Source organism: Aliterella atlantica CENA595 (assembly GCF_000952155.1).
Taxonomy (GTDB): domain Bacteria; phylum Cyanobacteriota; class Cyanobacteriia; order Cyanobacteriales; family Chroococcidiopsidaceae; genus Aliterella; species Aliterella atlantica.
Genome location: NZ_JYON01000020.1, coordinates 1 through 57,671, shown reverse-complemented (window position 1 = coordinate 57,671; position 57,671 = coordinate 1). Strand labels below are relative to the sequence as shown.

Below are 57,671 nucleotides of genomic sequence, written 5' to 3'. Positions count from 1 at the left end.
CTGCTTGACCATCCACACTAGGAGCCGTAAAACCGACTTTGGCAGCACCATCATTATTGATGGCTGCACCTTTAATTACTGCATAAATGCGATCTTTGTCAGCTACAGCTTCACTCAACCGCTTGAGAACTACAACTCCTAAACCATTGCCAATAGTGATTCCCTGTGCTTTGGCATCAAAGGCATAGCAATGACCATCAGGAGATAAAGTTCCACCTGGTTCGTGTAAATAACCAGTTTTTTGGGGAACATGAATTGATACTCCTCCCGCCAAAGCCATATCGCATTGATAATTTAGCAAGCTTTGACAAGCTAGAGTAATACTAACTAATGAGGTCGAACAAGCAGTTTGAATAGTTAAACTCGGACCTGTAAGATTTAATTTGTAGGATACGCGAGTTGCTAGGTAGTCTTTGTCATTCCCAATCGAAGTTTGATAGCACGTTACCGAGCCAACACTGTCTTTATTTAGATCGAAGCTCAAATAGTTATTATCGCTAGCACCGACATAAACTCCAATGCGTTGTTTGCACCTAGTAGAGTCATAACCAGCATCCTCTAGGGCAGTATCAGCACATTCTAGTAATAAGCGATGTTGTGGATCTGTAGTTTCCGCTTCCTTGGGATTGATATCAAAAAATCCGGCATCAAATAGGGCAATATCCTCTAAAATAAACCCAGATTTGACATAGTTTTTATCGTTGAGGAAAGTTGAATTGATGCCTGCGGCTGTTAATTCTTCATCTGTAAAACAGGAAATAGATTCTACCCCAGAGCATAAATTTTGCCAAAACTCTTCAATGTTTTTCGCCCCAGGGAAACGCCCCGCCATGCCTATAACAGCTATCTCTTCTATAGATTTACTCATTTCTAGCCTACTTTTAAATCAATTAATATTGTCTCTTTTTCTCAGCAAATTCTTTTGTCGATTTAAAGCTTGCTTTTGTTTTTGCGCTCGATTATGGAGCGAATTAAAAGCAGACTCTCCGTTTGTTTGGCGATTAATCCGCTCTGATAATTTACTAATTGTTGGGTATTGAAATAGCTCTACAACTGACAAATCACGCCCAAAACTTTCTTGTAATTCGTTATGCAACTGCACAATAAGTAAGGAATTACCACCAAGGTCAAAGAAATTGTCATGGATGCCAATTTTATCTACCTGCAATATCTCTCGCCAAATTGCCACAATTTTTTGTTCGACTTGAGTTTGCGGAGGTACATAAGCAATTTCTACAAGACGCGAATTTTCTGGCTGTGGAAGCGATCGCTTATCGACTTTACCATTAGGTAGCAAAGGCAACGTATCTAATACCACGTAGCTGCTAGGCAACATATAAGCGGGTAGTTTTTCCTTCAGAAAACCGCGCAATTGAGGAACGAGTTTTTGAGGATCTGTATGTGGCGATCTTTGATTACTGTATTCTTGCCAAGGTCGGATATTTGCTTGCGGTTGTAATGCTGAAGCCGTTATGCGATCGCTAGTGCCGATCTGGTGCCGCCTAAATATCGCATCATAACAATCGTTTCTACCAGTAGACCAAATTATTTCCACACCATAAGGTAGTTCTTGACTTAGTTTCCACAGGTCTTCAGGCTCTAACCCTAGCGTGGGAGCATCTTGGATTTGCCGTAGATTTGCAATTGTTTGCGATGGTTCAGCTTCTACCATCCATTGCAAAATTTGGATTTCTTTTAGCAAACGAGGATTAGAAACTCTCTCTATTCGGAAACATTCTGGCTTTCGTTCTAAAAGCAACTGACGAATTGCAGCGACACTTAATTGCTCTTGCTGCCAATCTAAAGAAGGTATGTCTTGGATCGTCTTAACTGGAGTTTCTATATAGAGGATGACATCATATTTAAACTTAGTTAACTCGTTATCATAGCGACCACCCTTGAGTTGAATTTGTACGTGGCTAATTTGAGGTATATGTTGCTTAATAGCCGCAAACAAAGCTGGGTCAATAACTAATTCATTATCAGCATAGAGGTGTTCTTGGACTCGTTGCTTAAACTTGTCTGCGGTAAGAGAATCTAGTGCGCGATCTAGTTGGACAGAGGCATGAAAAGCTTCTAAAAGTGGTAAACTGCGAACGCCACCAATAAAAATTCGTCCCCCAGATTTGACGAGAGTAACTACTTTTGCCAAAACATTGACTAAGTAATCAATGCTAGGAAAATTTTGAATAATCTCATTGAGAATAACTGTGTCTATTTCTTGTGGTGCAATGGCTGTTAGGTTATGCGCCATCCCTTGAATAAGTTTGACCTTAGATACTAATTCTGTCTGGTTTTTGTCTAACTGCTGTTTTAGATATTGTAATGCTACCTCGGAGATATCCATCCCCCTGTAATGCTGGCAATGAGGCGCAACTCTCGACAAAATTAAACCTGTACCGCAGCCAATTTCTAACACCTGCTGAGGTTGTAAAGCAAGAATTCGCTGGACAGTGCAATCTACACTTTCGATAATTTCTGACTCTGGTAATGGCTGTTCGGTGTAGCTACTTTTCCAAACTCTTAAATTAATTGAAGGGTCAGACGAAGAAAATTCCCAACTGTAAAATTGATCGTAAACAGTTTGGATTTGAGACAAATACTCAACTTCTGCGGTTGTAGATATTTGTGCGTCAAGATGAGGATTATTTTGATTTGGGACTAAATAAGCTACTAATCGCCGATCTCCAGGAATATCTTCTCGCAGTAAAACAACAGCATCTTGCACAAGTGGATTTTGGCGTAAAACTGACTCAATTTCTCCTAATTCCACTCGGAAGCCACGAAACTTAATTTGACTATCCAATCGTCCCAAGATTTCTAGATTACCATCAGGGAGATATTTAGCGCGATCGCCTGTTTTGTATAAATACTCTCCCATCTGGTGGCTGAAGGGATTGGGTATAAATCTTTCGGCGGTTAACTCAGGACGATGTAAATATCCTCGCGCAAGTCCTACACCAGCAATGTATATTTCTCCAGGAACTCCCACAGGAACAGGTTGTAAGTTGCGATCTAGCAGATAAATTGCTGTATTTTGCACCGGACGACCAATTGGTGTTTTTGCATCGGTAGAATCTGGATGCACAGAATACAAGGTAGTGCAAATGGTGGCTTCTGTAGGTCCATAACCATTGATAATCTGCAATCTGGGAATTTGCTTTTGAATTGAAATTAGCAAACTTTGCAAAATGGGTTCTACACCTACAAGTAACCGCTGCAAAGTCAATTTTCCTGGCTTGTCTGCTAACCAATCAGCAAGTGCTTTGAGATGGAAAGGAGGCACATAAGCGCTCTCGATCTGATGGACATCTAACCATTCCCCAAACTTGCTAACATCGGCACGTATAACTTCTGGAACAATATGTAGTGTTCCTCCTGCTAAAAGAGCAGAAAAGATTTCATACACCGAAACATCAAAATTTAGGCTTGTCCACAAACTGCAAGCATCCCCAGCTTGAATTTGATGTCTGCCAGTAAAATCTGCTAATAAATTACCCACTCCCCAATGAGTGCAGCAAACACCTTTACTTTGACCTGTAGAACCAGAGGTATAAAGCACATAAGCAAGGTTAGTAGGTAAGGCTTGATTGACTGGATTTACTTGGTTTTCTGGAGTATCTACCTGCCAAGAATCGAGATAAACAACTGTAGCGTTACTGTGCAAACACAACTCTCGATCCAGTTGCTCTTGAGTTAGCAAAACTGCCACTTGAGTATCTTGGAGCATAAACTCCAGACGCTCTTGGGGATAGGTTGGATCTAGGGGTACGTAAGCACCACCAGCTTTGAGAATTGCCAAAATCCCCACCACCATTTCTACAGAGCGTTCTACACAAATTCCTACCAAAACTTCAGGTTTTACCCTTTGTCTGCGTAAGTGATGAGCAAGTTGGTTAGCTCTTTGATTCAGTTGATGATAGGTAATTTTTTCTCGTTCAAATACGACAGCAATAGTATCTGGTGTCTTGGCTGCTTGGGTTTCAAATAGCTCGTGCAAGCATTGATTTTGCCAATTATTACTACAAGTATTATTCCAATCAATCAGTAACTCCTGTTGTTCTGCTGGAGTTAACATCGGCAAGTCAACGAGACTTTGCTCTGGATTTTGGACAATGCTTGCTAACAAGGTTGTAAAATGCCCAATCATCCGATTGATAGTGTCAGCATTAAACAAGTCTGTACTGTATTCAACCCAACCAATCATCCCTTGGGAAGTTTCTTCCATATCAAAACTCAAGTCAAGCTGCACTGTTCCGACATCAACAGTTAACCGAGTTAAAGTTATATCTGCAACTTGCAACGCTGGTAGTGGGGTATTGTGCAGAGCAAACCATACTTGAAATAGTGGATGCCTACTCAAGTCCCGTTCTGGTTGCACTGTCTCTACTAATTGGTCAAAAGGTAAATCTTGATGAGCATAAGCTCCTAATGTGACTTCCCGAATTTGCTTGAGCAACTGTGTAAATGTCAAGTTCTCACTCAAATTTGTCCGCAACGCTAATGTATTGACAAAGCAGCCAATCAGTGGTTTCAATTCTTGATGGTTGCGGTTGGCAACAGGCGAACCAACTAAAATATCTGACTGACCACTATAACGATAAAGTAACACTTTAAACGCTGCTAACAGCGTCATAAACAGCGTTACTCCCTCTTGCCGCGAGACGGTTTTCAAGGCTGCGGTTAGAGACTTGGATAGGGCAAATTCTCGCTTGCTACCAACAAAACTTTGGACTGGTGGGCGTGGATAATCTGTAGGTAAATCTAATACTGGCAGAGGTTTACTTAATTGTTGCTGCCAATACCGTAGCTGTGAATCTAGTACATCTTTTTGCAGCCAATTGCGTTGCCAAACAGCAAAATCTGTATATTGGATAGGCAGTTCAGCTAGTGCTGGGGGTTTTCCTGTCAAAAAGGCTTGATAAAATGCTGCAAGTTCTTGGAGAAAAACTCCCATAGACCAACCATCAGCAGCAATGTGATGAATTGTCAGCAACATGATATGCTCTGTCGGCTGAAGTCTGACGAGGGTACAGCGTAACAAACACCCGCTTGTCAAATCAATCGGTTGACGTGCTTCTAAGCGCATCGATCGCTCTAAATCTGCTGTTTGCTCAGGTGCTTCTAACTTCTCTAAGTCAATTATCGGTATCTTGACAGTCAAACTAGGAGCAATAACTTGTAGCGCTTTGCCTTTTCTATTAGTAAAAGTAGTCCTTAGAACTGCGTGACGTTGGATAATCGCATTTAAACTTTCCTCTAAAACAGCAATGTTCGCAGATCCAGTTAAGCGTGCGGCGATCGCCATATTGTAAAATGGGTTGCCTGGTTCTAACTGATCAAAGAACCACAAACGTTGTTGAGCGAAGGAAAGAGGATATTCGTTAATACTTGTAGCAACTGGTGATATTGCCTGTGCGATCGCTTTTTTCTCTTTGATTTGTGCGATCGCCTGCGTCGCTAATTGAGCAATACTAATACCATCTAGAAAATTCACTGCGGGTATTTGTACCCCAAACTTATTTTCAATCCAGTTCTGCAAATCGATTGCCATAATCGAATCTAATCCCAGAGTATTCAAAGCTTGCTGGGAGTTGAACTGAGATGGAGCTACTTTCAAAATTTGAGCTACAACCCGATGCAGATAATCTTCTAAAAGTTGCTGACGATTTTCTGTTGCAGCTAAAAGAGTCTCGCGACACAAATTATCTAAATCAAAATCATTACTTACATCGTCGAAAATACTACTTGCAACTACAGCTAACTCACTGGCAAGAAACTGGGCGCGAGTTGCACGTCTTTGAATCTTACCACTGCTAGTTTTGGGGATACTACCTGGTTTAATTAAAACTACTGCATAAACTTGGACTTCATGCTCTTGTGTCACCGCTTGACGAATAGCACTTATTACTTCTTCTACATTAGGTTTGGCGCGAAACTCTAATTCTTGGACAATGACTAACTTCTCTTCATTGTCTACTTCAACTGTAAATGCGGCACTAGCACCAGCGCGTAAAGATTGATGGCTGCTTTCGCAGCTAAGTTCTATATCCTGTGGGTAAAGATTGCGACCGCGAATAATAATTAAATCTTTAGCTCTACCTGTAATAAATAGCTCTCCATCCTGCAAAAAGCCCAAATCTCCAGTTCGCAGGAAAGGTCCTGCGCCTGTATCTGATAAATAAGCGCCAAATGTCTCTTCTGTCTCTTGTTCTCGATGCCAATAGCCTTGACCAACGCTCAATCCTGATACCCAAATTTCCCCAATTTCGTCGGGTTGACAAGCCTTAAGTGTTTCAGGATTAGCAATAACTACTTGCTGTTGGGGGATGACTCGACCGCAACTAACAAAATGATATATATTCTCATCTGCAACTGCCAATTCAATAACTCGATTAGATGCTAATGCCGATTTGTCAATCGCTTTTACTAATGGTGAGGTAGCCTTATCTACACCTGAAACCATGAGAGTTGTTTCCGCCATGCCATAACATGGATAGAATGCCTCTTTGCGAAAGCCACATTCTGCAAATGCGGCTGCAAATCTCTCCAAGGTATCGTAACGAATCGGTTCAGCACCATTAAAAGCTACACTCCAGCTACTCAGGTCAAGAGTTGCTTTTTGTTCGGGAGTAATTTTCTGCACGCATAGATCGTAGGCAAAATTGGGACCGCCACTGGTCGTTCCTTGATATTGAGAAATTGTCTGCAACCAACGATATGGACGTTGGAGAAAGGCAGCAGGAGGCATAACAATACACGGAAAACCCCCATACAAAGGTTGTAATATGCCACCGATTAAACCCATATCGTGGTACATTGGCAACCATGTGACAAACTTACTGTCTGCGGAATGCTCCATAAATTGGCAAGTTGTCAGAGCATTGTGCAGGAGGTTGCCATGAGTAATCATCACACCTTTAGGCGTGCCTGTAGAACCAGATGTATATTGCAGAAAAGCCAGGCTATCTCTATCGATCTGGGGTGGTTGCCAATTATCTTCTATCCCCTGTGTCAGATTATCGGTAGTTAACCACTGCAATGATGTTGTGTCAGTCTTTTCTGTCATGAGAGACTGCACTGTTGAGAATATTTCCGTAGTTGTTAGAGCGATCGCAGCTTCGGCATCAGTAGCAATTGCTTTTATTCTTGGTGTATTGCGCTGATTTCTGGGAGGATATGCAGTCACCGCCACAACTTTTGCATATAAGCAACCAAAGAAGGCAATTAAAAAATCTAGTCCAGCAGGATAAAGCAGTAAAGCTCGTTCGCCTGTTAAGCCTAGTTCTTGCAACCGAGTAGCAACTCGACGTGCTAGCCGATCTAATTCTTGGTAAGTCAGGGTTGTTTGCTCTGTTTCCCCGTCTAACAAAAATGTGAAAGCATCTCGATTTGGCTGCGATGAACTTCTCAAACGTAACAGTTCTACAACAGTAGAACAGCTAGGTTGGCTTTTAACAGAGGAACAATTGGATTTAATCATGTTTATTTGCGAGAGCTAAATGCACCTAATAAACTGCTGGTTTTCTCAGGTTGCGATCGCCAGAGAAAATTGGCGGGATGTCGTTTCTACAGAGCTTTCGGCTGGTAATAAAAATATGCTCGCCAGCACTGAAACTGCATTTGATTTATGAAACTGGAGAGTATTTTCATCCTGTACCTTCTGTGACTACTGCTGATTATCGATCTCAATTCAAGCCTAGTAGTCAACCAAACCAAGGATTGTAAGTCGAGTTAGAATTTTGTGCTTACTTAACTCTAGTTCTCGACCATTGATAGTTTAGCCAACCACCGATGTGCTGAAATTAAAACATTCGTCTGTGCGAATCATTCTCAATATTATTGAGAGTTATTTTTATTTAGCTTGCCTTACTTTACCGATAAGTGACAGATTGAGGCAAGAGAATAGCAATGAGTAAAACTTATAGCTTTTAGCGCTAAGATAATCTAGGTATATAAATAAGGACAGTTCTAGGACTTATTTCCCCGATTCAACTCGTGCATATTCAGCATCATGGTCGGGTAAAATCTTCTCCACATCTCGCAGTTGGGGAATATAAAATCCAGCACACCCAACCAGCAACATACCCACAGCACAGATTACATACAGCAGTGCGATCCCCGCACCTGCATTAGTCCCAAATATTGTTGCCAAAATTCCCGCACGACCATTACCTGCGGCTAATGCAGGAGTAAATATTCTATCTGCTAGAGGACCTGCGATTAAATAAGCTACTGCTGACCCAAATTGTAAAACTAATGCATGGGCGGCAAATACCCTTCCTTGGACATGGGGAGCAACTTTAGCTAACCAAATGGCGTTATCAGAACTACCGTTGAAAGGGAAATTGAAAGAAGAACAAAACTGCATAGGTATCCAAATCCAAGGGGTTCGACCCCAACCAAAAACAATTTTACTTAGTCCTGCACCAATCATCCCCAACAAAACACCGTCGATCTTCTTGGTAAAACCACCCCAGGTACTCACAATGATGGCTCCAGTGACACCACCAAAACCAGCCGCAGCAGCTAAACTGCCCAAAACCACAGTATCATTGCCAGTTCGAGATAAAATCAATGGCGTATAGAGAGAATCCCCAACATCATGAGCAAACCAAAACAGGAATGCGACGATTAAAAGAGCGAGTAAGCTTTTGCGTTCGAGAATATAGCGAAAACCAAATCCTAAACCTTGCCAAATATGGGTATAAGTTTCCTGGGTATCGATTAGAGATGGGTTAGGTATGCGGGCAAATAATAAACTACTAATAGCGATCGCAAAGGTAGAAATATCAATCAGCCAAATTCCCAATAAACCAATTATTGGATAAAGATATCCTGCTAAAGCGGGAGCGACTATATTACTGCCATAAGTTGCAACAAATTCCAGGCTGCTAGCACGGGTGTAATGTTGTTTGGGAACTAATAAAGATACTGATGCGGAGTATGCTAAAGATTGAAATTGATTAAATGTCCCGACAATAGCGCTAGCTACATATAAATGCCAAATTTGCAAATGGTTGGTGAGATATAACAGCATCATGGCGATTGTCGTCAGCACTGCTACTGTGTCACCTATTATCAACAGTAATTTGCGATTAAAATGGTCAACAATTGCCCCTGAGATGGAAGCTACCGCTATACTAGGTAGCAAGCTAAAAAAGCCCACTAGAGTCAGAGTTGTTGCTTGACCTGTAATTTCCCATGCCCAAATGGCGATCGCAAAGCGACTCATACTACTACCAATAGTAGAAACCAATTGACCTACCCAGATCGCCAAAAAGTTACGCATACTGCTAGGATTTGGTGGTTGTGACATTCTCTAATAATTCGTAATTCGTAATTCGTAATTCGTAATTGAAGAGGTAATATGTGGATAGTGATACAAATAGCCAAACGCACATTTTATCAATAAAAAATAAACCAATATTCTGAAGCTTACTTACTATGAAGGCTCTGGAATTTCTCGATTAGCTACAGAAGGAACACAAGCAAAGAACTTAGATTCCAACTGCTTAGGCAGTTTGTCCCAATTAACTGCTCCCTTGCTATTACTGATATACATCTGGACAAATTCAAGTAATGCTGAGGCATTTTCTTCATCTGGAGGCAAATCGACCAGCAAATATGTTGGCTTATCGGAGGTAGAAACAGCAACAACACAACCACGACAATTCCACAAACAGCCGACAGAGCGAATTTCTAATTCTTCTGCTGTGAATTTTTCAACTGATAAAGTGGCAATATTGTCAAGGAGAATACTGCCATCGTAACGCTGATTTTCTGCTAGTTCTGCTGACGAACTGTGACAGGATTTGCAAACAAATAGGGTACATTTGGTCATGGGTTTGTGCGTGACATTAAAAGTGCGGGTAATTTTTCTAACATCAAAGAATTAGCAATAGGCGGACCAACTACACTGCCCCAGAGAGTATAGTCTACAAAGTAAACTCGTCCTTCTTTCCAGGCTCGTGAATTGTGCAATAGGCGAGTTGTCGCCCATTTCTGCTTGAGTTCTTGGAAAGGAACGGTATAAGTAGATTGACCATTCCAATGGTCTAGCCAGGTATTAACAATGACAATGTCCGCGTCTATTTGACTGAGGGTTTCCAGGTTAATTTTTGGACGCAACCCAAGTGTGCGCTCAACATCTGTCAGCAATACAGGTCGAAAGCCTATTTGTTGCAAAAGTTCAATTGTATCTCCTTGGGATATCACCTCTATATAGTTCATCGATAAACTGCAAGCAATATTTAGCACTCGTGGATGGGTGCTAGACAGTTGGGCTAATTGAGCGCGGGTTTGCGCTAGTTTTTGCTGTTGTGAGGAAACGAGCGATGTAATGTTTTTTTGACTATCCAGTGCGTTGGCGACAATTTTGATATTTTCTTGCCAATCTTGCTCGTTATCTATCAATACAGTGGGAGCGATCGCTGATAACAACTGATTTTCCTGATATTTTATGCCCAAAATCAAATCTGGTTGGAGGAGAGTTAAAGTTTCTAGAGAGGGACTGGAGCGATCGCCCAAATTAATCGGTTGATTGGTGACAAAATTACCCAAGTAGGGAATTTGTTGGCTAGGATTGTCAAATTGGCGCGATCGCACTAAGTAAGCATCGGCGTAGGCAGTAGGTTGAACATCCAGAGCTAACATCATACTGAGAATCTTAGGTTCAAGAGCCGCAACTATTGTAGGTTTACCACAAATTTTGGTTTTTCCTACTGCGTGGTTCACAACTCGACAATCCGCAGATGGCGATCGCCCAATTTCTCCACTGGGGGTTTGAGGACTACTACCATGACAAGCTGTAATTAAGATGGCGCTCAATAAAGCCCAGCCAATGTATTTATATAAAAAAGCGATCGCTTTGCAGCAAGTTTCCCAGAACATTGTAAACTCAAGAAAAATCAAGGTTAGAACTCAATTGCAAACGAACCAATGACAGTAAATGGTGCGCCAGGGTAGATGATATTTCTAGTTTGGGCTGTCTCATAATAAGTCTGATTGAAAAGATTGCGGAAATTCAGTGCTACCCTCCAGTTATCCCGTTTGTAATAGATGGCGGAATCTGTGCGGAAATAGCTGGGCAAAACGCTTGTATTATCCAAGTCGGCAAATCTATCTCCTACATAGTACAGTCCCAAACCAAAGCCCAAACCTTCTAAATCGCCAGTTTGAATTTCGTAGGTCGTCCACAAACTAGCGGCGTGTTCGGGAACATTAATCAGCCGATTACCTACAGCAATGGTGTTGTCTTCTGAGGTAATCGCATCGGTATAAGTGTAAGATGCAATGATATTCCAACCAGGCTGAATTTCGCCGCCAACATCTAATTCAACACCTCTGCTTCTTTGTTCTCCTACCTGGATGGAGAGATCGGGATCGATGGGATCGGCGGTAATAACGTTGGTTTTGGTAATTTCGTAGGCTGCTAAGGTTGCTGAAAGGCGATCGCTAATATCTGCTTTGATCCCTACTTCATACTGCGTTCCTTCCGTTGGTTTAAAAGGTTCGTTCGTTACTGCCGAGCGATCGAGAAATCGATCGGGTTGAAATGATTGAGTATAGCTGGCATAAAGAGAAATTGGTTGAATTGGCTGGTAAACAATACCAACACGGGGACTGAAGGCACTGAGGTTTTCTTCTTCAGGCGTTCCGAAGTTATCTCGGCGGTAGAAGGCATCAAAGCGACCGCCAACCAGGACTTTGAGATTATCTGTAAAAGCAATTTGATCTTGCAGGTAAATTCCGAGAGTATCTCTACGAGTTGTGTAAGATGAAGTTTTTTCATCAGGTATATCAGGCAGATCGACATCATAATCAGGATTGAAAATGTCTAGCAAGATGGGGTCTGGCACATCGTATAAGTTATAAGCCCATATATTTCTTCTTAACTCCACCCCAATTAAAGGTTGATGGACAATCGATCCCGTGTTGAAGCGTCCCACTACTTCTGTTTGCAGTGTATAGATTTCTCGTGTAAAATCGTCACGACCTATATATATCGGGGCAAATTGGTCATCAACTAGCTCATTACCACCAGTGGCATAATTACCTGCTGATTCAGCAGACACTAAGGAAAATCCATTGCGAAGTTGCCAATTTTCGCTAAATTGATGCTCTAGTCTATAGCCAACTCGAAAAGTGCTATCGTCATAAACACTGTCCGGTAGCCCAACTAAGCGACTAATAGGAATGGGAGCAGGTCTGTCTCCAAGTGAAGGAAGTCCGCGATCGAAGAGGTAATTATTGTTTTGATATTCAAGATCGACCGTTAATGAAGTGCGATCGCTGATATCTAAGGTAAATACAGGCGCAACAAATACACGTTCTGTAAAGTTGTAATCTCGAAAACTCCCAGAATTTTGATAAGCCGCATTCAACCGATATAACAACGAACCATCATCTTCCAGTGGTCCAGAAATATCAAGACTGGAGCGATAAAAAGCATAATTGCCGACATTTACTTCAGCCGAATAGTAGGGAGTACCAAGAGGTTGCTTTGTGACCACATTGACAATTCCTCCTGGTTCAGATTGACCAAATAGAACTGAAGCTGGTCCTTTAAGGACTTCAATGCGATCGATATTTGCTGGATCTACCGAGGAATAAAAGTCATTGTCAGCAAGTCCATTACGGAAATTCCCTTCTTGAGCAAAACCACGAATATTAAATCCACCCGCATCTGTACCTCCGTAGTTACCTTCTTTGCGTACACCACTGATGTTCTCCAAGGCTTCTTGGATGCGCGTCGTTTTTTGGTCTTCTAAGATTTGACGCGGAATCACTTGAATCGAACCAGGAATATCTCGCACAGGTGTATCGGTTCTAGTTGCAGTCGAAGCATTCGGCGCGCGATAGCTGTCTTGCTCCCCCGTCACCAGCACTTCCTCCAGTTCATTTTGCGGCGCTGCGGGTTCTTCTGGAGGTGTTTCGGTTGCTGGTTGTTCCTCCGTTTGAGGTGGTTTTGCTGCTGTTGTTAATGATGCTACTGCAAAAACCAACCCAGCATCATCATCAAATAACTCAACTTTGGGTAAAGAGTTCTCACCTACTACTGTTAAACGCACAGTGTTTGCATCAACATTGGTAGCGGTTATCTCAGTAACTCCAGATATGGGATTTTCCGAGCGATATGTGAAACCATCCCCATTAGGTAATCGCAATTGCCCACCAGTAATATCTGCAACAAAATTATTACCTGTACTGCGATTGGTAACTTGCAGTTGCTCCCCTTGGTTGGATGCAAAAATGACCTCCAACCCTTGATCGGTGGATTTTGCTGTTACTCCTGTAATAACTACGACAGTATTTTCTTGGGTTGGTGTTTGTGCCAAAACACGAGAATTTTGGGCAGGAATTTTGCTGTCACCTAGTTGAGCAATATTTTTACTAATTTCATCTCCCAATTCCTCACTTGTCGCGGGAGTGGAGAGTAAAACGGTAATGCTAGCAAAGCTAACTGCCAAAGGGAGCGTACTTTTCAGCAACAAGTTGAAAAAAAATTGATATGGCTTCATTGTTGATTTTTGACTTTTTACCAATGGGCTGCGGCAATTGTTTGTTTAAAGGTAGTTAATTGATAGGTCGATGGCGATCGTTCACGCCCAACCACGTTCATCTTCTGGTGAGGAGCTAGATGAAATTTATTTTTATTTATTAAAATGACGACGTGTCCTCCAATACCAGTTGTATCAGCAAATTTGCCGATCTATATTTGGGTTTAAATTTTGGATAAAAAACTTAAAAGAATGCTGGCATGGTTCTCAACATCGCTTTTTGCTTGTCAAGCTAATTAATTGCTTTTGTCATTAAAGATGAAGTTGTTGCTAAAAATTACCAGTATGATTATTACACTATAATGGATAGCGAATCAATCTTAGTCAAGGATAATAATAATATTTCTCAATAATTTTCTATAGTGCGATCGCTCGATGCAAGCGGTATGACCGATCTACACCCTGGGGTGCTGAAAGGAAATAGACTGCTTGCAGAAGGAAAGAGAAGTTACAAAAGATGCTAGAGTCTTGCTGAGAAATATTTCCGCTAGATCGAAAGTTACCCTAAACTCTTTTAGAAGACTGTACGCTCCTCTAAGTGAGCGGTAATCTCCTGTCGGGTTCGCCAGACTGGACGCAACTGTTGACGAGCAAAAAGTTGCAGTTGATCGCCAATATGGGAGGAATTAGGTTGAGTAGCATTGCCATAGCTGGTAAGTGCCTGTGCTTTGACTGGTTGGGAAAATTCTACAGCAGCAACGTAAGAGTCACCATAAACGGCTTGAAAACGCTCATCACCTGTTGGGGCAAAATCCAAGACGCGGAAAATACCTTTATCGTCATCACCACCATTAGCTGGCAGATCCAGATTGCCATACTGCAATCTAAAAACATCTCCCCAAGCTACATCTAGAGTTCCATATATCTTCTCTACTTTTGCCGCCACATCTGATAGGGCTTTAACTGCACTTGCAGGATCGGCTAATCCGTCGGGTGTTGCGAGCGGCGATTTTTCTTGCCAAGGAGTGCTAAATGCTTTGTCTAAATCTAGATTATCAACCCAAGAGTTGAACAATACAGCACCTTTGCTATTTGCGTCTGTTTTCCGATCCCATGCTGCTAAAACATCGGCGGCGCGACGTGCTAGTTCATCATTAGATTGTCGTACAGCCCCAATCAAATCATCGAGAATTCTGTCTGCCAATTCCATCCGTGTAGAATGCTTATAGGCAATCATTTCCGCAAAAGAAATACTTTCATCTTCAGCTAACATCTTGGCAGAACTCTGCGCTCGAAAATCCATTGGTCCTCGCGGAGCCATATAAGGTGGATAATTATCAGCTTTGATGGGGGTGGGAAATGTTGTAGTCCAAGGTGGATCGTTGGCGTTTTGCAACCAACCACTAACTGGATCGATCGCTTTAGGCAAATCTTGATAGGGGTGGGCTTTTGTCCATAATGTTTGCGATGTATCGCCAGGAATAATACCTTGCCAGTATGCAAAGTCTCCTTGTTGGCGGACGGGAACTAGACCATTGAACAAGTGCATAATATGCCCTTCGCGGTCAGCATACATGACAGTAAACATAGGAAGTTGCAAACGTTGCAAAACCTGCTGAAATTGGCTGAGATTTTTGGATCTAGCCATATCCCACCATTGTTCTAAAACACCCGAACTATTTTGACCTACAACACGCAGTGCCAAGGTTTTGCCATCTTTTTGGCTAACTATCGGTCCGTGAACAGAACTTCTAACAGTAAGTATTTGCTCGCGCAACGAGCCATCTTTCTGCTTCACTTTTAAGGGAAAACTAGCTGTTGCAAAGGGATGAACTTTACCATCAAAAAGGTAGCCGTCCTTTTGCAATTTCAGTTCGTATGCATCCCAACCATCATGTGTATTGACAGTATGAGTCCAACCCAAATTATCGTTGAAGGCGATCGCTAATACAGGAAGACCCACCAATGCTGCTCCATAAGCATCGATCCCTGGGGCAGTAATTTGGGCTTCGTACCATAAAAATAAATCGCTCCAGGGCAAATGAGGATTAGCCAACAACATCGCCTTACCACTAGCAGAGCGTTTTGGGGCGATCGCCCAACCATTAGAACCTGGGGTAGTCTTTTTAGGACTTATATCTGCTACTTGTTCTGGAGCGACAACAAAAGAAAAAAGCAGTACCCGTTGCAGATGGCTAAGTGCATCCTCTGGCGTGACAGGCAATACTACTTTTACTTCATCATCAATTAAATCGGGATGCTTTTTGGCATACGCATTAATACCAGCCACAAAAGCATCAAGGTAACTACGAAACGCAGGGCTTTGTGCCTTATACCAAGTTTTTGTGCGTTGAGGTACATTCATTGTCAGTACCCATTTATCTGATTCAAGATATTCCTCTCCCCAATATTGTGCCGCCCTTCCCCGTGCTTGACCGTAGAGGCGCAACAGCAAGTTAGCATGACTTTGCATTTGCGCCCAACCAAAGGCGCGAAAAGTACCTGGGATGCTATTTCCGTAAATATGCGGTATGCCGTATGTATCCCAAAGAATTTCTGTATTTTTGGGTGCAGCGCTTAGACCTTGGCTACTTACTACCACTGTAAATATGATACTGAGTAGAAACGGGAACAATCTGCGGAATCTTTTTTGCCAGATCGCAGGACTATTAAGCTGAGTTTTAGCCGTAAAAAACATTTTATTTGCAGTAAAAAATTAAAGACAGCGATCGCCAAGCACATATCAGCAAAACAGCAGTAAGCGATCGCCGCAATCTAACGACACTTTTGCTCAATAATCAAAGCCACTACACCAAAGCCCACTATTGGCAAAGTAACTATACCAATAGTGCTAAACAGTTTGCTATTCCTGTCTCTTAGCCGCCAAACAAGTCAAAACCCCTCTAGTCAAACTAACTAATATTTTTTTAATAATGAAACTTATTTGCAATAAACACTAAAATAGGATTGATGTCAAGTTCAGTAACTCTTGATATCTTTTAGCGCTCGGCAACAGACGGGTAGTGATGCAAAAAGACGATGAAATAAAGAATGGCAGCGATCGCACTAGCACTACCCAAGCCAAATGCTGCCCAGCTTCCTATCTGCTGCCATAGCCACCCTGCTAGCAGACTCGCCAGTAGCAATGAGAAACCTGCGACCAAGCTCAAAAAACTAAAAGCTGTTCCCCGCGACATCGGAGTAATTGTTGCTGCTACCATTGCCAGCAAAACACCCTGAGTAATGCCTTGATATAGCCCATACAGCCCCAACAAAAGCCAGACTTGCCAGGGTTGCCTGGCGATCGCCAACCCCCCATAGGTCAGCGCAAACAGCCCTAGCCCAACTAAAAATACATTACGCCGACTCAGGCGATCGGATAGCCAACCTGCTGGATAGGCGCTTACTGCCGAACCCGCATGGATCGCTGTCAACACGAGCGGTACTGCCGTAAAGGAAATACCCACATCCTTCGCCTTAAGCAATAGAAAAGCGTCACTAGAGTTCCCTAAGTTAAACAAACATACCACCACGACCAAATGCCAGTAATTGACTCCAAGCTGCTGAAGTGACTGCCACCGTAGCCCAGATGCTTTAGATTTTGAGGAGGGCTGGGCGAACGGTGGAGCTTGAATTCCCCAAATCAGCAATCCAACTGCTAAGAAAGCTGGAATCATGGCAGCCCAAAAGACCAGTCGGGTATTTTGTCTAGAGACAGCTAATAGGATCGTGGCAACAATCGGTCCTAGCAATGCCCCGATTGTATCTAGCGTATAGCGCAAGCCATAGGCGGCTCCGCGTTGATGTTCTGGGGTTGCATCTGCCACCAATGCATTTCGGGGAGCCACTCGAATTCCTTTCCCCATTCGATCGCCCATTCTTGCTGCCAAGATCCAGCCTGGACTTGTTGCAATGGGATACAACGGAATCATCAGTGCTGAAAAGCCATAGCCCAATACAGCCGACCATTTGCGGTGCTGTCCGCCGCGATCGCTAATCAGTCCCGAACCAACTTTCAGCCCCGCCGCTGTTACTTCAGCGATGCCCTCAATTGCCCCTACAGTCACTAAACTTGCACCTAGCATCGACACTAGAAATAGTGGCAAGACCGATTGAATCATTTTGGAACCGATATCCATCAACAAGCTGACCCAACCGAGTACCCAAACCTGTCGGGGTAGCGGAGGCAAATTAGGAAGCGACTTCACTGCGATCTTAGAAACTCCTCTGATTCAATAGATTTCTTACAAAAGTAGGCAATTTGATCCCCCTGGAGTCCCCCTTTTATTAGTACTAAGTAGCATTTAAGCTAGTCTTTGGCAAGTACAATCGGCAAGTAAGGGCAACTGTTGCGCTCACTTATCTGTAAAATAATTGTCAATAGTTCGCAATTAGCAATTCTGGAGCGATAAAGTATAAAACGATGCATTTACAATTACCAAAACGCTTGCCGTGTCATCTAGAGTCATAAAAAAGCTACAACTCCCGCCCCCAGTTGGTTTAATCGTAGGGCTGGCAATATTGCTAATTTGCTTCATCCATAGCGTCAGATTGGGTGCAATAGACATACCTTTGGGTCAAATATTGGCATCCTTTATCGCTTTTGACGGTTCAGACAATCATTTAATTGTCCAGACGATCAGATTACCGCGATCGCTAGTAGCAATACTTGTCGGTTCGTCTTTAGCAGTATCGGGAGCATTAATGCAAGGCTTGACGCGCAATCCTTTGGCAGAGCCAGGGATTTTAGGGATTGAGTCAGGAGCAGCACTGTTTGTAGTAGCAACAATTTTTATATTTGGCAGTTCAAGCTTGAGCATTTTAACGCTTGCAGCTATGTTAGGTGCAGCAGCTACAGCAATTGTAGTTTACGGGCTTGGTTCGCTAGCAAGGGGAGGAGCTACGCCCCTAAATATAACAGTAGCAGGTGCGGCAATAACGGCTCTGATTTCCTCACTCAACACTGCAATCTTAATTCTCAGCCAACAAACTCTAGAACAAATTAGAGTTTGGTTAGCAGGTTCGCTAAATGGTGTCGATGTCAATATCCTCTTGCAAGTGCTGCCATTTGCCAGTGTAGGACTAATTTTTGCTTTTGCTCTAGGTAGACAAATTACAACTATTAGCCTGGGTGAAGATGTCGCCAAAGGCTTGGGTCAACAGGCAAATTGGGTGAAAATTCTTACAGCTATCAGCGTTGTTTTACTCGCAGGAAGTTCAGTCGCCCTAGCAGGACCAATAGGCTTTATTGGCTTAGTCGTTCCCCATATAGTGAGATTTTTTATTCCAGCCGATTACCGTTGGATTTTGCCTTATAGCGCCATTACAGGCGCAACTTTACTGTTAGTGGCAGATATAGCAGCGCGTGTCTTGCTCAAGCCCCAAGAACTACCAGTAGGTGTGATGACAGCCTTAGTTGGCGGTCCCTTTTTTATCTACTTGGCTAAGTCAAAGGTGAAAAAATGAAGTTAGATTGGCTAGTCATCCGATCGCAGTCGATCTCCTGGCGGTTAGATCGCCGCGTGCCACAAATATTGCTAAGTCTGACAGTAGTATTGGCAATAGCAATAGTCATCAATCTAGGACGGGGTGAATATCCGATCGCGCCCTTGGATATTATCAAGACCGTATTGGGTATAGACACGGGAAACCCACAGCATTCCTTCGTCATCAACACCCTACGTTTACCACGTACTTTGGTTGCTTTTCTAGTAGGTGTTGCCTTGGCTATTTCTGGGACGATTTTTCAAGGTTTAACTGGCAACCCTTTAGCTGACCCTGGCATTATTGGCATCAATGCGGGAGCAAGTCTTGCTGCTGTTACAGTTATTGTGCTATTTCCGTCAGCGCCAATTTACACCTTGCCGTTTTCAGCTTTTGCAGGTGCTTTACTTATGGCGGCTCTAATTTACTCGCTAGCTTGGAGCAATGGTAGTTCGCCAATTTTGTTAATTTTAATTGGCATTGGTTTATCGGCGATCGCAATTGCTGGCACTAACTTACTCATTACCTTTGGACAAATTTCTGACGTTAGTAATGCTTTGGTCTGGTTAGCTGGGAGCGTCTACGGACGTACATGGGAACAAGTATTTTCCTTATTACCTTGGTTAATAATTTTCGTACCAATGGCGTTGATATTAGCTAGACATTTAGATGTTTTGAATTTGGGCGATGATATCGCTAAAGGTTTAGGTAGCCCTGTAGAATGGCAACGCAGTTTGCTCATCCTCGTAGGTGTAGCTCTAGCAGGTGCAGGAGTTGCTACTGCTGGAACCATTAGTTTTATTGGTCTAATTGCACCGCATTTAGGGCGACAGTTGGTAGGGACAAATCATCAAGGGCTAATTCCCACATCAGCCATGTTAGGGGGAATAATTGTAGTTTTGGCAGATTTGGTAGGACGAACTATGTTTGCACCAATTGAGATTCCTTGTGGAGTAGTGACTGCTGCTATTGGAGCGCCTTATTTTGTCTATTTGTTAATTCGTCATCGGCAAAAACAAAGTTGAGATCCTCTAGCTCTCCTTCTGCCTCAACAAAACCATCTATCAACGCGATAAGGTAGGTGGGAAACAGTAAGGTAGGCTTGTAGACTTGTAGGGGTAAATGAGTAAGCGATCGCCTTGCTCCAGTTGGGCGATCGCTCTAATACTGCTTCATACAAACTTTCTTTGTTTTGGAAATAGTAGTAACAGTTTCAAATCGCTTCATGCGTACAGAGCTTAACGAACAGAAGCATTGCCAAAACGTTACTGAAGCTAAAAGCGCGATCGCAAGTCCTATCTCAGAAGCGGTATCAGCGAATTACAGGCAAACTCAGCAAAAGTAGTTGGCATTGTTTTACTACTACTTGGTTGTGCTGGTTTAAAGTCTGGACTACTTAACCCTCTCCACATTTGGGTGTATTGAGCCGCTACGTCTAAACTTGCACCTTGACTTAACATGACATCGTTAAATTGCTCGTAACTAATTTGTTTGTGAGTAATTGTCTTTCCCAATAACTTACTTAGAATCGCTGCTGCTTCATCAAAGCTAATATTTGCAGATCCTTGCAACCCCATAATAGAGCGTCCTTGCCAAGAACTATCGAGGAGTAAATCGGCAGCAACTTGAGCAATATCGCCAGTAGCAATTTGCCGAAAACGTTGTTCGCCTGCAAGCGGTAAAAACACACTAGATTGAGTCTGCAATGGTTCTAATTGATGGAAGTAATTTTCCATAAAATAATCTGGGCGCAGGTGAATAATATTGCTAGCAACTGCATCAAGCTGTTGTTCAACTGTACGCAGGCTGGAAATTACTCCTAACCCTGTCTCAAGATGCGCTCCTACACTAGAAAGATTGACTACACGGACAATATTGTTAGTTTTTACTGCATTAGCTGCGCTACGAGCTAACTTCTCATACCAAGCAGAGACATCTGCTGAATTGAAACTGTTAGGCGATACCCAAAATAGTGCTTCTGCTCCTTTAGTTGCTTCTATAACGAAAGCTGAATCGTCAATCGAACCTGAAAATACTTTTGCTTGCTGTCTGACAGCATCGCTTAACTTTTCTGCATCTCTAACCAACAAAATTAAATCTGCACCATTTGCTAGCAAACGTTCGGTAACTTGCTGCCCTACATTTCCGGTTGGGGTAGTAATTGCGATCGCCATAAATACCTCAATAAAATTCAGCTATGTATATCTATAACTCCCGCGTTGTAGACGAACAATGATATAAAAGCCATACTATTTGTCTAATCGTCCAAATATAAATTTTATGGATGCGCTTACAGAAGTTCTCCAAACTACGTACTTGCACAGTCACTTTATCGGTAGAGCAGAACTTTCGGCTCCCTGGGGTATTCAAGTAGAGCAGCAAAAACACGCGGCTTTTCATATAGTTATGCAAGGAAGTTGCTGGCTTGAGGTAGATGGTTTGCAGCAATCCGTCTTGCTAAAAGCAGGAGACTTAGTTGTAATTCCCCAAGGACACGGGCATATTTTACGTAGCGATCGCCATACTCAGGCAATAATGCTAGAAGAGTTACTCGCCAAGCGTCCCCCCGATAGCGATAACGTGTTGTATTTTGGTGGTGGGGGTAGCAAAACTATCCTTGCTTGCGGTTATTTTTACTTTGCAGATTGGGATAATAACCCTTTGCTTGCGGCTCTTTCGCCCTTAATCCTCATTCAAGGTGAAGACGGACGAGCATTAGAATGGTTAGCAGCAACTTTACAATTTATAGCTTGCGAAACTGCATCAAATCGTCCTGGAGCGCAGACTATAATTACTAGGCTTTGCGATGTCATATTCATCCAGGCTGTACGCGCCTTTATTGCTAATTTGCCAGAGAGCGATCGCTCTTTGTTACAGGCTTTGAAAGATCCCAGTATCAGCCTAACAATTGGACTAATTCATCGCTATGTCGAACAACCTTGGACAGTATCTAGATTAGCAGAGCAAGTATGTATGTCTCGTTCTGCTTATGCAAGTCGCTTTAAACAATTGGTAGGAGATGCTCCCGTACAATACCTCACTCGCGTGCGAATGCGTAAAGCCGTTAGCCTACTCAAGCACAGTCAAGATAACCTAAGTAAAATAGCTCAAAAAGTCGGCTACGAATCTGAAGCGGCTTTTAGTAAAGCATTTAAACGCTGTATGGGTTATTCTCCTGGTGAATATAGGCGATCGCACAACAATCCTACTGGCGATTAATTTGAATCAAATCTGTCAAAATACTATCCAAGCTCCTATTTACTTGAATGCGATCTTTTCAGCAATTCGCTCCAATACCTCTAGTTCTTTCAAACGCAAGGCGACGGGGTTATCTTCCATTACTTTTGCGGTATTTAGCATACTACGAGTAGCTTATGAGTTGTAGGGTGCGTTGACTTGCAACGCACCCTTATATATGGCGATCGCGTTTTGGGGTTTAGAACCTTCAATATCTAACGTTTTCAGGATGCCAATCTTCCCGATTCAAGCGATAAATAAAGCAATCATCGTCACCAAATTGGCGGCGTTCGACATACTTAAATCCAAGCCTTTCGTAGAAGCGATGGGCGCGAGTATTGCTAGCAAGCGGATCGATAATTACAGCCGTTACAGTTGGCTCGGCAAAGCAGCGAGCAAGTGCAAGTTGCATCATTTTTGTACCATAGCCTTTGCCTAAATCGTTAGCTTCTCCAATCCAAATATCAATAGCGCGCAGATTTGCTGCGACATCTCCCCAATAGTGACTATCTTCTCGCGCCGGATCGATAATTTGCATAAATCCAATCGAGCGATTATCTATTTCCGCAATCAATTGTTCCCGCCAATCGGGATTACGATCTAGTTCCACCTCCCAGTGCCAATCATCGTTAGGATCGCAGGCGATGACATGGGGTTGCTCATCCCAGTGTTGCAGTAGCTTTAGATCGGCAGAGGTAGCAGGGCGTAAATTAAGCATAATTTGACAACTTCCTTTCTTAGTTGCGATCGCTCTATTCACTTGCATCGACATATGCGGCTGAATCTGTCATCCACTGAACGAGTTGCAGCACAACACCGTTTGGATCGGTAACTTGAAAGAACCTCTCGCCCCAAGGTTCAGTCTCAATCGCCGTCGTAATCTGTACGCCTTCGGCTTGCAATCGTGCGTATTCGCGATCGATATTGTCTACTACAAAAACAACCAGCAGACCATCCGCTCGATGTCCGCGCATATTGCTGGGCTTGAAGCTTTCTAGTCCAGTTTGCAGGAAAATCAAATTAAACCCAGCATCTTGCCTTGAGAGTGACGCAAAACCGTCGGCTGACATCTCTTCTTGGAAACCAAAATGTTGTTTGATGAATGTAGCCGATGCCCTAACATCATCGACGTTAAGTGAGATTGCTGAAGCGGTAATTTGCATGGTTTCCCTCTCCATTCATGCGGTCTTTGATTGTGGCACATCACCTTTCTTGTTGCCAGTGTAGAGAACATGGTCAGACATACCTAAGCTCTCTGGCGTTCGTCCAGTTGCCTCGATTAAATCTATCCAAGCCTCAACTTGTTTAAGTAGTTCTTGCAGCTAAGTTGCTCTATAAGCTGTTGGAGTCATGCCTGTAAGTTGGCGAAACTGTTTGCTTAAGTGGCTGTGGCTGTTAAATCTACACTCTAAGGCAATATCTATAATGGAGCGATCGCGCTGTTTCAACAACTGCTTGGCTCGTTCTATGCGTTGCTGGAGTAAATACTGATAGGGAGCAATATTTACTCTTTGCTTGAACAGATGGCTGAAGTGGAATTGACTCATGTCTAACAACGCTGCTAAATCTGCCAGCTTAATTTCTTGGTGTAAATGCTCGTCTATATACTCTAAAACTTGCAGTAGTTGATGTTGCGGCAATCCACCTTCGTAGATTTGTAATTGAGGTTTATTGCTGGCATATTGCCGCAGTAAATGAATAGCGAGAATATTGGAGAGCGAATCAACGTAGATGCTGCTAAAATTTTCCTGTTGCAGTTCAGCCAGTAGCATCAAGCCAATCGCTTCAAGTTGGCGATCGCGAAGTCGAAACTCAGGCACTAATTCCAGCCTATTAGGACTTTTCTTTAAGGCTTCTTTAGCTACGTTCTCAAGGAACTGCGAGGCAATCCGAATCTGCATATAGCAATCTTCTCCCTCCCAGCGAGCAAAACATGGCATCTCGGCAGGGGTAATTGAAATGTCACTTTTACCATACAGACTAGCGTGCGTTTTGCCGCCCTTAATCTGTAAAAATTGTACGGGGCGAGGTGCAAGCGATAAGCAAATTGCGTGTTCGTCGCGATAATGCGTCCTACCTTCTCCTGATGGATGTTGAAATTGCTCTACCACAATGTTTTCCCAGCCCTGGTTTTGGCTAGATAAGAGAGGCAAGCAGTCTGCTTCAGGCAGATGGGTAGCAGCAGTCATTACACAAACCCAATTCATCTTACTTTGATTGTATTGGCTGTGGAAAACTTATGTGACAAATAGCTCGCAAGATTGTGATAGTGCTACAAGAATTAGATAGCTAAGGAGGAGATGTCTGCCTAAGCTGAAAGGGTAATGCATCCAAAGTAAATATGACACATTTATTACACATCGAGGCAAGCCCACGCGCGAAAAGATTCCATTCTCGCCGCACGACTCGCGAGGCAAGTTGAGCAGTAATTTATCTGAGGCTTGATAGTCATGGTTGACAACTTACGTCCTTTAACTCTTTTAGCTGCTTTAGGTTGCGGATTAGTTGCAGGGGTTTTCTTTGCCTTCTCAACTTTTGTAATGAATGCCCTTGCTAGGCTGCAACCAAGTCAGGGAATTGCAGCGATGCAGTCTATCAATATCACAGCAATCTCGCCATTATTTATGCTTGCTTTATTTGGTACAGGAGCAGCTTGTTTAGTTCTAGCTGTCTCCTCAATTTTAAAGTGGCAGCAGCCAGCTTCCATCTACTTATTTGTTGGCGCTTTACTCTATTTAGTCGGTTCTATTGTAGTAACGATCGCATTTAACGTGCCTCTCAATGATGCTTTAGCGGTTGTCAAACCGGAAAGTTCAGAAGGTGCAAACTTATGGGCGAGATACTTGACAAATTGGACGTTTTGGAACCACGTCCGCACAGGATCGTCGCTCGCTGCTGCTGCATTATTTTCGCTTGCGCTCTACTGAATTTAACATCTTTAGGGTGCGTTGCGGACAATGCACTCTACAAGATTTGCGATCGCACTACGATTGACAATTAATCCGAATTAACTCTGTCAAAATGCTATCCAAGTTGCCATTTACTTAAATGCGATCGATTTTCTCAGCTATCTGCTCTAATTCTTCAGCCTTGCATTGCAACTATTGTAGTATCAAATCTAACACGGGTTTATGATATTAGCCATTACGATTACAGCAGTTTGCGATCGTATCTATTACGGGCTGCTTCTACTTCAGGAATATGGGTTTCAGCCCACTTGCAAAGCTGACACAACGGTTCAATTAGCGTTTCACCTAATGGCGTTAACGAATACTCAACCATTGGCGGAACAACAGGGTAAACCATGCGACTAACAATTCCATCGCGTTCTAAACTACGCAAAGTTTGCGTGAGCATTTTCTGCGATATACCGCCAATTTCTCTTTGCAATTCACTGTAACGCTTCGTACCTTTTGATAGACAATAAATAACGATCGCCGTCCACTTATCCGCAATCAAGTCTAAAACTTGCCGCGACGGACATTGGGCATTGCATACACTAATTTCTGGGTAGTTACGCACCATAAAGTATGTATAGCACTTTTGAGTGCCTTCTTGGCAAAAAGCGGGCATTATTGACAGAATCAAAAAAATACATTTACCCCTCTATATGAAAGCAGGAGCAGCTATGACTTACAATCTGCAACTGGTATCTAACGATCGCTACGATGAGGGGACACCAACCCCGATAAACACCGTTACTACTGCTGACGAAAAGTTACTTGACGCTTATTCCCAAGCTGTAATTAGCGTTGTCGAAAAAGTCAGCCCAGCAGTAGTAAATATCGACGTGCAAAGGCAGCTAAGAGGTAGAAGGCGCAACAACCAAGCTTTTGCTCAAGAAGTACGCGGAAACGGCTCAGGCTTTATTTTTACTACTGATGGCTACATTCTTACCAATAGCCATGTCGTCCACAATGCAACAGGGCTAGAAGTAACATTATCTGACGGTCGCCATTTTGCCGCCGAAATGGTAGGAGACGATCCAGAAACAGATATAGCAGTAATTAGAATCCACGCCCCAAACTTAGTAGCAGCACAGTTAGGTGATTCCCAATTGCTCAAAGCTGGACAACTAGCGATCGCCATTGGCAACCCCTACGGCTTCCAAACTACCGTGACTACAGGCGTTGTTAGCGCGTTAGGACGCTCTTTTCGGGCTAGGTCTGGTAGGCTAATTGATAATATCATCCAAACAGATGCAGCCCTCAATCCTGGTAATTCTGGGGGTCCTTTGGTGACATCTCACGGCGAAGTTATTGGCATCAATACAGCCGTAATTATGTCTGCACAAGGTATTTGCTTTGCTGTACCAATTAATACAGCCAAAACAATCCTCACTCCATTAATTAAAGATGGCAAAATCCAGCGCGGTTATATCGGAATTGGCGGGCAAAACGTCCCCTTACCTCGCCGCGTAGTGCTATTTCACGAACTGTCAGTAGAAAGCGGCGTATTGGTAATTTCTTGCGAACACAATAGTCCAGCCCAAACAGCAGGAGTAGTTGAAGGCGATGTGATTGTAGGGATGAACAATCAACCAATCGCCAGTATCGACGATTTGCATAAACTACTTACTCACGAACAAGTCAAAGTGCGATCGCAACTAACTATAATTCGGCACAACGAAAAGCTAGTGTTAGATATTATCCCAGAAGAGTCTCGTTCTTAAAGTCCACCAACTTTTGTAGGACTACCGCTCTTTCTTCATCTCTACTAGCAGGTTGTTTAAATCCTAGCTTTTCATATAGTTTGGGTAGAAATACATCAACTCGTCCGAGGGGGAGTCAACCACTATTGAAGTTTTCTCATTGTCTAGCTCGCGGGAATGCTTTAATCGAGAAGCCTACTCATTTTGTGTACGACCTGGTCTGGAATCTTGGAACGGTCAAATTTCTGGATTAGCCAACTCGCTACGTAAACTAAAGCAATAGTCAGACCGAAAATTAGCACGCTAGCAGTGCCAGTTGATAAGTTTATGCCCTCAGAAAATAATTTAAGTACAATTCTCCGGAGGGCGCGAATAAATGGCTCGTGAGTTAGATATATGTAGTAGGACCAAACACCAAGTAAAGTTACCCACTTAAACACATTAGAGATAAATTTTTGACAAAAGTATGCCAAATACAGTATCCATAAGATCGAACCTAGAGAAATTACAAAGTCTGCAAAAATCCATCCCCATAGCCCAACACATAAGAGAACTTGCCCTACTATCCAGATCAGCATTCCTACTAATCCTGTGTAGCGATTGAGCAGAGTTTGATTTACCTTATGATTGTCACGTATGAGCGCAACTGCAGCAAGTGCACCTAATGTAAATTCAGCAATCCTTGAGGGAAAAAAACCAAAGGGAGCGCGTCGTTGGAACAGACCAAAAATTTGGTCGGGGTGGCGGTCTAATGGTGCAACTGGATCGGGAAATAGTCCGAAAAATTGACTATGACTATAAATAATTGGCAAACCGTCTAACCAGTAAATTGCCAACGCACGATAAACAAACTCAATTATTGACACTGCTGAAAGAAAAAGCAGGTAATCCCAAATAGTAGAACACTTTCTTAGGAAACTATACAGCAAAGGGAAGACTAAATAGCAACTGAGAATGAATGGAACGTACCAAAACGCGCTAGTGGGTCCGCTCATGAATTGCTCAAAAAAGTTTCTTAATAAGAAAAAATCTAAGAATGTCTGAACTACATTTGGTTTGATTTCTCCTTGAAACATCTGAAGAATAATTAATAATGGTAGCGAGCAAAGCACAGTAAGCCAGTAAACTGGTAACAATTTTCTAATTCGTCTAAAGTACCAAGCTTTCCCTTGGGGATTTTCATTACGACTTAAGCAAGAATAGGTGAGACCAAAACCACTTAAAACTATAAAAATATGAACTCCTTGCCAACCAAACCACTGACCTTGATAGTGAACTAAAACTACCCAAGCAATGGCAATACCTTTACAGAAATTTGTCAAGTTCAGAATATTAAATTCGTTTTTTGAGATTTTCATTGTAAAGAATTTACTCAGCAAATTTTTTTAACAGAAGTAGGAAAAGTAACCTCTCTAACAATCTGTAGTCTGCTAGTGCAGCAATTTCCAAATGGTTTAGTTAAGCTAAAAAACAGATTGTATAGATGGATAAATGTACATCTACAACTAACATTGGTATCAAAACACTGGAGTTAGCTTAGGAGACTTTCGATTAATAGCAAGCTCTATCAGAGCAGTTAAACTATATCTAGCTTTTACTACTATGATTTTTCATATAAAAGAACTATGCAAACTAATTTATCCATCAGTTAATCTAGACTGGCTTTGATTCTAGATACATCCTTACTCACAAGCGTGTAAGCAGCTTGAATGGATAAACTTGTAATTGATGTATTTATGATTAAATTTAAAGCTTTATGGAGGAGTATCACCGACTTCCGCCATAATATTGAACTCGCTCATTGGTGCAAATAAGTATGCGCTTCCCCGATCTCTGTGACGGTTTTCTTGCAGCCAATTCTTAGAGTTTACCATAATAAATATTATGTGAAAGACGATATGTCTGATAAAACTGCTAGGCTGAGTTATCTCGTCATGCTATAAGCTAATTCAAGCTCTGCGCTCTCTCTTAAGATAGATTTTGAATGCCAGTTCTAGCGGAATTGATATCGAGCTTTGCATATTATAGGTAAAACACGGCAGGTATTCAGTAGTCGCCAAAACGAAATTGAAGCGCGGAAAATTGCCTAGTGGCTTAATCACCAACGTTAGCTACTGGAAGACTCTTATGACAAAACTATTGCTACAATCGTCGGCATCGCTACTTGGCTAAAAGCCCAGAATTTTCTCCCCTTTTGCCGTTTCAGAAAATGTCTTCCCTGAAAAATCTTTTATGGCAATGTATAAAAAGTAACATTGTATGGTATTGTGCCAATTAAAATGCTGGAACGCTAAAACATCTGTTTCACAAATCGAGTCAGCACAATAAGAAAAAGCAGTGGTTGCAGCTTTTGATTGCAAAACTGGTTGTTAAAGCGAACGTGCTGATTTTTGGAAGGACAGGTAAGTGATGCTTCAGAAACTAATATTAGCCGTAACGATGACGTTTGCCCTTAACCTATTATTAGGTACACGCCTACCTGCCAACACTCAGGCTGACTTCAACGCTAAAGTTGATGTAGCAAAAATTCTGAAAGCCCGAATAATTGGTCTTAACCCTGCGTCAACTTTTGAAAGATAAAAAATATCTAAACCAGTCGCGTACTCTAATAAAGTGCGATCGCGGACAGTAGTTAATAATATCTAATAGACAATATTTGTTGAGAAATTAGGATTTTAGAAGATATAAAGAGATAATTTTGCCTATAAGTCCAAAATTATTTGCCTATTCCCTGTATTTTAGGGCTATTGTTTTACCGCCGATGCACGTCCAGCGACCCCTAGAATTTATTTCCCCAGCTTATAACCCTTTAGTTTTAAGGGCTACTCAATTAGTATTGCCTGCATGGTTAAAATCGCGTAAGGCTATTACTGACATTCAAGCGGACAATGTAGAAGTTTTAGCAGAACTTTATCACCAGTTTCAAACAGGTAAAATCCGGTTTCTGCTTGCTTTTCGTCATCCTAGCACCGACGACCCTTTGTGTATGGCATATTTACTTGCCCATATTTTGCCACAAGTTGCCAAAGAGCAGAATATGCCCCTACAATACCCCTTGCATTCTCATTTTATCTACGATCGCGGCATTCCGCTGTGGGCTGGAGTACGAACAAGCTGGTTATATTCGCGCCTAGGTGGTATTCCCATTCATCGCGGTAAGGTAGACCGCATGAGTTTGAAAGTAGCTAGAAATCTTTTTGCTAATGGTAACTTGCCTATGGCTGTAGCTCCAGAGGGAGCAACTAACGGTCACAATGAAATTGTTAGTTCCCTCGAACCAGGAGTAGCGCAATTAGGCTTTTGGTGCGTTGAAGATTTACTTAAAGCTGGACGCACAGAACAAGTTTTTATTGTCCCAATTGGTATTCAATATAGTTACGTTGAAGCACCTTGGCAAGCTGTGGAGCAGATTTTAAGCCAATTAGAAACAGATAGCGGTTTAGAACCACAAGAAGAAAGCCTTTATCGACGGCTGTATCAGTTAGGAGAACATCTGCTGAAATTGATGGAAGATTTTTACGCTCAGTTCTATCCGCAAATGCCTAAAATTACAGCTACAGAATTTACAACTCGACTGCAAGCATTACTAGATATTGCCCTCAAAGTAGCAGAACAGTATTTTAATATTTCATCTAGTGGTAGTTTAAGCGATCGCTGTCGGCGAGTAGAACAAGCAGGCTGGGATCGCATCTACCGAGAAGATATCAAGAACTTAGATGCACTATCTCCACTAGAGAGAGGACTTGCCAATCGCATTGCTGAAGAGGCAAATCTGCGAATGTGGCATATGCGCCTAGTAGAAAGTTTCGTAGAAGTAACAGGCGATTACGTTCTCAAAAAACATACTGTAGAACGTTTTGCCGAAACAACTTTGTTGCTGTGGGATATGATGACACGTATCAAAGGCGGTAATCCATTTGCGCGTCCGCGATTGGGTAAGCAAAGGGTACAAATGACAATAGGCGAACCTATATCAGTTTCCGCACGTTGGGAAACCTATCAAGCCAACCGTCGCAGCGCCAAACAATCTATAACCGATCTGACACGCGACTTACAAACTGCACTAGAAAAGATGATTAAGTAAATATATGGCAGAGATAGCGATCTTAGAAGAAAAACTGCGGCAAGCTATGCTTAATAGCGACGTGCAAGCACTAGATGAATTAATCGCTGACGATTTAGTGTTTACGATGCATACAGGTTTAGTCATCAATAAGCAAGACGACTTGGAAGCACATCGAACTGGGATGCAAAAGTTTACCAACATCGAGCTTGACGAACAACAAATCCGCGATTATCGCGATCTTGCTGTTGTTTCTGTTAAAGCAGTTTTGACAGGAAAGTTCAACGGGCAGCCATACTCAGCAACTTACCGCTTTACTCGCGTTTGGGTGAAGCGTCAGAATCAGTGGCAAATCGCAGCAGGTCATATTAGCCAGGTTAGCGATGCCCGTTTGTTTTAAGAATTGATAGTACATTAATCCCTATTGATTCGCTAAAATGGAAATTTTGTAGAGTAATCTGAAAAGCTTGCCTTGATAGTAAGGATGAGGAAATTGCGATCGCATAGCTTGCCTGCCAAATTATATCAATCGAGTAAGAGAGGATTTGTCTGGTGACACTGACTCGGATGGATCTGGAATCGAGTCGTTTGCAAGCGATGATTTCACAGGCAGGATTGGGTTGGCATCTATTAACTGAGGAGCAGCTACAGCAGTCGATTGATGATATTCTGCAACAACGTCAAGGCTCTGATGTCTGGATTTTTGCTTACGGTTCGCTAATTTGGAACCCTATTTTTTTATACAGCGATCGCTGCGTCGGTACAGTCTACGGATGGCATCGTCGCTTTTGTCATTGGACTCCTGTTGGTCGCGGTACTCCAGATAATCCTGGCTTAGTTTTGGGACTAGATCGCGGGGGAAGTTGTCGCGGCGTTGCCTACCAAATTGCAGCTAGCGATGTTGCTACAGAATTGCAGTTACTTTGGCGACGAGAAATGATTGCTGGAACTTATATTCCTCGCTGGGTGAAAGTGTTTATAGGCGGGAAGATTGTAGAAGCGATCGCTTTTGTCATCAATCGCCAGCATTCACTGTACGCGCGTAGTTTATCTTTGGATGCAACTATTGAGAGCATTGCTACAGCAAGCGGTCAACTTGGCTCCTGTGCTGATTATTTGCTGCAAACAATTGATGGACTAGCTACAGTGGGGATCAAAGATGAGACATTGAACTTACTTGGCGATCGGGTAGTAGCAAGGCAACAACTTAAGTCTTAATTGCAGAAAGAGCGATCGCTTATCTTTAATAGACTATGCATACCTTAAGGTCATGCGCGAGGAGATGACGCTGCTACCATCCATAAACAGTAATAGGGTATGTTGAATTTGCAACGTACCCTATTACTAACTGGGGATGACAATTTAATACACTCAATCTGGAACGGGATGGGGTCCTTTCAAGAAAGTTCCATCTGGGAGAGTAGTATCGCAAAAAAGAGCACTTTCGTACCAAGCTCCCCCATCATTGGCTCCAGTCATATCGGCTCCAGTCAAGTCAACCCCAGTCATATTAGCTCCACCGAGGTTGGCTTCCATCAAATCAGTACGAATCAACTTAGCTCCTCCAAAATCACAATTTCTCAAATCACAACCACTAAAGCAACTTCCGGTCAAATTAGTGAGAATAAATTTACATCTAACCATTTTGGAGCGACTGAAGTTACAACCACGCATATCGTTGGCACTGAAGTTAGTACCACTAAGATCCCCTTCTCCCAAAACAGTTCCAGTAATGGCTTGTCCAATGGGATTGTTCTTTTCCCAACCAGTCGCTCTACTGAGGTCAGCATCGGTGAGTTCAATTCTAAAGAAATCTCTCTCTCCAGCAGCATAGCGAGCGAAAAATTCATCGGCAGTCATCTTCATAGTTTAGCAACGCACCCTACCGCTAACTACTAGGGACGATAATCAAGAATTTGAGCAGGACTGATGTTTATCGTTCAGTTCTATTCTTTAGCAGAATTGATAGCAGCCTTAATTTTTGCCAGAAAAGTGTTTTTATCATCTGCTACTGATAGTAGTGTCACATCTTTTCTCAAGGCAGCAATTTCTTGGAGGACGGATACGCGATCGCGACCCAGCGCTGCTTGACTTTCGACATAGGCAGGAATTTGGTCGTGGTCAAGGTACATTATTTCTGCTGAACTCATAATAGCTCTCCCTCTGAGTCTAAGATGTAAGTCTGCATATTATCGGCATTGCAAGATTGAGTTATTACGTATAAAAATCCTCCTACTATTTCCATTCTGGAAATATATCTTCGGGTCAATGATAGTGCAGATACTAAACTACATAGTCTCTCCCATTGTAGCTCTGTAGGTGTTTCGGGCATATAATCGTATTTTATTGCTTTTTCAGCTTCAGTAGTATCGTTAGGTTTTGTGGGATGGGTAGTGCCACATAAGTAATGATAATGGCTATATTAGAGCTATTTGTTAGCGAATTTACTAATAATCTAAGCGATACTGTCTACGACGCTGCCACAGACTCTAGCAGCCTGCGATCGCTACGATTTGCTTACTGCTATTCTGCACGAGACGGGACACCTAGCAACGCACCCTACCGCTACCTAGCCACTCCCTACTTAGAAGTTGCGATCGCAGCGCTAGCACAAACTATAGATGAGATGAGGAAAAAATTCAGTAGAGACTTTAACCTACAGCGGAATCTGTTAGTTGGCGCATTTTAGGAGTATGGAAGCCGATAACTATGTCTTGTTTTGGTACTTTTATTTCAATTAATTCGTAGACTCTATCTATTAGTATTCTGCTGCTCCGATATCGCGTGCAGACCCTCTAGGCGCAGAATTGCCGTAAATGTCTTGTGATGAATTTGCCCACGATAAATCTACATTGGTTGCTGCATTAATCGCAGAGCTACCAGATCGAGTACGGAAGTTAGCGTTTGCAGGATCTACAAACATGGGATCTACCTTCAGAGATGTTGAAGCGGGACTATTAGATCCGGCAATGAAAAATAACTGAGGTCCAGTGTAGGAAGCGGCTTGCCAATAAATATTATTTGATTCGCCAAACTTTGCATCCGACTCGACTAAATATCTATGGGGATTTTGACTTGCCACCATAATGTTGTTACGTGCTTGCAAAATATCTGCGCTACATCCATCAATGCATAAAATACCACCGTTGAGCCAATATCCCGTATTGTGATAAAACTCTGTACCTGGATTAGCTCCCCAGCTACTTTTGTATCCTCGTACCATCAATAACTCTCCACCCCGTTTTTGCAAGCGATCTAGCGTAGTAGAGTCGATGTAGGGCGATTTAAATCCCAAAGCGCTATATACGTTGTAAGCATACTTATTGTTTTCCGCTCGATCGTCACTGCTACCGCCAAGCTCGGTAAAAGTAGACTCGCGCAAGCTTGTATTATAATGAACGTAGTTATTGCTGCCCTTGTAAACTTCCACGCTTGCACCATCAACTTCGTAGTCTTCCGAACAGCCAACATTGCCCTCAAAGTAGTTGTAGGCTACCTCGTTATAATCGCCGTTGAGTAATATTCCCCAAGCACCTGAATCATCGTCGTACTTCTGAGCGGTAAGACTATTCATGATGTTGTTAAACGTCAGTTTGTTATATAGCGCTTTGTTGTGCGAAGAACCTTCTCCAAAACGGATGCCAGCAGTAAAACCGCTTGCCTGGCTATAACGCACGATGTTATGCGAACTGCCGCTTCTGGTATCGAAGCCAATTAACCACCCGACAGGTTGAGATTTACATTTTTGAGCGTTTGCAGACCCCCCTGGCTTAGTTGCCCGTACCTTAATGTACTCAAAAAGTTGATGTTGCCCAGTAATTTTGACGACTTCATTGCTCTCGGCTACCTTGTCGATCGTAGGTCTAGAAAGATTGGAACTACCATAAGCACCAAACGCAATTGGGGCGCTGCTGCTGCCAGTCCACCTTGCATTTAGGGGTCCTGCGAAAGTACAACCTCGTTTGAGCAGCAAACTGTCGCCTGGATTTAGTGTTAGTGGATTACTCCAACGGTTAACCGGATTCAGTGTTTTCCAGGCACTACTTGGGGTCGTACCTGCATTATTTGTATCGCTGCCATTGGTGCAGTCTACATAGTATGTTTTGTTTGTTGGTACGCCTTCTACAACAACTTGTCTGATGGCGAGCTTATTGCCACGATTAATGAGCCGCAAGTATCTTCCTTTTTGACTAGAGAACCCATATCGCTCCAAGTTGCCTGTGCGTTGGCTGTTCTGGTTGGCTAAGACTCGCTTCCAACTAATCCCGTCCGTCGATACATCCACATCGAAAGTGGCAGTGCTGTCACCATCATAGAACTTAATCTTTACGGCGTTTACTGTTGCCAACCCACCTGTATTGAGTTCGAGGTACTGACCATTGCCATCAGCACTCCACCAAGTATTGTCGTTATTATCGAGAACATCAGTCGCTTTACCTGTGGCATTCTTCGAGCTAGTTGTTGCATCCGCAATGAAAAGGTTGTTTGTATTTTGAGCTACTACTGGATTAATCGAACTACTAATGGCGGTAGCGCAGATAATAACAACTATGGAACTTTTTAATATCATATAATCAATCCTTTCAATTCAAATAAAATCGATGCATCTTTTGCTTGACGCATATGTTCTGTTTTGGTGATACTTTCTAGCATTCATACTTTTTGCATCCACTTAAAGTTCACAGCTTATATATGCAAGCGTCTTATTTTGCTAGCCTAAGAATGGCAAACAAAAAGCGATCGCATCTGTGGATGTCGGCTGTCAAGAAAATATAATGTTTGCTCAAATGCTGCTAATACATTTTTTCTTCTAGGGCATTGCCAACTAAGACATGACTTGGTTTCTCGTTGTCTGTGCCCAGGCTAGAAGCTTTTATGTGACGAGCGATGCCCACGCAAAAATTCGCGCAGCGACCATCTTATACTGCTGAATATATAGCTATATGGCTGCACTAATTACTACTATTGCTTCTAGTAGTCTAAAGTGCGATCGCCTCTCTTGTATGGTGCGTTTTCAAAACGCACCATACAATTTAATTCAACTTAATTATAAAAATTATTAGCTGTTTTCTTTGCAACATAAATTGCTGCTACTGTTTTGTGAGTTTTAGCATATCAAAATTTATATGATTGTTTATTTATAAATATTTAATCAATTAAAATCATTAACAAAAACAGCAGATATACGCATATAATTAATAACTTCATATTACTTTACGTATATCTGCTGTAGCCAAATTATTAATAAGTTATTAGCAAACTATTTATCAACCAATCAATTCCATAGTGCGTTTAACTAAGTTCTCCGCAGTTAACCCATTTAGCGCCATCAATTGAGTAGTCGAGCAGTAGTAGGGTGCGTTGACTTGCAACGCACCCTATCGCTAACTAGATCGCGGGGGTAGTTGTCGCGGCGTTGCCTATCAAATTGCAGCTAGTTATGTTGCTACGAAATTGCAGTTACTTTGGCGACGAGAAATGATTGCCGGAACTTATATTCCTCGCTGGGTGAAAGTGTTTATAGGTGGGAAAATTGTCGAAGCGATCGCTTTTGTCATCAATCGGCAGCATTCACTATATGCATAAGGACGATAAATCAAGGATTTGAGCAGGACTGATGTCTAGCGTTCAGTATCGCCAGATTGATCTGTTACGTATAAGCTGATAGACAGTAATGCTAAACAGCATTTGAGATTATTTAGCCAATGCTTAAGAACTTTGACGATTACCCTTCTCCACTCGCTCGATTGCAGCACGAGCTTTTTCTAGGGTAACTTCGGCTGAATCAGTAGCATTGATAAAAGCAATACCAGGTCTATTTTTTAGCTCACTAATAAGTTCTTGAGGTGGTGTACCAATCAGGGTAGCTTCCTTGAACTGTTTAACTAATTCATCAGTGCTAAGATTTTTGAGATTACTTACGCTCATTAAATAAATTCTCCTTGGGCATTAATGATAAAAAGGGTGGTATTTTCTGCCAGAGTTGAACTTCTAGAATGAATATATAAAAAGTCTCCTGTAACCTCAATCTTATACACATACCACTGAATTTGAGGCAATCCATTGATTAAATTGCACAGTACATACCATTGCAACTCTGAAGACATTTTTGATTTGGGCAAATTTGGACTTCGATTTTTTCAACCTCATTAATATTTACTCTACTTTCGCTCCTATAGCTAGCAGGAAGTAATAGCAAGATCGATACCGCACGCTGGCAATTAGGACAGCGCAGCCATTACATTTCCTGCTGATGCACAGAAGAACTAAGAACAAATTACAGTTTCTTTAACCGAAGATACTGCCAAAAAACTCTACAGCTTCCCGCAAAGCAGTAATAAATACATCAATTTCCTCGCGAGTGTTATAGAAAGATAAACTAGCTCTAGCTGTAGATTGTGCCTTCAAGTAGCGGTGCAAAGGTTGAGTGCAATGATGTCCCGCACGAATCGCCACCCCAGCTTGATCCAAGATCGTAGATAAGTCGTGAGGATGAACATCGCCTGCTGTAAAAGAAGCCAGCGCCGCTCTACCTAAACCTGCTACTTTGGGTAAAGGTCCATAAGTGCGGATTTCAGGAATTTGCCCTAATTGCTCGAACAAATAACCAGTTAATTCAGCCTCGTAAGTATAGATTTTATCCATACCGATATTGCTAAGATAGTCTACCGCTGCCCCTAATGCGATCGCTTCTGCAATAGCTGGCGTTCCGGCTTCAAACTTATGCGGTAAATCGGCATAGGTAGCGCTATCTAGATATACATCGGCAATCATCTCACCACCGCCCAAAAATGGAGGCATGGAGCGCAGTAAATCTAACTTGCCATACAAAAAGCCAATTCCAGTCGGAGCGCACATTTTATGCCCAGAAGCTACCAACCAATCGCAGTCTAATTTCTGCACGTCGATAGGCATATGGGGGACACTTTGGCAAGCATCCAGTAATACTTTAGCGCCAAACTGATGCGCGATCGCCGTAATTTCCGCAATCGGATTAATACAACCTAATGTATTAGAAACATGAACAACTGCAACCAACTTAGTTTTCTCGGAAACTAGAGACTTGAACTGTTCGAGATCGAATTCTTCTGTTTCGGTTAATTCCACAAACTTGAGTACAGCACCAGTTCTTTGCGCTAGCAACTGCCAAGGAATAAGATTGCTGTGGTGTTCCATCACCGACAACACGATCTCATCACCAGCTTTTAAATTACTATTACCCCAACTATAAGCAACTAAATTAATTGCCTCAGTTGCATTGCGAGTAAAGACAATTTCTTGACGCGAAGCCGCCTTTATAAAAGCAGCAACTTTATCTCGCGCACCTTCGTAAGCATCTGTCGCCTTAGCACTTAGAGTGTGCACGCCTCTATGCACGTTGGAATTATATTGCTCGTAGTAGTCTTTTAAAGTATTGAGAACCAATAAAGGCTTTTGAGAAGTAGCCGCATTATCCAAATAGACTAGAGGTTTGCCATTGACTTCTTGATGTAGAATCGGGAAATCGGCGCGGACTAAATCGGCAAGAGTTCTTTCTTTAGTAACAGTCATCGTATATAAATAGTAAATTTACTTGTTTAAACTTCCGTCAAAGCATCCTTAACAGCAGTTGTAAGGCTTGCACGCAAAGACTCCAAAGGTAACTGATTGATAATTTCCGCTGCAAATGCATTAACTAAAAGATTGCGAGCATCATCAGCATTTAAGCCGCGACTTTGCAGATAGAACACCTCATCATCTTCTAACTGACTTACTGTAGCACCGTGAGAACACTTCACATTGTCAGCAGTAATCTCTAGCTGAGGCTTAGTATCAACTCTAGCTCTAGGAGATAAGAGCAGATTGCGATTCAACTGAGCGGCATTAGTTAGCTGAGCGGGTTTAGGCACAAACACCTTACCGTTAAATACCGCGTGCGCTCTATCTGCCACAATACACTTATGCAACTGATTGCTCGTACCATAAGGATAATTCAAAGCGATCGCACTATGAGTATCGCCTACCTGAGAGCCAGCAACGACTGTCAACCCATTTAGAGTAGTATCAGTTTGTTCTCCAGCCTGCAACACCTCTAAATTATGCCGCGAAAGCTTACCACCTAAGCTAACTGCATAACAAGCATAACGACTATCACGAGCTTGAGAGATCGCAGTCTTTCCTATATGAAAAGCCTCTGAACTCTCTCTTTCTACCCTAGTATGCTCAACTTGGGCGTTTTCCTCTACCCAAATTTCAGTTACAGCATTACTAAAATAAACTCTGTCTTCCTTTCTCTGGTGCGTATATTCTTCAACTACTGTCACCTGGCTACCAGATTCAGCCACCACCAAACAACGAGGTTGAGACACAACAGGTTCGTCACCAGCAGTAACAAACAATAGATGAATAGGAGTATCGACTACAACATTCTTATCAACCCAAACTACCGCCACATCAACAATCCCAGCAGTATTAAGAGCCGTAAAAACTTCTTGAGTACCTGGAATCTGGGCTAAATAATCTTGCAATTGCGATCGCTTTTCTACAGGTAAGCTAGCTAAATTGCTTGCTACAATACCATCAGGCAAATCGGTAACAGCCGATAATTCTGGTGCGTAAATGCCATTAACAAATACTACACGGCTATTTGCTGCTTCTGGCAATATTAGGGGGGCGATATCGGTGGGAGACTTTGCGTGCAACGTCTCTGCATTGGTAAATTTTACTTGACGCAGGGCAGATAAATCGGTAAACCGCCATTCTTCATCCCGCGTTGTTGGTAATGTATATAAATGTACTAGATCGCAAGCGCGATCGCGCAATTCCTGCAACCAAGACAACATCTCTGGTTCCAACACCTGCAGCTTTTGACCTTGACACTGCTGCAACAATGCAGTTAAAACAGCATCTCGATCTTTAACACCAACATCAACTATAGGCGAAATCATTACACTCCCACCTCAGCTTGCGCTAACACCCAATCGTAACCGCGTGACTCTAACTCTAGCGCCAACTCTTTACTACCACTCTTAATAATCCTGCCCTCAGCCATCACATGGACGTAATCGGGAACAATATAATTTAGCAGCCTTTGGTAGTGAGTAATCAAAATCGTGCTATTTTCTGGGCTAGCCAACTGGTTAACACCACCCGCAACAATCTTCAGTGCATCAATATCTAACCCCGAATCAGTCTCATCTAAGATTGCGACTTTCGGCTCTAAAATCGCCATTTGCAAAATCTCATTGCGCTTCTTCTCGCCACCAGAGAATCCTTCATTCACGCTACGACTCAGAAAAGCAGGATTCATCTTCACCACATCCAACTTTTCTTGAATCAAGTCGTCAAAATCGAACGAATCCAACTCCTCCAACCCCTGTTCTTTACGGCGGGAATTATAAGCCACCCGTAAAAAATCCAAATTACTCACCCCTGGAATTTCCAAAGGATACTGGAAGGCTAAAAACACGCCAGCCCTAGCTCTTTCCTCTGGTTCCATTTCTAGCAAATTTTCGCCCTCAAAAAGTACCTCACCGCCAGTCACCTCATAAGCAGGATGCCCAGCTAATACCTTAGAAAACGTACTTTTACCAGAGCCATTAGGACCCATAATCGCATGAATTTCCCCAGAGCGAACCTCTAAATTTACACCCTTAAGAATTGGACTTCCATCCACTTCCGCCGTCAAATCTTTAACTGACAGCACAACCCGACTATTTTCCCCAATCATCTTGCTTCCTCCTTCTCCTGCGGTTCGTTCTATCCAACACTTCCTTCTAGTTTCAGACTCAGTAATCTATCAGCTTCAACCGCAAACTCCATGGGTAGCTGATTAAATACGTCCTTACAGAAGCCGCTAATCATCATTGAAATCGCATCTTCTGCTGAAATACCGCGCTGAGAAAAATAGAACAACTGATCTTCGCCAATCTTAGAGGTAGAAGCTTCATGCTCAACCTTAGCTGTAGGATTTTGCACCTGAATGTAAGGGAAAGTATTAGCATGAGCGTTATCCCCAATCAGCATCGAATCGCACTGAGAATAATTGCGCGCGCCTTCCGCCTTGGGATTAATCTTTACTAAACCGCGATAGCTATTAGCAGAACTACCAGCAGAAATACCCTTAGAAATAATCGTACTGCGAGTATTTTTGCCCACGTGGATCATCTTCGTACCAGTATCAGCCTGCTGCTTGTGATTAGTCAGTGCTACTGAATAAAACTCACCTACTGAGTTATCGCCTACTAATACGCAACTAGGATACTTCCAAGTAATTGCTGAACCAGTTTCAACTTGAGTCCAAGAAATCTTAGAATTAACTCCCTGACACAAGCCGCGCTTGGTTACAAAGTTGTAAATACCGCCTTTGCCGTTTTCATCTCCGGCGTACCAGTTTTGCACTGTTGAATACTTAATCTCAGCATTATCTAAGGCAACTAATTCAACTACAGCGGCGTGCAACTGGTTGGTGTCGTACATCGGCGCGGTACAGCCTTCTAGGTAGGAAACCGAACTACCTTCTTCTGCAACGATTAGCGTGCGCTCGAATTGCCCAGTATCGCCGCTATTGATGCGGAAATACGTCGATAACTCCATCGGGCATTTGGTATTTTTAGGAATGTAGACAAAAGAGCCATCGCTAAATACAGCGCTATTTAATGCCGCAAAGTAATTATCGGCAACAGGAACTACACTACCCAAATACTTCTGCACCAATTCGGGATGTTCGCGCAATGCTTCCGAAATCGAGCAGAAAATTACGCCTTCTTTTGCTAGCTTCTCTTTAAATGTAGTAGCGACAGAGACGCTATCGAAAATCGCATCGACAGCTACGTTAGATAATCGCTTTTGCTCGGATAGGGGAATGCCTAACTTTTCAAAGGTTTCTAGTAAAGTTGGATCTACTTCTTCTAAGCTATTGAGCTTTGCCTTCTGTTTGGGCGCAGAATAGTAGATAATATCTTGATAATCAATAGTCGGGTACTTGACATTTTGCCAAGTAGGTTCTGTCATTTTCTGCCACTGGCGGTAAGCTTTGAGACGAAACTCTAGCATGAACTCAGGTTCTTCTTTTTTGGCTGAGATCAGGCGAATTACGTCTTCATTCAAACCCCTGGCAATTGTATCTGCCTCAATATTGGTGACAAAACCGTACTTGTAGGGCTGATTAACTAATGTTTTGATAGCACTCATCAGTAGTGTTCTCTTACGTTCTCTTGATTAATCTCTCTTTCGGCAGACGGGCGATCGCTACTTATCTCTAAACAGCTTTCACCATAGTACGACTAAAACAACAAAGAAGTTGTTTAATCTATCTTCATTTTAAGGTATATTAACAACAGGTATGTTGTCAAAGTAAGATTTTTTTGGAATAAAGATGGCGATCGCACAGCAGCCCTCAACAAAACAGGATATTTTGCAATATCTGTGGCAGCATGATTCAGCAACAGCCCAGGAATTGGCAACGCAGTTAGAAATAAGTCAGCAAGCAGTGCGCCGTCATTTAAAAGATTTAGAAGTCCAAGAACTAATATTCTACAGCGCAGTGGCTCAAGAAATGGGTCGTCCGCAGCACGTATATCAACTTAGCAGCAAAGGGAGCGATCGCGTAAGTCCAGCTAGCAGCATCAACTACAGTACATTTGCCGTCTCTTTACTCGATACCTTAGCAGAAACCGTAGGACCTGACCAAGTAAGCCATATTTTAGGCAAACAGTGGGAACGTAAAGCGATCGCCTATCGGGAAGCATTGGGAGATGGAAGTTTGCAGGAGCGAGTAACAAAACTTGTGGAACTAAGAAAAGCTGAAGGGTTTATGGCAGAATGTCATTCGCTAGAGAGCGATCGGCGTTTTATTATGACAGAGCATAAGTGCGCTATTTCTAATGTTGCTGAATCCTTCCCCAGTATTTGCGGACACGAATTAGAAATGTTTGCTCAAGTATTACCAGATTGTATTGTAGAGCGCACCCATTGGATTATTAATGGCGAACAGCGTTGCGGCTATTTGGTAGAAGAGCGATAGAAAACTAAGTTGAACGCAGATGCACGCAGATGAACGCAGATAACAGTCCATATTGGTTGCACGTTTAAAGCAATGTATTGTTTATGCTACGGGTAGATTTATGAACGCACAGCCATCAACGCAATTTTTAACTTTGGAAGAATCCGCTAAGGTAGATGCAGCTTTACTTGCAGCTAATGAAAAGTTTTTAACTAGACTGACTATTTCATCTTTGAAGTTATTGAAACATATTGCTCAAGAGTACGGCGTGGCTATAGAAGATTTGGAAACGCAGCAGATAGTAGCTTGGTTTGAAAAAGATGGTAAGATTCGGCGCGAGCAAGGAATTGAAGCAGCTTACTTGCAATGGTAGAAACTATCAGCTTTTTATGGCTTTAACGCTTTATTTACTCCGTCACGGACAAACAGAATGCAGTCGCGATAATGCTTTTTGTGGCTCTATCGATCCGCAATTAACTCCAGATGGATTAGAAATGGCACAAGCTTTTGCAGATGCTTACCATTCTGTAGATTGGAGTGCCATTTATGCAAGTCCGATGCAAAGAACGATCGCCACAGCTACTCCTTTAGCGCAAAAAGTAGGTATAGAGTTAGAATTGCGCGATGGTTTAAAGGAAATTAATTACGGCAAGTGGGAAGGGCAAACAGTAGCAACTGTTTCTCAAGAATATCACGATGACTACATTCGTTGGACAGCAGATCCGGCATGGTATCCGCCTACTGGGGGAGAATTAGCAGTTGCGATCGCAAGTCGTGCTTTACTCGTAATTGAGGAAATTAAGCAGCGTTATAGTAGCGGTAACATTTTGATTGTTTCCCACAAAGCAACTATTCGGATTATGTTGTGCAGCTTACTCGGTATCGATGTTGGGCGATTTCGGTTTCGCTTAGGATGTCCGGTAGGATCGGTAAGTAAAGTAGAATTTGGCGCACACGGTCCTTTAGTACATAGTTTAAGCGATCGCACCCATCTGAGCGAAAGATTGCGATCGTTACCAGGAACGTAGGAGATGGGAAGCAGGGGGAGATAATTCTTTTGAACTTCTCTTCTGTACTCCTTGTCTCTCATTCCCTACAACGCTTCGCCAATAATCGTAAACGCCGCCCAATCTCTAGGATTGGGATTTTGTTTCATCGTCTCCAACATAGCACTGCGTAAAGCCTGCGCTTTATCTGGATTGCGCTGCATATTTTGATAAAACTTAGTCATCAAAACTTGAGTAGGCGCATCGGGTACAAACCACAAAGATACTACTACTGTTGGTACTCCTGCACTAATCCAAGAGCGAGATAACCCAATTACACCATCGCCTGTAATTTTTCCTCTTCCGGTTTCGCAAGCGCTCATGACTACTAATTCTGCGTTGAGTTGTAAATTGATAATTTCTTCTGCTGTCAACAATCCATTATCTTTACCAGCAGGCGCAAGCGCTATCCAACTACCTAAACCTTGAATATCATCAGCTAACCCGTGAGTTGCTAAGTGAATATATTTAGCTGTAGGCAACTTTTGCATAATTGCAGCTTTAGTTGCTTGATTTCCGGTAATTGCTTGAGTGCGGAGTAAAGGCGCGATCGCTTTTGCTTCTTTCTCGGCTCCTGGTAAGCTAGGTAATGGCTCTGGTGGCAAACCAATTGCTGGCGAAACTCTAGTCATAGTAGGATTTCCTACTACTACTGAATTTTTTAATCCTACTTGTTTGACTCTTTGGAGTTTCTGGCGCGTCAAGTCTAAAACTTGGATTGAGGGAGAAGTCAAAATAGTATGCTTTTCAATTAAATACGTGCCATCTGGTGCTTGCAGTGCTGGAAAAGGTACGAGAAATAAAGCTTGTTGGGGAATGAATATAACGCGCTCAGTTGCTTTTTTGGGAAGAACATCAGCGACAGGCTGAATTAGTAATTGATAGAGTTGCTGCAAGCTAGCACGACTCCTAGAAGGTATAGCTTGACGGCTATTTGCAACTAAACCTGTTAAATTAGTATTTTGCTTTTGCCATAAAGGTTTTAAATTGACACTGTGAAAGACGATTTCCCCTGTAGGCTTAATTACCCAAATATATAACTCTGATTCTCTTGTTTGGAGTTTACCGTCAATTGGGAAATCATCTAAAATAATTGAGTATTCAACTAAAGTAGCTTGTTGCGATCGCGCAATTTGTTGAATTTGAGCTACTGTAGGTGGAGGTGCTTGATATTGCTCTGCTTTTTGAGGCGACAAGCGTCTAGCTAATAAATCTACGAACGCCCGACTGCGCCCTCTCTCAGCAATTTCTAAAGCTGCATTTGGTTGATTTTGAGCAATCAATACTCGTTGTAATCGTCGATAGCTCTTGAGTTGAGTTTCAAATAAAGCAATTCTATTAGCATCATCGTCTAATCCTGCCCGCAGGTTTTCCCGCACTGCGATCGCCTGACGGTAGTTTTTTTCTGCCTCTGCTAGTTTGCCCTGTTTGTAAAAAATAGCACCTATATTATTGAGGGCAATGCCTTCAATGCGGGGATTTTTGATGGTTTTGGCGATCGCTAAACCTGCCTCTGAATACTTCCTTGCTTGTGGATATTTTTCTAAGAAAAAGTATGCTGTACCCAAATTTGCCAGCGAACTACCTTCGCCAAGAGGATCTTTGAGTTCGCGAGTAATTTTTATACTTTGCAAACTATAGTCAATTACTTTGTCATACTCTGCTAAATCCAAATAAGCAATACCCAAATTTCCTAATGCTTGCCCTTCTCCTTGACGATCTTCGATCGCACGAGCAACTATTAACCGTTGCTGCTGATAGTTAATAGCTTTGGAATAGTCTTCTAAAGATAAGAATGCTAGTCCTAAATTGCCTAAAGCGACTCCTTCTACTCGGCGATCTTTAGTTGCTCTTGCAAGTTTCAAACTCTGCTGGGAGTAACTTATCGCTTCATTGTATTTACCCAAAAATAAGTAAGCAATGCCTAAATTAGCTAAAGAATACTGCTCTACTTGAGGATTTTTAATGCTTCTTGCTAGAGCTAAACTTTGCGTAGAATATTGCAGCCCTTCTTGATATTTACCGTTTTGGATGTAAGCACTACCTAAATTAGCCAAAGCTGAGGCAGCTACGCGACGAGCTTTAATCTTATTGGCAATTGCTAAACTTTGACTGCTGTAAGTTATTGCTTTGTTGTAATCGCCTGCAAATAAATAAGCGCTACTCAAGTTTACTAAAGCTGTTGCTTGAGCTTGCGGATCTTTGATTTTTTGAGCAATAACTAAACTTTGCTGCGAGTAATCAATTACCTCAGCGAACTTACCTAAACCTAGGTATGTAGCAGCCAAATTATTTAAACTTGTCTGTTGAATTCGAGGCTCTTTAAGTTGTTTGCCGATTGCTAAACTTTGTTTAGAGTAGTTCAACCCTTGAGCATAATTGCCTAAAGCATTGTATATACCGCCTATATTAATTAAAGCTCTACCTTCTGCGGCTCGATTTTTAATTTGACGAGCAAGTTGCAAACTTTGCTGGGCATATACTAGCGATTTTTTACTATCGCCTATAGAGTGATAAATGTTAGCTAAATTACTCAACACATTCGCTTCAATAGAGCGATCTTTATTAGCACGAGCAAGTTGCAAACTTTGCCCAATGTAATCAAGAGCTTTGGTGTAATCGGCTAAAGCAGTATAAGCTGTACTTAAATTAGCCAAAGCATTTGCTTGACTAGAACTGTCTTTGAGAGCTTTAGCAACAATTAAACTTTGCTGGCTGTACTCAATTGCTTTAGTGTAGTTACCGCTATTTAAATAAGCAGAACCTAAATTACCTAAAGTATCTTTGATACCTTGAGGATCTCTAAGCTGGGTGGCAAGTTTTAAAGCTTCTTCATGGGAAGCGATCGCGCGATCGTAATTTCCAATCGCATCATAAGCTACCCCTAAACCTGATAAAACTGCATATTGCTGTTTCTTATCCCCAAGAGCGCGGTTAGCTGCTAAACTTTGCTCGTAAGAGGCGATCGCGCGCGGGAAATCTCCTATGCCGTAGTAAGCAAACCCGATAGCTGCTGTAATTGCCGCTTCACCTTCTTTATCTTGAAGCTGACGCAATAACTTGATTGACTGCTCGTAGTAGCTAATGGCGCGTGGGAAGTCACCATTATAGTAATAAGCAACTCCCAAACTACCCAACGCCCTCGCTTCTCCCCGTCGCTCTTTGATGCTTCTAGCAACTGTTAAACTCCGCTCGTAGTAACTAATTGCTGTGTTGTAGTCTTGCTGGGTATTTTTGAGACTACCTAAATTATTTAAAACTCTCGCTTGAAGATCGCGGGCAGAAATTTGTTTAGCAATAGTTAAACTTTGCTCTAAGTAGGTAGTTGCTTGAGGATAATTTTTTAGAGCAGTGTAAGATATACCCAAGTTATTTAGAGCGCTGCTTTGTGCGTGACGATCGCCAATTTTAAGCGATATTGCTAAAGCTTGCTGGGCAAAAGCGATCGCCTGAGTATGGTTCTCTAGCCCTCGGTAAGCAGCACTAATATTATTGAGAACTTTTCCTTCGCCTTGGCGATCTTTTAGCTGTCGGTAAAGCTGTAGAGCTTGCAAAGCCGTCTGCAAAGCCGCTTGATACTGACGGCGATCTAGTTGCTGCTGGCTTTGCCCTAATAGACGTTGGGCTTGGCTGCGGATATCTGTTTGTACCTGCGACGTTGCGACTAATACCGGAACTAAAGGCGATGAAAAGCTAGTAATGATAGAGGCGATCGCAACTAAGCTAATTCTTTTAACTTGCATAATTTATGAATTACTAACCCGCGCACCATCCGCGTTTTGTTTGTCTAGACGCGGTTTCCAACCGCCTCCATTTAAATTAATCGCCCTTATCTATATTAATCCCCCAAGCAAATTCCTAAACCACGCGCAGTTCTCACCAAAGTACCATCAGGATCGACAGCACGATATTGAGCGATCGCATCGCTTATAGGTACGCTAACAACCTGACGATTTTGCCAAGTTACCATGCGATCGTATTTCTCCTCGGCAATCAAATCGACAGCAGCTACCCCAAAAGCAGCCGCAGTGACCCGTTCTAATGGCGAGGGGGTCCCCCCGCGTTGAATGTGTCCTAGTACCGTTACACGCGTTTCTGCACCGCTACGGTGACATATTTCATCAGCTAAGTATTGACCGATACCGCCATACCGAGATTGACCTAAGCGATTGGTATTCATCACCGATTCGCCATCTTCAGTGCGTACAGCTTCCGAGACGATCGCCAAACAATAATTTTTTCCTTGTTCTTGACGTTCTTTGATTTTGTGACAAACTTGGTCAATAGTATAAGTAATTTCTGGGATCAAAATAATATCCGCGCCGCCAGCAATTCCGGCACTAATGGCAATATGCCCCGCATCGCGCCCCATTACTTCTAGAATAATTACCCGACTGTGAGATGCTGCGGTAAAGTGCAACCGATCCAAAGCTTCTGTTGCTGTATTTACTGCTGTATCAAAGCCAATAGAATGTTCGGTAACGCCGACATCGTTATCAATAGTTTTGGGAATCGCAACTAGATTAATATTGCCTTGCTGCGCCAAACGGCGCAAAATTGCCGCACTACCATCGCCGCCAATGCCAATTAAAGCATCCAAGCCCAATTGGTGGTAGTTAGAGATAATTTCTTCTGAGCGATCGCATAAACTACCATCTGGCATAGGATAAGCAAACGGATCGCCTTTATTTGTAGTGCCTAACATCGTGCCGCCTGCTGTAAGTAAAGCATCTACTTTTTCAATTTCTAAAGGCATAACTTGCGGCGGATTTGCCAGTAAACCTAGCGTTGCTTGACGAATCCCCAGCACTTCCCAGCCGTAAGTTCCCATTGCCCGATATACAACGGCGCGAATTGCCGCATTCAAGCCAGCGCAATCTCCCCCGCTAGTGAGGATGCCAATACGTTTGCGTCCCATCTTGTAGCTTAATGACTTAACAGCAGTAGATTAAACTGAAACATACACAGTTGTAATAGATTGCAACTTTTATTTAGCTTCCTAGTCTTCGCCTTCAATAGAAATTTATCAAGTATGTCAGAAAGTAATATCGATCCCCAAACAAGCAACAATGAAGGCATTATTTTAGACTTAGCAAGCATACCCCAAGCGCCTGCCAATTATAAATCGGGTTTTATTGGTATTATCGGTCGTCCTAACGTCGGCAAATCAACGCTGATGAATCATTTAGTTGGGCAGAAGATTGCCATTACTTCCCCCGTAGCGCAAACTACACGCAACCGCCTGCGCGGGATTTTAACTACGCCGCAAGCGCAGCTAATTTTTGTCGATACGCCAGGAATTCATAAACCCCACCACCAATTAGGCGAAGTATTAGTACAAAATGCCAGAATTGCCATTGAATCAGTAGATGTAGTGCTGTTTGTCGTCGATGGTACAGTTGAGGCTGGAGGAGGCGATCGCTATATTGTCGAACTGCTTGCCCACAGCCAAATCCCAGTTATTCTAGGTATCAATAAACTCGACGAACAACCAGAAGAATCTGCCCAATTAGATGCTAGTTACGCCCAAATAGCCGCAGCAAATAATTGGGAATTAGCGAAATTTTCCGCATTAAACGGGGATGGATTAGAAACTCTCCAACAATTAATTATCGATCGCTTAGAACCAGGACCATATTACTATCCGCCGGATTTAGTCACCGATCAGCCGGAACGGTTTATCATGGGCGAACTCATCCGAGAACAGATTTTACTACTAACTCGTGAAGAAGTACCGCATTCAGTGGCGATCGCGATTGAAAAAGTAGAAGAAGCACCGACAATTACCCGCGTGTTTGCAACTATCCACATCGAGCGCGATTCGCAAAAAGGCATATTAATCGGTAAAGGCGGTAGTATGCTCAAAGCTATTGGTAGTGCTGCCAGGCAACAAATTCAAAAATTAATAGCAGGCAAAGTCCACCTAGAATTATTTGTCAAAGTCCAACCCAAATGGCGACAATCAAGGACGCGATTAGCAGAATTAGGTTATCGAGTGGAAGAATAGAACTGTTGATGAAGAATATGAGTGCTTTCCCTATCCTCACAGCTTGCAACGCCAACTCGTTTCCATCTGCGTTCATCTGCGTTCATCTGCGTTCCTACTATAGAATCTAGCAGCTTACCATTGAGGTTTGGCAATAATCAACTCTTTTGCGGCTTGACTGGGTAAGGGTTGAGAAAAGTAGTACCCTTGCCCGTAGGCGCAATTAAGCTCTCTAAGATGTTCTAATTGCTCCGCTGTTTCGATACCTTCTGCGATCGCATTCATCCCCAGTTTGTTTGCTAAGGTCAATATTGTTTCGGTTATTTCTAAATTGCCTTTCCCCGCGCCAATTTTGCTCACAAATGAGCGATCGATTTTGAGTTCGTCAATCGGAAAACGGTGCAAACGGCTCAACGAAGAATATCCCGTACCAAAGTCGTCAATAGATAACTGTACTCCCAAAGCTTTAATTTGCGAGAGCGTGGCAATTGTCGATTCGTCATTCTCTGCCAAGACATTTTCGGTAATTTCTAGCTTGAGGCTCAGAGCATCTAAGCTGGTTTCATCTAAAGTCTGGCTAATTTGCTCGATTAAATCTGGTTGAGTAAATAATTTATTGCCCAAATTGGCACTAATCATCAAAGGTGGATTAGTCGGAATTTGCTCTTGCCATTGCTGCATCTGACGGCAAGCTTCGCGCAGTACCCATTGGTCAATAGGGTTAAGCAGCCCTGTTTCTTCTGCTAGCAGCATAAACTTAGCAGGAGCGAGAATACCGCGTTGAGGATGCTGCCAGCGCACCAAAGCCTCGAAACCAGCAATTCTCCCTGTTGCTAGAGACACCAATGGTTGATAGTAAACTACAAACTCTTGCCGTTCGATCGCCCGACGTAATTCTGTTTCCATCTGCAAACGCGCAACTGCTTTTGCGTGCATACTGCTGTTAAATATCTCGTAGCGCGTCCTCATTTGTTTGGCGCGATACATAGCGATATTGGCATCGCGCAGAATATCTCCTGCTTGCTGATAGCCTGTTGCACTTAAAGCAATGCCGATACTAGCTGTAGTAAATACCTCTTGCCCCTCAAGCTCGAACGGCAATGCTAGCGACGTTTGAATGCGTTCGGCAACGCGGATTGTATCGCTAACATCTGTAAGGCTTTCTAGTAAAATAGTAAATTCATCTCCGCCCAAACGGGCAATTGTATCTGTCGGACGCAAGCATTCTTCTAGTTTACGGGCAATAGCTGTCAGTAGTTGGTCGCCAAGGGTATGTCCCAAGCTATCGTTGACAACTTTGAACTGATCTAAATCGATAAACAGGACGGCAAATAAAGCATCAGGATCGCGTTTGGCGTACTCAACGGCTCTTTCTAAGCGATCGCTAAATAAAGCCCGATTGGGTAAATTGGTCAGTGCATCGTAAAAAGCGCTGTAATTTAATTGTCCGGCTGATTCGCGTAAAGCTCTTTCTGTATGTTGGCGATCGCTTGCTACTCCACCTAATAGCAAGCAAGTGAGCGTAATTGCCATCAAGCCAAATTGTAATGCAAAAACATTTTGCCCAAAAGTTGCTCTTACCAATACTGCTACAGCAATGTTGACCAACAAAACTGTCACTGTCGCCCTTTCAAACCCGTGACGCAGCGCTATCCAAATCGCGGGCAAAAAAACGAAATAGGTATAGTCTAAACTATTTCCTGGACGCAAGCTATAAGCAGCCCAAATCCCTAAACCCAGGGCTAAACCTTCTAGCAGCATTTGGGGAATTTCTCGGCGTTTGGGCAAACGTGGATTATCGTCAATGACTGCTGATTTATCTTCGACGTGCGCCCATATCCAAGGCAACTTACGCAACCAAACTAATATAAACGGTGCAAGCATAGCGATGCCAGTAGCATCGCCAGCCCAGTAATGCAAGGTGTGGTACGTATATTTAGACCAAGGTATAACTTTAAAGTAGGCAAAATTTGCGGTTTGTAATAAAGCAATAATTAAAGGCGCAACTAAAGCAGCAACAACTACAAACCAAGTTACATCGCGCATTTTCCGCAGCCGAGGATTTATCCGCAGCTTGTATAGTAGCAAGGCGCAAGCTCCAGCATAGCCTAGTGCTGTAACTAAATCGAAGATTAACAGCGGAGCAATATCGAGTTCGCGCCCAGTGACAAGATAGTTATGAGCGAATGTATTTAGCAGCAACGCTGGGCTATATCGCCAGCCAAAAGTTAATATCAATACGATATTAAGGGCTGACGGCGGATACCAAACAGATATTTCTGGTGCTGTCTCAAAGGCAAGTGCTATTTTGTCCAGTATTGTCCAGGCAATTATGTAGATCGTTACAATCCATATACAACGCCCAGGTGTCGATGTCCGCCGCCAATATCTATACAGTAGTCGTGAGATGCGCGATTCACCCTCATTTGCTCCACTCATAACACTACACTTTTGTAGCAAATAATACGCTACTTGGTAGATTCACTCTAAAATATCCTGCTTAATCTAAGTTTTGAACTTAATCGAATATTGTAAGTCCATATAGTAATAAATACATTGAGTCTTTAGGTGGAAGCCAAAAGCCTTTCAGGAAAGGAAAAAGATTTCTGTTCTTAACCTTTAACCTGTGCTTTTGGCACATTGATTGCTGCAGGAAATTGACGCTTTAGCGCTGGAAATACAGGACAAGGCGCTTTATTATCCAAATTATTCGGTTTACTCCAGGTAAACGGTGCTTTTTGTGCCGCAGACATCCACAATAAACGTTTTGCTCTAGTCATAGCTACGTAGAGCAAACGATACTCCTCAGCAGTTTTTAACTGTTTTGCCTCATCCCAAGCATCAGTAATATTAGGTAAAGTAGATTGCCCGTGTAAGGCAGCCCGAATTTGAGCGCGGGCAACTTCTGATAAGGTAAAGTCACCCAAAAATAACGTCTGCGGCGGAATCCAGGAACTACCAGGAATCATATTTTCATGCAGAAATGGTATAAATACACAGTCCCAATCTAGTCCTTTAGCTTTATGCATAGTAATAATTGTTAGCTGACCAGGACGGGTAAAACGCGCTTCCAAATCTTCTGTTTCTACAGGTTCAAATCGTTCGGCGCTAACGATTTCATTTAATACTGTCAGCATGGCAGACATGGAACTATTACCCGCAGTTTGCTGGGCTACTCTTTCTGCTAATTTATCTGCCGTAGCGAGTTCTGCTTGGTCGTAGTTTAAAGTTAAAGCTAAAAAGGAAATTAGTTGATAGTGCGGTAGTTCCAAACGAGCGCGGAGTAATTGGCGGCACAAATTACGCGGCTTAATAGCTGGTTCTTTGGGCGGCGGATCTAAGGGACTGGGGTAAATAAATTGTTCTGGAAGTAAAGCTAAAGCATTGAGGTCTTGACGGTCAATTAATTGCCGTTGTACCAATACTTCCAAAGCAGCTTTGAGATAGTCAGGAGAATGAGGGCGATCGAGAAATTGCAACCAAGCTAAAATTTCTGCAGGAACGTGAGAGCGGCGATCGCTTTCCGATACTTCATACACATTAATATCATGTTCGCGGCAAATAGGTGCTAGTATTTCCGCCAACCATTGTCCTTGACGGTTTTCTCTAACTAAAACGGCAGCCCGAATATTGCCTGGATCTAGCTTAAATAATTCAATTACTCGTTCGCCGATTAACTGCGCCGTATGAAAAATATCTCGCGGCGTATGCAGTTCCAACCCGCTCCCCCAAGGTTCGGGATTAGCATTAGGTTGAGGATCGCCAGCATCTACAGGGCGAATTTTCTGCAAGCGAAAAGGAGTCTTCTGTTTCCCACTACTATAAGTCTTATTTATCCATTCCAAAGCAAAGTTAGCAGCATCAATAATAATTTTGCTGCTACGACCTGCTGTGTCCATTGTGGCTAATCGTTTTTGGCTGTAACATTCTTCACAAAAGCGGCGAAAATAAATTGGGTCAGCCGGAGTAAAGGTAGAATTAATTGCTTGATTGGGATCGCCGACGCGAATTAAATTAGGCGGCGCATCAGGAGTATGAGGATCGATGGCAAGAATTTCTAACAACTGAGTCTGCAATTGCGTTGAATCTTGGGCTTCGTCTTCAAATACGGCAAAAACTTGGTTTTGCTCGATTTGACGAGCGCTGGGGTTCTCTAACGCCTGCAGAGCGCCTAAAATCATGTCGTCGTAGTCGATAAAATCGCGCGATCGCATGATATTTTGATACTGCTCGTACAACCCAGAAGCGATCGCCAAAATGTCATACTCATCGGTAAATTGTTGGCTCAATTCCCGTAAAGTTGCTGGCAATAGTCCCGAACTTTTTGCCTCGTGGATGACGCTATAAGCTAAAGCTGGCAATACTTCCGTCCGCAGCACCGATTGACGGCGCAAGCGTTCTGTTTCCTCTCCATCAAATTGTCGCCCCTGCAATAGCCGCGCATACCGCCCAGGTTGAGTATTAATCCACTGTTCGACGCAGGTACGAATTAAGCGATGACTTTGGTTCGGGGTAATTAAAGTTGCATTATCTAATTGCAAACCAGATAACTCTGGGTAGCGACTGGCAATATTGAGGGCAAGTCCGTGTAAAGTATGAACGACAAAACCCGATGGCGGTAAAGATAAATCTTCGCGCAGAAAGTTACGAATTTTTGCTTTAATATTAGCTGCTGCCGAACGAGTAAAAGTGACGACAACTAACTGGCGACGAGCGTGAAGTTGATATTTGGCGATCGCTAAAGCTGCTGCTGCTGCCATTCCTGTAGACTTCCCTGCACCAGGAACGGCGGAAACTGCCATTGTCCCACCTTGCCAGTCTGCCATCTGCTGCTGTCCAGGACGGAGGCTATTTCTAATCCGATTCCAAGCTTCTTGTCTGAGGGTTGATAGTGAGGATTCGGCGGTAAAGTCTGGCATACTTCAATCCCTATTTCCAGCCCGATCGGGATTCATAACAAAATAGCTCCCATCATATACCCTTATATATACCATATTCGCATTTGAGGGAACTTAAGTAACTATGTGGACGCAAATCGCCAGGCATATTACCCAAGCTACAGGGCAAGAGTTTTCTGTCCAAAACCAGCGCTCTGTCAGTGGTGGCTGTATCAATCATGGCTACGCAATTAGCGATAGTAATTTATCCTACTTTGTCAAGCTCAATCAAGCGTCGCAAGTTGCTATGTTTGAGGCGGAGGCGCTGGGGTTAAAGCAGATGTTTGAAACTGCTACTATCCGCGTACCAAAGCCGATTTGTTGGGGTATAGCGAACAATTCTGCCTACATAGTATTAGAATACCTAGAACTTGGTAGTGGAAATAAGAATTCTTGGCTGGAAATGGGGCGCAAGCTAGCAGCTATGCATCGCGCAACTTGCGATCGCGGTTTTGGCTGGCAGCAAAATAATACTATTGGCTCTACTTTCCAAATTAATACCTGGAACGATGATTGGGCAGAATTTTTTATTCAGCATCGTTTAGCCTATCAATTCCAGTTAGCCAAGCGCCGAGGAGGGCATTTTCCTCAACTTGATGAACTACTTGCAGCTATGCCTCAATTGCTAGCGCATCAACCTCTACCATCGCTCGTACACGGCGATTTGTGGGGAGGAAATGCGGCTTGTACTAAGACGGGCGAACCAGTAATTTTCGATCCGGCGACTTATTATGGCGATCGCGAAGTAGATATTGCTATGACTGAATTATTTGGCGGTTTTCCTGCTGCCTTCTACCAAGGCTACAACGAAATTTTTCCTTTAGATTCAGCTTACGAGCGCCGCAAACCTATCTATAACCTTTACCACATCCTCAACCACTTCAATCTATTTGGGGGCGGTTATGCTTCCCAAGCAAATCGTGCAATTTCCCAGATTTTAGGTTGAAGTGCGATCGCTTTTATTCTTTAACGACTTCAATTAAATCTTCTATCATTACGTCAAAAGTTTTGGCTAACTTTTGAATAGCTGTAAAGTCAACCAGCGTCATTCCAGGCGAACGGGCGTAAGTTCTGAGAGTGCTGTATATTACACCGGAACGATCGGAAACTTCCTTTATTGTCCATCCTTTTTCAGCAGCAAGTTCTCTGACTCTCAGCCTAATTGTTCCCATCTTGATATTGACAAATGACTACATCTAGTCGTTTAATAATTATTGTATAAACGATCGCCTTTTAGTTTTGCACGCCGAAAGGCGATCGCTAACCAAAAAACTCACATATAGAACGATATCAACTCATATACAGACTTATACAGAGCGATATGTGATTCACATATAGAGCAATAATTAATATGCTAACAACTTCAGAGCCAAAATCCAACCCCCTCCACCGCCTTGCTAGATTTGTGAGTACAGAAGCCGCCGCAGTAATGTTTGATATCCAGCAGGCGGAGATATATAGAGTAGAGCGTTGGGCAAATATTGTCTACGTACACGCCAAAGGAATCAGTAGATTTGTAAGCTACGCTGACTTTCCGCCTAGTTTAGCAGTCGCCTCGCCTACAGACAAAGACTTTAGCTATTGGCGCAGGCGGTGGAAAAAACGACAACAAGAGCAGCAAAAAAGACAAGCACCGCCATTTTGGATAGAATTTTTTGCCCGTAAATTGGACAGCGCAATATCAATTGTAGATTTGCGTACCTGGGGAGAATTAATAGGTACAATCAAATTTTCCTTTAGGGAAGATAGCTTGCAGCTATTACGGGCAAGTTATAGCGATCGCCAATTCTTACTCCTCTAGCTTGCCTTTGGCTTTATTTGCCCGCTCCTCAGCATTACTCATCACTTCATCCATCTTTTCTGTCATCTCGCCTGGATAGCTTTCTAATACTCGCGTAGACAAAGAAATTCTTCCTTTACCTTCATCTAAATCGATAATTACCGCCTTAATTACTTGCCCGACTTGAAACAAAGATGATAGCGATTCGATAAATTTCTGGCTAATTTGCTTGATATGCAATAAGCCGCTCACACCTTCCAAATCGACAAACAAACCAAAAGGCTTGATCCCACTAACTTTACCTTCTACTAGCTGACCTACTTCTAGCTGACTAAAACTAGCAGAACGAGTAGCCAAACGATTAGAAAGCACAAGTTTATTATTACTAAAGTCAACTTCTATAAAAGTAGCGCTCAAAGTTTGACCTTTGAGACTATCCAAATCGTTGCGTTCAAGAAGATGCGACCTAGGAATAAACCCGCGTACCCCTTGCACATCAACAGTTACGCCGCCCTTATTTACGCCAGTTACCTTTACTTGCAGCGTTTGACTATTTTCTTGCATTTCGGCAAGACGTTCCCAAACTTGCTGGATTTCTAACTGACGGCGAGAAATAGTTACTTGCCCGTCCGCATCTTGCTCCTTGATAATTACAAAATCTTGTTCTTCCTGCAAAGGCAACAATTCGGCTAAATCTGAGTGCGATCGCAAAGAGACTTCTTCCATCGGCATAAAAGCCGCTGATTTGCCGCCAATATCTACATACGCGCCATTACTATCGTGTTGAAAAACCTTGCCGCGAACTACTTGCCCTTTTTGAAACTGGTAGTCGTGTTGTTCGAGTGCTTTGGCAAAATCATCCATAGAAAAAGATGATTCAGTGGCGTGAGGTGATTTAGAGTCAGATTTCATAAGTTTTGAGGAAGATCCAGCACTTAAAGCTAGGGGAGCAGGGGGAGCAGGGGAAGCAGGGGGAGCAGGGGAAGCAGGGGGAGATTTAAT

General features: G+C 42.8%; 47 protein-coding genes and 2 pseudogenes (1 of these 49 running past the window's edge). 18 read left to right on the top strand and 31 right to left on the bottom strand.

What is annotated here, in order from left to right; translation table 11 throughout:
* On the bottom strand, positions 1-868 hold the 5' portion of the coding sequence (locus tag UH38_RS17170) for a type I polyketide synthase (RefSeq protein ID WP_045055908.1). 3,758 nt of this gene lie to the left of the window's left edge; the window shows 868 of its 4,626 coding nt (coding positions 1-868); the start codon lies at positions 866-868; the stop codon falls past the left edge of the window.
* A gap of 18 nt (positions 869-886) precedes the next feature.
* Positions 887-7,483, bottom strand: a complete 6,597-nt coding sequence (locus UH38_RS17165; RefSeq protein ID WP_045055907.1) for a non-ribosomal peptide synthetase — start codon at positions 7,481-7,483, stop codon at positions 887-889.
* A gap of 19 nt (positions 7,484-7,502) precedes the next feature.
* Between UH38_RS17165 and UH38_RS27925 the strand changes: the two genes are divergently transcribed.
* Positions 7,503-7,634 (top strand): hypothetical protein, encoded by a 132-nt coding sequence (locus UH38_RS27925; RefSeq protein ID WP_268748896.1) that lies wholly within the window; start codon positions 7,503-7,505, stop codon positions 7,632-7,634.
* A gap of 344 nt (positions 7,635-7,978) precedes the next feature.
* Here the strand turns inward: UH38_RS27925 and UH38_RS17160 are convergent, their stop codons facing one another.
* From UH38_RS17160 to UH38_RS17135, 6 genes are all read right to left on the bottom strand, one after another.
* On the bottom strand, positions 7,979-9,319 hold the full coding sequence (locus UH38_RS17160; RefSeq protein ID WP_045055906.1) for an MFS transporter: 1,341 nt from the start codon (positions 9,317-9,319) through the stop codon (positions 7,979-7,981).
* Between the two features lie 126 nt (positions 9,320-9,445).
* Positions 9,446-9,844 (bottom strand): DUF1636 family protein, encoded by a 399-nt coding sequence (locus tag UH38_RS17155; RefSeq protein WP_045055905.1) that lies wholly within the window; start codon positions 9,842-9,844, stop codon positions 9,446-9,448.
* Positions 9,841-10,893 carry an iron-siderophore ABC transporter substrate-binding protein gene (locus UH38_RS17150; RefSeq protein WP_045055904.1) on the bottom strand — a complete coding sequence of 351 codons (1,053 nt, stop codon included), beginning with the start codon at positions 10,891-10,893 and terminating at the stop codon, positions 9,841-9,843. The genes UH38_RS17155 and UH38_RS17150 overlap by 4 nt, the downstream gene beginning before the upstream one ends.
* Positions 10,894-10,916: 23 nt before the next feature.
* Positions 10,917-13,523 (bottom strand): TonB-dependent siderophore receptor, encoded by a 2,607-nt coding sequence (locus UH38_RS17145; protein ID WP_045055903.1) that lies wholly within the window; start codon positions 13,521-13,523, stop codon positions 10,917-10,919.
* 553 nt (positions 13,524-14,076) lie between these two features.
* On the bottom strand, positions 14,077-16,200 hold the full coding sequence (locus UH38_RS17140; protein WP_045055902.1) for an acylase: 2,124 nt from the start codon (positions 16,198-16,200) through the stop codon (positions 14,077-14,079).
* A 301-nt stretch (positions 16,201-16,501) separates the two neighbouring features.
* On the bottom strand, positions 16,502-17,641 hold the full coding sequence (locus tag UH38_RS17135; RefSeq protein WP_407640460.1) for an MFS transporter: 1,140 nt from the start codon (positions 17,639-17,641) through the stop codon (positions 16,502-16,504).
* Positions 17,642-17,936: 295 nt separating this feature from the next.
* Between UH38_RS17135 and UH38_RS17130 the strand changes: the two genes are divergently transcribed.
* On the top strand, positions 17,937-18,968 hold the full coding sequence (locus tag UH38_RS17130; RefSeq protein WP_045055900.1) for a FecCD family ABC transporter permease: 1,032 nt from the start codon (positions 17,937-17,939) through the stop codon (positions 18,966-18,968).
* Entirely contained in the window at positions 18,965-20,011 is a 1,047-nt protein-coding gene (locus UH38_RS17125; RefSeq protein WP_045055899.1) for a FecCD family ABC transporter permease, read from the top strand. The genes UH38_RS17130 and UH38_RS17125 overlap by 4 nt, the downstream gene beginning before the upstream one ends.
* Positions 20,012-20,034: 23 nt before the next feature.
* On the opposite strand, the gene UH38_RS27920 is transcribed toward UH38_RS17125, so the two are convergent.
* Together UH38_RS27920 and UH38_RS17120 are read right to left on the bottom strand one after the other, a co-directional pair.
* A complete protein-coding gene (locus tag UH38_RS27920) occupies positions 20,035-20,166 on the bottom strand; it encodes a hypothetical protein (protein WP_268748895.1) in 132 nt (43 codons plus the stop codon).
* Between the two features lie 115 nt (positions 20,167-20,281).
* On the bottom strand, positions 20,282-21,160 hold the full coding sequence (locus tag UH38_RS17120; RefSeq protein ID WP_045055898.1) for an NmrA family NAD(P)-binding protein: 879 nt from the start codon (positions 21,158-21,160) through the stop codon (positions 20,282-20,284).
* Positions 21,161-21,266: 106 nt separating this feature from the next.
* Here UH38_RS17120 and UH38_RS17115 point away from each other — a divergent pair, with 106 nt between their 5' ends.
* Positions 21,267-22,205 (top strand): AraC family transcriptional regulator, encoded by a 939-nt coding sequence (locus UH38_RS17115; protein ID WP_045055897.1) that lies wholly within the window; start codon positions 21,267-21,269, stop codon positions 22,203-22,205.
* On the opposite strand, the pseudogene UH38_RS28250 reads toward UH38_RS17115, so the two are convergent.
* From UH38_RS28250 to UH38_RS17100, 4 genes and pseudogenes are all read right to left on the bottom strand, one after another.
* Positions 22,192-22,358 (bottom strand): annotated as a pseudogene (locus UH38_RS28250) (slipin family protein); the annotation flags it as partial. The gene UH38_RS17115 and the pseudogene UH38_RS28250 sit on opposite strands and share 14 nt — an antisense overlap.
* A gap of 73 nt (positions 22,359-22,431) precedes the next feature.
* The gene (locus UH38_RS17110) at positions 22,432-22,941 is read right to left on the bottom strand and encodes a GNAT family N-acetyltransferase (RefSeq protein ID WP_045055896.1); all 510 of its coding nucleotides are present in this window, start codon (positions 22,939-22,941) and stop codon (positions 22,432-22,434) included.
* A 34-nt stretch (positions 22,942-22,975) separates the two neighbouring features.
* Positions 22,976-23,386 carry a VOC family protein gene (locus UH38_RS17105; protein ID WP_045055895.1) on the bottom strand — a complete coding sequence of 137 codons (411 nt, stop codon included), beginning with the start codon at positions 23,384-23,386 and terminating at the stop codon, positions 22,976-22,978.
* Between the two features lie 159 nt (positions 23,387-23,545).
* Positions 23,546-24,430 (bottom strand): helix-turn-helix domain-containing protein, encoded by an 885-nt coding sequence (locus UH38_RS17100; protein ID WP_235355318.1) that lies wholly within the window; start codon positions 24,428-24,430, stop codon positions 23,546-23,548.
* 243 nt (positions 24,431-24,673) lie between these two features.
* On the opposite strand from UH38_RS17100, the gene UH38_RS17095 reads away from it, so the two are divergent.
* Positions 24,674-25,150 (top strand): anthrone oxygenase family protein, encoded by a 477-nt coding sequence (locus UH38_RS17095; RefSeq protein ID WP_045055893.1) that lies wholly within the window; start codon positions 24,674-24,676, stop codon positions 25,148-25,150.
* Between the two features lie 223 nt (positions 25,151-25,373).
* On the opposite strand, the gene UH38_RS17090 is transcribed toward UH38_RS17095, so the two are convergent.
* Positions 25,374-25,748 (bottom strand): winged helix-turn-helix transcriptional regulator, encoded by a 375-nt coding sequence (locus UH38_RS17090; protein WP_045055892.1) that lies wholly within the window; start codon positions 25,746-25,748, stop codon positions 25,374-25,376.
* Between the two features lie 103 nt (positions 25,749-25,851).
* Between UH38_RS17090 and UH38_RS17085 the strand changes: the two genes are divergently transcribed.
* Positions 25,852-26,895, top strand: coding sequence for a S1C family serine protease (locus UH38_RS17085; RefSeq protein ID WP_045055921.1), 1,044 nt, complete (start codon positions 25,852-25,854; stop codon positions 26,893-26,895).
* A gap of 161 nt (positions 26,896-27,056) precedes the next feature.
* On the opposite strand, the gene UH38_RS17080 is transcribed toward UH38_RS17085, so the two are convergent.
* Positions 27,057-28,232 carry an acyltransferase family protein gene (locus tag UH38_RS17080; RefSeq protein ID WP_045055891.1) on the bottom strand — a complete coding sequence of 392 codons (1,176 nt, stop codon included), beginning with the start codon at positions 28,230-28,232 and terminating at the stop codon, positions 27,057-27,059.
* A gap of 1,051 nt (positions 28,233-29,283) precedes the next feature.
* Between UH38_RS17080 and UH38_RS26835 the strand changes: the two genes are divergently transcribed.
* The 4 genes from UH38_RS26835 (at position 29,284) to UH38_RS17065 (ending at position 32,155) form a co-directional block, all read left to right on the top strand.
* The gene (locus UH38_RS26835; RefSeq protein ID WP_160295982.1) at positions 29,284-29,454 is read left to right on the top strand and encodes a hypothetical protein; all 171 of its coding nucleotides are present in this window, start codon (positions 29,284-29,286) and stop codon (positions 29,452-29,454) included.
* A gap of 181 nt (positions 29,455-29,635) precedes the next feature.
* The gene (locus tag UH38_RS17075) at positions 29,636-30,958 is read left to right on the top strand and encodes a 1-acyl-sn-glycerol-3-phosphate acyltransferase (protein WP_045055890.1); all 1,323 of its coding nucleotides are present in this window, start codon (positions 29,636-29,638) and stop codon (positions 30,956-30,958) included.
* 4 nt (positions 30,959-30,962) lie between these two features.
* Positions 30,963-31,337: a nuclear transport factor 2 family protein gene (locus UH38_RS17070; RefSeq protein WP_045055889.1), complete on the top strand. Its 375-nt coding sequence runs from the start codon at positions 30,963-30,965 to the stop codon at positions 31,335-31,337.
* Between the two features lie 152 nt (positions 31,338-31,489).
* Entirely contained in the window at positions 31,490-32,155 is a 666-nt protein-coding gene (locus UH38_RS17065; protein WP_045055888.1) for a gamma-glutamylcyclotransferase, read from the top strand.
* A gap of 153 nt (positions 32,156-32,308) precedes the next feature.
* On the opposite strand, the gene UH38_RS17060 is transcribed toward UH38_RS17065, so the two are convergent.
* Together UH38_RS17060 and UH38_RS17055 are read right to left on the bottom strand one after the other, a co-directional pair.
* Entirely contained in the window at positions 32,309-32,797 is a 489-nt protein-coding gene (locus tag UH38_RS17060; RefSeq protein WP_160295981.1) for a pentapeptide repeat-containing protein, read from the bottom strand.
* Between the two features lie 86 nt (positions 32,798-32,883).
* Positions 32,884-33,087: a hypothetical protein gene (locus UH38_RS17055; protein WP_045055886.1), complete on the bottom strand. Its 204-nt coding sequence runs from the start codon at positions 33,085-33,087 to the stop codon at positions 32,884-32,886.
* Positions 33,088-33,350: 263 nt separating this feature from the next.
* Between UH38_RS17055 and UH38_RS17050 the strand changes: the two genes are divergently transcribed.
* Positions 33,351-33,626 carry a hypothetical protein gene (locus UH38_RS17050; RefSeq protein ID WP_045055885.1) on the top strand — a complete coding sequence of 92 codons (276 nt, stop codon included), beginning with the start codon at positions 33,351-33,353 and terminating at the stop codon, positions 33,624-33,626.
* Here the strand turns inward: UH38_RS17050 and UH38_RS28245 are convergent.
* On the bottom strand, positions 33,589-33,669 hold the full coding sequence (locus UH38_RS28245) for an element excision factor XisI family protein (protein WP_407640459.1): 81 nt from the start codon (positions 33,667-33,669) through the stop codon (positions 33,589-33,591). The two genes, UH38_RS17050 and UH38_RS28245, sit on opposite strands and share 38 nt — an antisense overlap.
* A 26-nt stretch (positions 33,670-33,695) precedes the next feature.
* A complete protein-coding gene (locus UH38_RS17045; protein ID WP_045055884.1) occupies positions 33,696-35,507 on the bottom strand; it encodes a discoidin domain-containing protein in 1,812 nt (603 codons plus the stop codon).
* An 836-nt stretch (positions 35,508-36,343) separates the two neighbouring features.
* Here UH38_RS17045 and UH38_RS25505 point away from each other — a divergent pair.
* Positions 36,344-36,523 (top strand): annotated as a pseudogene (locus UH38_RS25505) (gamma-glutamylcyclotransferase); the annotation flags it as partial.
* A 123-nt stretch (positions 36,524-36,646) separates the two neighbouring features.
* Here UH38_RS25505 and UH38_RS17040 read toward each other — a convergent pair.
* The 5 genes from UH38_RS17040 to sufB form a co-directional block, all read right to left on the bottom strand.
* Positions 36,647-36,865 (bottom strand): hypothetical protein, encoded by a 219-nt coding sequence (locus UH38_RS17040; protein WP_045055883.1) that lies wholly within the window; start codon positions 36,863-36,865, stop codon positions 36,647-36,649.
* A gap of 360 nt (positions 36,866-37,225) precedes the next feature.
* Positions 37,226-38,488, bottom strand: a complete 1,263-nt coding sequence (locus tag UH38_RS17030) for a SufS family cysteine desulfurase (RefSeq protein WP_045055881.1) — start codon at positions 38,486-38,488, stop codon at positions 37,226-37,228.
* A gap of 26 nt (positions 38,489-38,514) precedes the next feature.
* On the bottom strand, positions 38,515-39,864 hold the full coding sequence (gene sufD / locus UH38_RS17025; RefSeq protein WP_045055880.1) for a Fe-S cluster assembly protein SufD: 1,350 nt from the start codon (positions 39,862-39,864) through the stop codon (positions 38,515-38,517).
* Positions 39,864-40,646 carry a Fe-S cluster assembly ATPase SufC gene (gene sufC, locus UH38_RS17020; RefSeq protein WP_045055879.1) on the bottom strand — a complete coding sequence of 261 codons (783 nt, stop codon included), beginning with the start codon at positions 40,644-40,646 and terminating at the stop codon, positions 39,864-39,866. Before sufC ends, sufD begins: the two co-directional genes overlap by 1 nt.
* 29 nt (positions 40,647-40,675) lie before the next feature.
* Positions 40,676-42,109, bottom strand: coding sequence for a Fe-S cluster assembly protein SufB (gene sufB, locus UH38_RS17015; RefSeq protein ID WP_407640458.1), 1,434 nt, complete (start codon positions 42,107-42,109; stop codon positions 40,676-40,678).
* Positions 42,110-42,293: 184 nt separating this feature from the next.
* Here sufB and sufR point away from each other — a divergent pair, with 184 nt between their 5' ends.
* From sufR to UH38_RS17000, 3 genes are all read left to right on the top strand, one after another.
* Entirely contained in the window at positions 42,294-42,941 is a 648-nt protein-coding gene (sufR, locus tag UH38_RS17010) for an iron-sulfur cluster biosynthesis transcriptional regulator SufR (RefSeq protein WP_045055877.1), read from the top strand.
* 100 nt (positions 42,942-43,041) lie between these two features.
* Positions 43,042-43,293 carry a hypothetical protein gene (locus tag UH38_RS17005; protein WP_045055876.1) on the top strand — a complete coding sequence of 84 codons (252 nt, stop codon included), beginning with the start codon at positions 43,042-43,044 and terminating at the stop codon, positions 43,291-43,293.
* Between the two features lie 16 nt (positions 43,294-43,309).
* Complete coding sequence (locus tag UH38_RS17000) at positions 43,310-43,948, top strand: histidine phosphatase family protein (RefSeq protein ID WP_045055875.1); 639 nt, start codon at positions 43,310-43,312, stop codon at positions 43,946-43,948.
* A gap of 65 nt (positions 43,949-44,013) precedes the next feature.
* Here UH38_RS17000 and UH38_RS16995 read toward each other — a convergent pair whose 3' ends face one another.
* Positions 44,014-47,709 (bottom strand): CHAT domain-containing protein, encoded by a 3,696-nt coding sequence (locus tag UH38_RS16995; RefSeq protein ID WP_045055874.1) that lies wholly within the window; start codon positions 47,707-47,709, stop codon positions 44,014-44,016.
* Between the two features lie 95 nt (positions 47,710-47,804).
* On the bottom strand, positions 47,805-48,884 hold the full coding sequence (locus tag UH38_RS16990) for an ATP-dependent 6-phosphofructokinase (RefSeq protein WP_045055873.1): 1,080 nt from the start codon (positions 48,882-48,884) through the stop codon (positions 47,805-47,807).
* Between the two features lie 114 nt (positions 48,885-48,998).
* Here UH38_RS16990 and era point away from each other — a divergent pair, with 114 nt between their 5' ends.
* A complete protein-coding gene (gene era, locus UH38_RS16985; RefSeq protein ID WP_045055872.1) occupies positions 48,999-49,973 on the top strand; it encodes a GTPase Era in 975 nt (324 codons plus the stop codon).
* Positions 49,974-50,087: 114 nt separating this feature from the next.
* Here era and UH38_RS27300 read toward each other — a convergent pair whose 3' ends face one another.
* Both UH38_RS27300 and UH38_RS16975 read right to left on the bottom strand, forming a co-directional pair.
* Positions 50,088-52,391: a putative bifunctional diguanylate cyclase/phosphodiesterase gene (locus tag UH38_RS27300; protein ID WP_052672432.1), complete on the bottom strand. Its 2,304-nt coding sequence runs from the start codon at positions 52,389-52,391 to the stop codon at positions 50,088-50,090.
* A 173-nt stretch (positions 52,392-52,564) separates the two neighbouring features.
* Positions 52,565-54,871, bottom strand: a complete 2,307-nt coding sequence (locus tag UH38_RS16975; protein ID WP_045055871.1) for an ATP-dependent helicase — start codon at positions 54,869-54,871, stop codon at positions 52,565-52,567.
* Between the two features lie 103 nt (positions 54,872-54,974).
* Between UH38_RS16975 and UH38_RS16970 the strand changes: the two genes are divergently transcribed.
* The gene (locus UH38_RS16970; protein WP_045055870.1) at positions 54,975-55,835 is read left to right on the top strand and encodes a fructosamine kinase family protein; all 861 of its coding nucleotides are present in this window, start codon (positions 54,975-54,977) and stop codon (positions 55,833-55,835) included.
* Between the two features lie 13 nt (positions 55,836-55,848).
* Here UH38_RS16970 and UH38_RS16965 read toward each other — a convergent pair whose 3' ends face one another.
* A complete protein-coding gene (locus UH38_RS16965; RefSeq protein ID WP_045055869.1) occupies positions 55,849-56,061 on the bottom strand; it encodes a helix-turn-helix domain-containing protein in 213 nt (70 codons plus the stop codon).
* 179 nt (positions 56,062-56,240) lie between these two features.
* Between UH38_RS16965 and UH38_RS16960 the strand changes: the two genes are divergently transcribed.
* A complete protein-coding gene (locus UH38_RS16960) occupies positions 56,241-56,690 on the top strand; it encodes a hypothetical protein (RefSeq protein ID WP_045055868.1) in 450 nt (149 codons plus the stop codon).
* Here UH38_RS16960 and UH38_RS16955 read toward each other — a convergent pair.
* Positions 56,679-57,581: a S1 RNA-binding domain-containing protein gene (locus UH38_RS16955; protein ID WP_045055919.1), complete on the bottom strand. Its 903-nt coding sequence runs from the start codon at positions 57,579-57,581 to the stop codon at positions 56,679-56,681. The genes UH38_RS16960 and UH38_RS16955 overlap by 12 nt on opposite strands.
* Positions 57,582-57,671 lie beyond the last annotated feature (90 nt).

Coding starts and splice junctions, on each gene's coding strand:
- UH38_RS17165 (WP_045055907.1), bottom strand. CDS start 7,483: ATGATTAAATCCAATTGTTCCTCTGTTAAAAGCCAACCTAGCTGTTCT.
- UH38_RS27925 (WP_268748896.1), top strand. CDS start 7,503: ATGCACCTAATAAACTGCTGGTTTTCTCAGGTTGCGATCGCCAGAGAA.
- UH38_RS17160 (WP_045055906.1), bottom strand. CDS start 9,319: ATGTCACAACCACCAAATCCTAGCAGTATGCGTAACTTTTTGGCGATC.
- UH38_RS17155 (WP_045055905.1), bottom strand. CDS start 9,844: ATGACCAAATGTACCCTATTTGTTTGCAAATCCTGTCACAGTTCGTCA.
- UH38_RS17150 (WP_045055904.1), bottom strand. CDS start 10,893: ATGTTCTGGGAAACTTGCTGCAAAGCGATCGCTTTTTTATATAAATAC.
- UH38_RS17145 (WP_045055903.1), bottom strand. CDS start 13,523: ATGAAGCCATATCAATTTTTTTTCAACTTGTTGCTGAAAAGTACGCTC.
- UH38_RS17140 (WP_045055902.1), bottom strand. CDS start 16,200: ATGTTTTTTACGGCTAAAACTCAGCTTAATAGTCCTGCGATCTGGCAA.
- UH38_RS17135 (WP_407640460.1), bottom strand. CDS start 17,641: ATGGATATCGGTTCCAAAATGATTCAATCGGTCTTGCCACTATTTCTA.
- UH38_RS17125 (WP_045055899.1), top strand. CDS start 18,965: ATGAAGTTAGATTGGCTAGTCATCCGATCGCAGTCGATCTCCTGGCGG.
- UH38_RS17120 (WP_045055898.1), bottom strand. CDS start 21,160: ATGGCGATCGCAATTACTACCCCAACCGGAAATGTAGGGCAGCAAGTT.
- UH38_RS17115 (WP_045055897.1), top strand. CDS start 21,267: ATGGATGCGCTTACAGAAGTTCTCCAAACTACGTACTTGCACAGTCAC.
- UH38_RS17110 (WP_045055896.1), bottom strand. CDS start 22,941: ATGCTTAATTTACGCCCTGCTACCTCTGCCGATCTAAAGCTACTGCAA.
- UH38_RS17105 (WP_045055895.1), bottom strand. CDS start 23,386: ATGCAAATTACCGCTTCAGCAATCTCACTTAACGTCGATGATGTTAGG.
- UH38_RS17100 (WP_235355318.1), bottom strand. CDS start 24,430: ATGAATTGGGTTTGTGTAATGACTGCTGCTACCCATCTGCCTGAAGCA.
- UH38_RS17095 (WP_045055893.1), top strand. CDS start 24,674: ATGGTTGACAACTTACGTCCTTTAACTCTTTTAGCTGCTTTAGGTTGC.
- UH38_RS17090 (WP_045055892.1), bottom strand. CDS start 25,748: ATGGTGCGTAACTACCCAGAAATTAGTGTATGCAATGCCCAATGTCCG.
- UH38_RS17085 (WP_045055921.1), top strand. CDS start 25,852: ATGACTTACAATCTGCAACTGGTATCTAACGATCGCTACGATGAGGGG.
- UH38_RS17080 (WP_045055891.1), bottom strand. CDS start 28,232: ATGAAAATCTCAAAAAACGAATTTAATATTCTGAACTTGACAAATTTC.
- UH38_RS26835 (WP_160295982.1), top strand. CDS start 29,284: ATGCTTCAGAAACTAATATTAGCCGTAACGATGACGTTTGCCCTTAAC.
- UH38_RS17075 (WP_045055890.1), top strand. CDS start 29,636: ATGCACGTCCAGCGACCCCTAGAATTTATTTCCCCAGCTTATAACCCT.
- UH38_RS17070 (WP_045055889.1), top strand. CDS start 30,963: ATGGCAGAGATAGCGATCTTAGAAGAAAAACTGCGGCAAGCTATGCTT.
- UH38_RS17060 (WP_160295981.1), bottom strand. CDS start 32,797: ATGACTGCCGATGAATTTTTCGCTCGCTATGCTGCTGGAGAGAGAGAT.
- UH38_RS17055 (WP_045055886.1), bottom strand. CDS start 33,087: ATGAGTTCAGCAGAAATAATGTACCTTGACCACGACCAAATTCCTGCC.
- UH38_RS17050 (WP_045055885.1), top strand. CDS start 33,351: ATGGCTATATTAGAGCTATTTGTTAGCGAATTTACTAATAATCTAAGC.
- UH38_RS17045 (WP_045055884.1), bottom strand. CDS start 35,507: ATGATATTAAAAAGTTCCATAGTTGTTATTATCTGCGCTACCGCCATT.
- UH38_RS17040 (WP_045055883.1), bottom strand. CDS start 36,865: ATGAGCGTAAGTAATCTCAAAAATCTTAGCACTGATGAATTAGTTAAA.
- UH38_RS17030 (WP_045055881.1), bottom strand. CDS start 38,488: ATGACTGTTACTAAAGAAAGAACTCTTGCCGATTTAGTCCGCGCCGAT.
- sufD (WP_045055880.1), bottom strand. CDS start 39,864: ATGATTTCGCCTATAGTTGATGTTGGTGTTAAAGATCGAGATGCTGTT.
- sufC (WP_045055879.1), bottom strand. CDS start 40,646: ATGATTGGGGAAAATAGTCGGGTTGTGCTGTCAGTTAAAGATTTGACG.
- sufB (WP_407640458.1), bottom strand. CDS start 42,109: ATGAGTGCTATCAAAACATTAGTTAATCAGCCCTACAAGTACGGTTTT.
- sufR (WP_045055877.1), top strand. CDS start 42,294: ATGGCGATCGCACAGCAGCCCTCAACAAAACAGGATATTTTGCAATAT.
- UH38_RS17005 (WP_045055876.1), top strand. CDS start 43,042: ATGAACGCACAGCCATCAACGCAATTTTTAACTTTGGAAGAATCCGCT.
- UH38_RS17000 (WP_045055875.1), top strand. CDS start 43,310: ATGGCTTTAACGCTTTATTTACTCCGTCACGGACAAACAGAATGCAGT.
- UH38_RS16995 (WP_045055874.1), bottom strand. CDS start 47,709: ATGCAAGTTAAAAGAATTAGCTTAGTTGCGATCGCCTCTATCATTACT.
- UH38_RS16990 (WP_045055873.1), bottom strand. CDS start 48,884: ATGGGACGCAAACGTATTGGCATCCTCACTAGCGGGGGAGATTGCGCT.
- era (WP_045055872.1), top strand. CDS start 48,999: ATGTCAGAAAGTAATATCGATCCCCAAACAAGCAACAATGAAGGCATT.
- UH38_RS27300 (WP_052672432.1), bottom strand. CDS start 52,391: ATGAGTGGAGCAAATGAGGGTGAATCGCGCATCTCACGACTACTGTAT.
- UH38_RS16975 (WP_045055871.1), bottom strand. CDS start 54,871: ATGCCAGACTTTACCGCCGAATCCTCACTATCAACCCTCAGACAAGAA.
- UH38_RS16970 (WP_045055870.1), top strand. CDS start 54,975: ATGTGGACGCAAATCGCCAGGCATATTACCCAAGCTACAGGGCAAGAG.
- UH38_RS16965 (WP_045055869.1), bottom strand. CDS start 56,061: ATGGGAACAATTAGGCTGAGAGTCAGAGAACTTGCTGCTGAAAAAGGA.
- UH38_RS16960 (WP_045055868.1), top strand. CDS start 56,241: ATGCTAACAACTTCAGAGCCAAAATCCAACCCCCTCCACCGCCTTGCT.
- UH38_RS16955 (WP_045055919.1), bottom strand. CDS start 57,581: ATGAAATCTGACTCTAAATCACCTCACGCCACTGAATCATCTTTTTCT.